Raw genomic sequence first — 56,083 nt, 5'->3', positions numbered from 1 at the left:
TGGTATCCCCTACCAGTTGCCGGGTGGTGGTGGGACCGTAGACCGGCACCATCAGATAGGCGCCATCCCCGATGTCGGCCTTGCCGAGCACGGTGTCCATCTCCAGCGTGTTGCGAGCCAGGCCCGCATGCTTGGCCACGTCGAACAGACCGAGCAGGCCCACAGTGGTGTTGAGGGTGAAGCGGCCCAGGTTGGTACCGGCCCCTTTCAGATCACCCACCAGCAGGTGGTTTACCATGCTGCTCGGCTCGTCGAAGTTGTCCACGAAATTCTCGATGCTGTCCCTCACTCCTTGCGGGACATAGCGGGCATAGCCGTGTACCACGGGGCGCGCTACATAGGGCTCCAGCACGTCATAGTTGACGGCCCACATGGCACGGTTGGGCCCCTGGAAGGGGTCGCGAGGATCGCTGGCCGTGCTGGATGCCCCGGGGCGGCTCGGGGTCTCGCCGAGATCCAGGCTCTCCGGGCCCGGCTTGGGAGGGCCGCCCGCACAGCCCGCGAGCAGCAATGCCACCGCCAATGCTCCTGAACGCAGATACATATGAAAGTCCTAAGATTTTTTTGGGTATTGATATGAATTATACAGGGGGCCCACCCCATGGGGTGGGCCAAAAGCGTATTAGAGGGCGTGATCGATGCGGATGTCAATCGGCGCTGTGGGGATGGTGCTGGTCGGCACGGTGACCGAAACCCCTTCAACGGCGCCTTCCTTGTTCATGACGTTGCCGCCCCGGGAGAGGCGCGCCTTGAACTGCAGCTCGGCATGGGCCGCCAGCTTGCTCCCCTCCATCATGGCATCCCCGTCCCCCAGGGAGAGGGTGAGCGGGAGATGCGGGCCTGCAATGCGCTTGACCGCGATGGGCATGGGCGGACCGTTGGGGATCACCGCAAAGACGAACAGATGGGCATCTTCCGGCATCTTGATGCCCGGCGCCAGGGTGATGTGTAGAGGGAACTCCCCCTCTTTCACCGCCAGCACCTCGGCTTGTGCCTGGCCTTCGGCAGACGGGGTAGTCACGGCGATGCCACGCTGGCCAAGCTGCTGCCTGGCGTACTCCATGGAGCGCTCCACCATGGTGTAGCGGGCCGAGCCCGGCTCCAGCAGCGGCAACATCCCCTGCCAGCGGTCGAGGGCGGTCTGGAAATCCTCTTTTTGCAGGGCCATGAAGGCGTGGACGGAGCGAGCCTCGATGTTGGCCGGGTCCTCGGCAATGACCGCCTGCAACAGCTGATCCGCACGGGCTTCCTCCCCCGTCATCATCAGGGCCTGGGCATAGGGCACCGCTACCATGGCCTTCTGGGGCGCGAGGGCGTAGGCACGCTCCAGCGCCTCGCGGGCCATCTCGGGATCATTGCCATCCAGGGTCAGGCGCCCCAGCAGCAGCCAGCCACGGTAGTCGTTCGGTTCTTCTTTCAGCCGGGTTCGCAGGGCCAGGGTGAAGTCCAGCAGATCCTGCTCGGTCACCCGGGCGTCGCGCTCCACCAGGATGCGGTTGCTGAGCTCCCCCAACCGGCTGCTGGCATCCTGCCAGCGGCTCACCTCCTGCCAGGCGCCGAGCTTGGCGTAGAGGCCGATGCTCACCACCGCCAGCACCAGCACACCGGGGATCCAGATCAGGCTCTTGCCGCCACGGGCGGTCTGCTCCACGTCGGGAATGTCGTCCAGGAGGCTGCGCTGCAGCTCCACCAGGGATTCCGGCTCCTCCGCCAGTATCCCCTGCTCCCGCTCCTCCCCTATCTCCAGCAGGCGCTGGCGATAGAGCTGCTTGTTGAGGGCCGAGCGACTGATGCTCTGCCTGCCCTCGCCACGCCAGAGCGGCACGATCAGCGCCAGGCTCGCCAGCACCAGCAGGGCCGCACCCAGTATCCAGAATGGGGTCATGGTTTCTCTTCCTCTTTGAGCAGGGCGGACAGCCTGGCCTGCTCTTCTGCACTCAGGGTGCCTTCAGGCTGTTGCAAGGGAGCAGGGGCATGGCGGCGGCTTCGCACCACCACGGTGACGACGCCAATCACGATGACCAGCAAGGGGCCAAGCCAGAGGATCAGGGTCGAGGCCATCAGGGGGGGATCATAGAGAATGAAGTTGCCGTAGCGGGCCACCATGTAGTCCACCACTTCCTGCTTCTCCTTGCCCTCGCGCACCATCTGGTAGGTCTTGTCCCGCAGATCCTTGGCAAGCCCGGCGTTGGAATCCGCGATGTCCTGGTTCTGGCACTTGGGGCAGCGCAGCTCCTTAGTCAACTCGCGAAAAGTCTGCTCCTGAGCGTCGCTCTCGAAGGTGTAGACATCGATGGCGGCGCGGGCCTGTCCGGCACAGACGAGACCGGCCAGCAGCAACAGGGATGCAATCAGTGTTTTCATCGGGGAAGCCTCACTTCATGGCATCGAAGATGGGTTTGAGGGTCGACGCCCAGACTTCCGGGTTGATGTCCCCCACGTGGCGATAGCGGATGATGCCCTGGCTGTCGATGAAGAAGGTCTCGGGCGCGCCATAGACACCGAGATCCAGCCCCAGCATGCCGTCCGGATCATAGAGGTTGACCTGGTAGGGATTGCCAAGCTCCGCCAGCCACTTGATGGCCTTGTCACGCTCGTCCTTGTAGTTCATGCCGACGATGTAGATCCCCTGCCCCGCCAGCTCCTTGAGGTAGGTATGTTCTCCGTAACAGGTCGGGCACCAGGTGGCCCAGACGTTGAGCAGCATGGGGCGCCCCTTGAGGATGCTCCTGTCGTGCTGCTTGCCCAGGTCATAGATGTCCTGCAGGGTGAACACGGGCACCTCCTTGTCCACCATCACGGATTCGAGCTTGGTGGGATCGGAGTAGAGCCCCTTGAACAGAAACACGGCCCCCATCAGGAAGATGATGAAGGGCAGCAGATAGAGCCAGGTCTTCTTGCTCATGCCTTGGCCTCCTCGTCACGACGTCCGAAGCGGTAGCGCTTGTCCAGCATGGCCAGCACGCCGCCGAGGGCCATGAAGACGCCGCCAAACCAGATCCAGCGCACGAAGGGCTTGTAGTAGATCCGTACCGCCCAGGCGCCGTTGTCGAGCTGCTCGCCGAGCGCCGCATAGAGATCCCGGGTAACCCCCGCATCGATGGCCGCCTCGGTCATCGGCATGCGGCTCACGGTGTACATCCGCTTCTCGGGTTTGAGCAGGGCAACCTGCTTGCCATCCCGGTGCACTTCCAGCACGCCCTTGAAACCGTCGTAGTTGGGGCCGTTCTTCTCCTTGATGCCGGTGAAGACGAACTCGTAATCGGCGAACTGGACGCGATCGCCGGCCTGCATCCGCAGGTCCTTCTCGATGCTGTAGTTCTGGGTGCAGGCGATGCCGATGATGCTGACCGCGAGCCCCACGTGCCCCAGGATCATGGCCCAGTGGCTGTTGCCAAGCTTGCGCACGCCGGTGGCAAAACCGTGTTTGTGGGTGGCCCGCGCCCAGGTCTCCTGCACACTGGTGACGATGATCCAGACGCCAAGCCCAATACCGAGCGCAGCCCAGGGTTTGAACGCCTCGGCAAAGAGTTTGGGCAACAGCAGAGCCGCGGCCAGGCTCAGCACCAGGGCGAGCATCACCTTGCCCTTGAGCTCACCGAGATCCTGGCGGCGCCAGCGGAACAGGGGGCCCACCCCCAGCAGCAGGGCGAAGGGGATGATGAGCCAGCTGTAGATGTGGTTGAAGAAGGGGGTGCCGATGGAGATGCTGCCAAGCCCCAGCTCCTTGTGCACCAGGGGCAACAGGGTGCCGAGCAGCACGGTGAGCAGGCCCGCCACCAGCAGGATGTTGTTGCCAAGGAGCAGGGTCTCCCGGCTCCACAGCTCATGCTTGCCGTGGCTCTTCACCTGGGAGCCCTTGAAGGCGAACAGCAATAGGGAGCTGCCTATCACCGCCAGCAGGAAGCCCAGGATGAACAGACCCCGAGTCGGGTCCGAGGCAAACGCATGGACCGACACCAGCACGCCGGAACGCACCAGGAAGGTGCCGAGCAGGCTCAGGGAGAAGGCCGAGAGCGCCAGCAGCACGGTCCAGGCCTTGAAGGTGGCGCGCTTCTCGCTCACCGCGAGGGAGTGGAGCAGGGCCGTGCCCGCCAGCCAGGGCATGAAGGAGGCGTTTTCCACCGGGTCCCAGAACCACCAGCCGCCCCAGCCGAGTTCGTAATAGGCCCACCAGGAACCGAGCACGATGCCCAGCGTCAGGAAGACCCAGGCCGCCATGGTCCAGGGACGGGACCAGCGCGCCCAGGTGGCGTCCAGACGCCCCGTCATCAGGGAGGCGATGGCGAAGGCGAAGGCCACCGAGAAGCCCACATACCCCATGTAGAGCATGGGGGGATGGAAGATGAGACCGGGGTCCTGCAGCAGCGGATTGAGATCCCGCCCGTCCACCGGGAAATACGGCAGGGTGCGGGTGAAAGGATCCGAGGTGAACAGCACAAAGGCGGTGAAGCCCACCGAGATAAGGCCGAGCACCCCGAGTACCCGCGCCACTGCATCGAGCGGCAGGCGGCGGCTGAAGAGGGCCACCGCCGCCGTCCAGCCTCCCAGGGTCAGCACCCAAAGCAGCAGCGAGCCTTCATGGGCTCCCCACACCGCCGAGATGCGGTATTGCAGGGGCAGCAGGCTGTTGGAGTTGGTGGCCACGTACTGCACGGTGAAGTCGTTGTCGATAAAGGCCCAGGTGAGGCAGAGAAACGACAGCAGCAGCAGCAGGAACTGGCTGTAGGCGAGCGGGCGGGCCGCCGACATCATGCCAAGACGACCGAGATGGGCCCCGATCAGCGGGTAACTGCCCAGCAGCAGGGCGGTGGCGAAGGCCAGGATCAGTGAGAACTGCCCTAATTCCGGGATCATTGACTATTCCCTCTCGATTGCACGGAGAAACCTGCCGATTTGGCGGCATAAAGAAGTGAATTCTTGGCACATACCGGCATCATTGCTTGGCTCCCTGCAACTGTGCCTCTGTGTATTCGGGCTTGAAGTGCATGCCGTTGGTGGCGTCGGCCACTTCCGGCGGCATGTAGTTCTCGTCGTGCTTGGCCAGCACCTCGAAGGCGGCGACCGTGGTGGCATCCTTGAGGGTGCCCTGAGCGACGATCCCCTGCCCCTCGCGGAACAGGTCCGGCAGAATGCCGTCAAACTCCACCGTCACCAGATGGCCGCCGTTGTCCACCAGCTTGAAGGCTACCTTGAGGCTCTGGGGATCCCGCACCACAGACCCCGGCACCACCAGGCCACCGATGCGCAGGCGCTGCCCCTCCTCGGGCCTGATCTTCTCCGGCCCCTTCCCTTCCACCAGCTCGCTCGGGGTGTAGAAGAGGTCGATGTTCTGACTCAGGGCATAGAGCACCAGGCCAGTCACGCTGGCAAGGCCCAGGCTGATGGCCAGGATGATGGTGAGGCGTTTCTTGCGGCGCGGGTTCATAGGGTATTCTCCATCTGCTGGGCTGCCTTGCGGCGTGCCTCCCGAGCCTGCTTGTTGCGCAGTTCGCCGAGCAGGCTGCGGGTCTTCAACCGGGTGGAAATGACGATGCCGACCAGGCAGAGCAGGGTCAGACCGAAGGAGAGCCAGACGTAGAAGGCGTAGCCCCCCATGGCCATGAAATCACTGAACGAGGCAAAGTGCATGCTTACTTCTCCTGCCTGGCGATGTCGGCAACCCAGGGGCGGTGCCACTCCCGCATCAGCAGCTCATTGCGAAAACGCATCAGGGTCAGTGCACCGAGAAACGCGGCGAACGCCAGGATCATGATGAGCAGCGGCCACAGCATCTCGGGGGAGATGGAGGGTTTGTCAAACTTGGTGATGGTGGCCCCCTGGTGCAGGGTGTTCCACCACTCCACCGAGTAGTGGATGATGGGCAGGTTGATCACCCCGACCAGCGCCAGGATGCCGGCGGCGCGGCCCGCCACCACCTTGTCGCTGAAGGCGTTGTAGAGGGCGATGACACCCAGATAGAGGAACAGCAGGATGAGCTCGGAGGTGAGCCGGGCATCCCACACCCACCAGGTGCCCCACATGGGTTTGCCCCAGGCGGCGCCGGTAAAGAGGGCAATGAAGGTGAAGACGGCCCCCACCGGGGCGATGGCCGCCACCGTCATGTCTGCCATGCGCAGTTGCCACACCAGGCCAATGAAGGCGGCCACCGCCATGGTGGAGTAGGCGCCCATGGAGAGGATGGCGGAGGGCACATGGATATAGATGATCCTGAAAGAGTCGCCCTGCTGGTAATCGGCGGGAGCGAAAGCCAGCCCCCAGACGGTGCCGATGATGAAGGCAAGCAGGCTTGTCACGGCAAACCAGGGCAGCAGGGTGCCGGCCAGCCCATAGGCGCGCTCGGGTTTGGCATAAGGGTGCAACCATTTCCACATAGCTCACGAAACCTTTCAGTTATTAATTTTTAAGTGGCGAGGGCTACCATACCCATGGGGGAAAAACATCATATCCCCCGAAAGCAATAAGCAGCCATCCCCTTGATCTATCTCAACTATCTCGCCCCTAACAAGGCTTCAAACGAAAATCTTTTCACCAAATCAATCAGTTGACACTCACCCGAAGCGCCGCCGAGATAGCCAGGGGCGTCAGGGTCAATGCCCCCACCAGCATGGCCCCCAGGATGGCGAGCTGACCGGCATAGGGCAGTCCCATGCTCGCCGCGTCGATGGCGGACGTGGCGAAGATAAGCACCGGAATATAGAGCGGCAGCAACAACAGGCTGAGCAGCACGCCCCCCTTGCGCAGCCCTGCGGTCAGCGCTACTCCGACCGCCCCGAGCAGGCTCAGCACCGGCGTACCGAGCGCCAGGGTGGCCACCACGGCCAGATAGGTCTTCAGCTCCAGGGAGAGCAGGATGGCGAGCAAGGGGGAGACCAGCAACAGCGGCAGACCGGTCAGCAACCAGTGAGCGATCACTTTGGCCAGGGCCAGCAACCCCAGGGGATGGGGCATCAGCATCATCTGCTCCAGGGCGCCGTCACTGAAGTCGTCACGAAACAGCCGCTCCAGGGAGAGCATGGCCGCCAGCAGGGCCGCCACCCAGATGATGCCGGGAGCGATGCGGGCCAGCAACTGGGGCTCGGGCCCGATCCCCAATGGAAACAGGGTGATGACGATGAGGAAGAACCAGAGCGGGTTGAAGATGTCGGCGCGCTGGCGCAGGGCCATCAGCAACTCGCGGTGAATAAGGTGTATGACGGCGCGCAGCATGGGCTACTCCTGCAACAGCGAGGTCAGGGAGAGGGTCTTGAGCCGTCCCTGCATCAGGGTCAGATCCTGGTGGGTCGTAAGGACCACCATGCCCCCCCTGTCCGCGTGGGCGAGGAACAACTGCTCCAGCACCCTGACCCCCTGCTTGTCGATGGCGGTGAAGGGCTCGTCCAGGATCCAGAGCGCCGGTCGCTCGCTCAGCCACAGCCTGGCCAGCGCCACCCGTCGCTGCTGCCCGGCGGAGAGCTGTCCCGCGGGATAGTCTTCGAAACCGGCGAGGCCGACCTGGGCCAGCACCCGCCAGAGATCCACGCCGTCCCCGGCAGGGCCATGAAGCTTCTGGTAGAAGGAGAGATTCTCAAGGGGGGTCAGGGTCGCCTTGACGCCGGGCTGATGGCCCAGGTAAAGCAGGCTGGCGTGGTATTCATCCCGGCAATGGCGGATATTCTCCCCATTCCAGCACACCTCGCCAGCAAAGGGCTGGGAGAGGCCGGTGAGCAGGCGCAACAGGCTGGTCTTGCCCACCCCGTTGGGACCCTCAATCTGCATCAAATCCCCGGCACGCACCGCGAAGGAGAGATGTTCAAACAGGGTGCGATCTTCACGCACGCAGCTCAGATTGTTCGCTTGAAGCAGCATGGGGATGTAATCGTTGAAAATGAGGCGGCCTGCATCTTAACACAGGATCCGGAGGCGTCTTTTCAAAGATGCCAATAATCAACAGGATTTGTGGGGAAGATCGCGCCCCCACCAAAGAGATTGATGCCAAAGGATTATCCACTGTCCCGGCATCGAGAAAGAGGTGGCCACGGGTCGAACAGAAAGCGGGGAGGCACCGGCCTCCCCGCGACACATCCGTCAGCTGCGTCCCTTTCGCAAGGAAATAAGCAGCTCCGCTTCCGCCTGGGGCAACTCGCACTCGCTCATCACCTCGTCCAGATCGGCACCAAGCTCCACCATCTTGGCGGCGCGGCTGTAGAGGCGGCGCTCCGGATCCTGCAACGTCAGCTCCTGCTGGCTGTCGTGGATCTTCTGCATGGCCCCTTCTGCGGCTTGCAGACGCTGACCCATACCGATGGCGCCCGTGTGCAACTCCATCATCTGCTTGCGCAGACTCTCGAGCTGCCCCTGCAGCGCTTCCACCCTGGCCTCGGACTCTCGCTGGCGACGACGGTGCCCCAGGATCCCGTAAAGGGCCAGCACCAGTGCGAGCAAGGACAACCCCAAGGCTGCAAATTCAATCATCAAACCATCACCTTACCGTCACAGGGAGGCGGACAGGTGCCATCGCCCCCGTCCGCACGTTCCCGTCCCTGTTACAGGGAACCAATGTCTTCCCACTCTTCGTCGGAGAGCAGCTTGTTGAGATCCACTAGGATCAGCAGTTGGCCGTCACGGTTGCTGACGCCCTGGATGAACTTGGCGCTCTCCTCGGTGCCCACCGCCGGGGCGGCATCGATCTCGGAGGAGCGCAGATAGACCACCTCGGCCACGCTGTCCACCATGATGCCGATCACCTGCTTCTCCGCCTCGATGATGACGATGCGGGAGTTCTCGCTCACGTCCCCGGCCGGCAGGCCGAAACGGGAGCGGGTATCGATGACGGTCACCACGTTGCCACGCAGGTTGATGATACCCAGCACGTAGTCAGGTGCACCCGGGACCGGAGCGATCTCGGTGTAGCGCAACACTTCCTGAACCTGCATCACGTTGATGCCATAGGTCTCATTTTCCAACTGGAAGGTCACCCACTGCAGCACTTCGTCTTCGGCCAGATTCTGTGCAATATTGCGCTTCTCTGTCATCTTCTTGATCCTTGTATGAACCCGTCAACGGGTAAAATTAGCAATAAAACCATGGCGATGCCGACGTTGTCAGCGGCCTTCGATGTTCACGCCCCGTCCTAGCAGCAGCAAGAGCTCCCTGACGTGCAGCAGGGCACACATCTTCTCCTTGACCATGCCGGCCAACCAGGGGCGCTTGCCCTCCTGATGGCGCCACTTCACCTGGTCCCGGTGCAGCAGTTCTGTGCCCTTCAACTGGTGACAGGCCAATCCCCAGGGTGATTCTCCCAGCATAATCAGATATTTGTAATCGTCCATCTCCAGATGCTGGCCCGGCATGACCCACTGGGCCGTGTCCACCACGTTCATCTTCTGCTCGCGGGAGGTCATGATCCCCTTGTACCAGCCCGGCTGGCCGAAGAGAGAGGTCACCTCCCCCAGTTGATGGATGCCCCCCAACTCGGTCAGAGGCACCGCAAACGTCACCCCGGCCACGTCGAAGAAGAGCGCCTGAAACTCGTTGCCGGTATCCAGGTTCTCCCAGGTCGACGGTGCGGGCGCCGCTTCGAGGGCGGGCGCGGGTTCCGCCACCGCGAGGGCGACGGGCTCGACCTCCTCCACCACGGCTTCCACCACCGGCTCTGCCAGGGCGACCAGAGGCTCACTGTCAACCACCTCCGCCTCGAGCTGGAATGGCTCGACATGCACCTCTTCGTGGCTCAGGGCATCCATCTCGAACTGGACCTGTCCCACCTGGGCAAGCAGCTCGCTCAGCTGGGCCAGTCGGGTATCGGCTTCAAGATAGGGGGTGGCAGCCACCTCCGGCACGGCGACGGTCTGACGTTGCAACGCAGGGGCCGGTGCTTCGTCTTCGGGATCTTCCCGCAGCAGGGCATCGTCCAGCAGCAGGGAGTGGAAATAGTCGTCCATGGCCCGAACCTGGGTGGTCTCTCTCACGGCATCACCTCCTGGGTCCGTTGACGCTCCAGCGCGTCGAGATGGTTGAGCAGGGTCTCATAGGCATAGGTGCCCCGGCTGCCCGGTGCATAGATGGAGGGAGGAATGTGCACCAGACTGGCATCCCTGAATTTGGTGTCGATGGGAATGACCGCATTCCACACCGCCTCCCCATACTGCTCCTTGATGGACTGCAATGTCATCAGGGAGGCGCGGGTACGCTTGTCAAACATGGTCGGAATGATGGTGTAGCGGAACTTCTCCCGCTTGGAGCGCTGCATGATCTCGAAGGTCTTCATCATCCGCTCCAGCCCCTTGAGGGCCAGGAATTCGGTCTGCACCGGCACCAGGATGCGATCGCAGGCCGCCAGCGCGTTCACCATCATGACCCCCAGCACCGGCGGGCAGTCGATGAGCACGTAGTCGAACTGATCCTGCACCCGCAGCAGGGCGCGCTTGAGCACCAGCCCCATCCCTTCCCTGTTGCCCATCACCCGATCCAGCGTGGCCAGGGTAATCGAGGCGGGCAGCAGGCTGATGTTCTCGAATCGGGTCTTGAGGGTCATCCGGTTGACCAGCTCTGCGCTGGGTTTGGCCGCCTGGAACAACTCGTACAGGGTGCCTTCCAGCCTGTCCGAGTCGAAATCGAGATAGGAGGTCAGGGAGGCGTGTGGGTCGGTGTCGATCAGCAGTACCCGCTGGCCACGCTGGGCCAGAATGCCCGCCAGGGAGACGACCGTGGTGGTTTTACCGACTCCACCTTTCTGATTGGCAACCGTCCAAACAATCACTGTATCAATCCTGCCTTGTTGTTATGCGTATGCCCCCACCGGGCAGCGCGATCACCCTGATCTTTTCACTGTCGACACTCTGCGGTGCGTCCTGCACCGGTGCCACCGTCAGCGGTTTGACGGGGGCTGGCGGCACCCAGGCGAACCTGGATATGGCGACCACCACCTTGCGATTCTGTAATCGTCCCTGCTCGGTGCCATTGTCGACGAAGGGGGAAAACTCTCCGTACGCCTCGTAGGCTAGCCGACCGGGAGCCACCCCCTTACCCACCAGGGCATTGAGCACTGCCTCGGCGCGGGCCGCTGACAATGTCCAGTTGGAGCGGAAAATTTCGTTGTTTATCGGTTGGTTATCCGTGTAGCCCCGCACCCTGACATAGTTATCGACCGGTTTGAGAATACCTGAAAGCGTATCGAGCACGGGTGCGGCATTGTTCCCCAGAAAAGCGCTGCCACTGTTGAACAGGAGACCTGAACTCAGCTCCACCGTCAGCCAGTTGTCATCCTGCGCAAGCTTCACCACCCCCGCATCGACCAGGGCGCCCATGGACTCCTGGATCTGCATGTCGATCTGCGCAAGAGCCGTGCCATCTTGCGAGACGGGCGTACCCGTGATGGGGGCCTGCGAAGGGGACGCAGAGGCCTGGCTCTCCAGCAGGCTGGGGGCGGCCGAGACCGGGTTGTCCAGCAAGGAATTGCCCCGCCCTTCCAGCAGGCCATCGCTGCGCGGCGCCTGGTTGAAGGCCTGGGTCATGCCCTCGATGACGGCGCGGTACTCCTCCTTGTTGACGATGGCAACGGAGTAGAGCACCACGAAAAGGGCGAAGATGAGCGTCATGTAATCGGCATAGGAGACCAGCCAACGATCGAGATGCTCTCGCCCTTGCAGGTGCAAACGATAGCGCTTGCGCATGGCTACTCCCCTTTCAGATAAGCCCGTAACCGCCTTTCAACCTGCGGGCCGTTCTCCCCGTGGGCGATGGCCAGAAGCCCCTCCAGGGTCATCTCCTGATAGAGGCCGTAATGGTAGTGGAAGGCGCGCAGCCGATTCGCAATCGGCAGATAGAGCAAGTTGGCAAAGCCCACCCCGTAGATGGTGGCGACGAAGGCCACGGCAATGCCCGCCCCCAGGGTGCCTGGCTCCTCCAGATGAAACATGGCCTGGATGAGGCCAATCACGGCCCCGATGATGCCGATGGTGGGGCTGTACCCCCCCATGGACTCGAACACCCTGGCCGAGTGCTCATTGCGCTCCTGCTCGATGTCGATATCCGCCTCCAGCAGGCTGCGGATATCCTCGATGGAGACGCCATCCACAATCATGGAAAGCCCCTGGCGGGTGAAGGGATCGGGCTCGGCCTCGGCCTGGTTTTCCAGCGCCAGCAAGCCTTGCTGGCGGGCGAACTGGGCCCACGCCTTCAGGCGCTCGGCCTGCTCCGCAAGATCCAGCTGCGGCGGAAACAGCATCCAGGTTGCCTGCCTCAGGGCACTGAGCAGGTACTTGCGGGGAGTCTGCAAGATCACCGCCCCCCAGGTTCCCCCGACGACGATGACAAAGGCCGGGCCATCCAGCAGGGTCAGCAGGCTCCCGCCATGCCACCACTGGGCGATGGCGACGGCCCCCAGCGCCAGCACCAGGCCGAGCATGCCCATGGTCAGCGACCCAACTCGACCAGAATGCGCTGGGCCACCCGATCCAGCGGCAGGGATTCGCTTGCTATGCCCGCCTTGGCAACGGCCTGGGGCATGCCATAGACCACGCAGGAGGCTTCATCCTGCGCCCAGATGGTCGCCCCCTGCTCCTTGAGCAGACGGGCACCGTCGCGGCCATCCGCGCCCATGCCGGTCAGGACGATGGCCAGCACCTTGTCGCCATAGGTCTTGGCGGCGGAGGCGAAGGTGATGTCCACGCAGGGTTTGTAGTTGACCTTGTCATTGCCATCGATGATGCGAAGACGGGCACCGGGTCCGCGCCCTTCCAGCAGCATCTGCTTGCCACCGGGGGCAAGATAGGCCTGACCCGGCTTGAGCACGTCGCCATCCTGCGCCTCCTTGACCCCTATCTGGCACAGCCCGTTGAGGCGGGCGGCAAAGGCAGCGGTGAAGGTGGCCGGCATGTGCTGGATCAGCAGAATGGGATGAGGGAAATCTCCCGGCAGCTTGGTCAGCACGTTCTGCAGTGCCACCGGCCCGCCGGTGGAGGTACCGATGGCAACCAGCTGGTAACTCTTGCCACTGCGCTTGAACGCGGCGGGAGCCGCCGCTGCCCGCACAGGCTCGGGCTGGCGTTCGGCCAAGGGGCGATTCAGGCCCCCCGTGACGGCGGGCCGGGCGGCAGGCTCGGGGGCACGGGGCCGGGTCGCCATCAGGAAGCGTTTGCGAGCGATCTCCTTGACCCGTTGCTGCAGCAGGTTGACGGCTTCGTCCTTGTCCCGGGCGATGTCTTCAAACTTCTTGGGCAGAAAATCGAGGGCGCCCGCATCCAGCGCATCCAGGGTTGCCTTGGCTCCCTCGTGGGTCAGGGAGGAGAACATCAGGATGGGGGTCGGACACTTGGCCATGATCTCGCGTACGGCGCTGATGCCGTCGAGTACCGGCATTTCAATGTCCATGGTAATGACGTCTGGCCGCAACTGCTGCGCCTTGTCTACCGCCTCCCGCCCGTTCTGGGCCGTGTCGATCACCGTCATCAGGGGATCCTGATTGATGATTTCGCTGACCCGACGGCGGAAGAAACTCGAATCGTCGACCACTAATACCTTGACTGCCATTGTTATTCTTTTAACTCCTTGAGCCTGGCGCTCAGTGGCGACGGGCATAGGCCTTGAGCAGGCTGGGCACATCCAGAATGAGGGCGATGCCGCCGTCGCTGGTAATGGTGGCGCCAGCCATGCCGGGGGTACCTTGCAGCAGGTTGTCCAGGGGCTTTATCACCACCTCTTCCTGACCGATGAGGTTGTCTACCACGAAGCCCACCTGCTGGGTGCCGATCTGGACGATGACCACGTGGCCCTGGTCCTGGCGGGCCGTCTTGCCGGCACCGCGTACCAGCCACTTGTGCAGGTAGAACAGCGGAATCGCCTTGTCACGGACGATGATGGTGAGCTGGCCATCCACCACGTTGGCCTTTTTCAGATCCAGGTGGAAAATCTCATTCACGCAACCGAGGGGCAGGGCGAAGGTCTGTTGACCCACCTCCACCATCAGGGTCGGCAGAATGGCCAGAGTCAGGGGAACCTTGATCTCGAGACGGGTGCCCTTGCCCCAGGTGGAATCGATGTGCACCGAGCCATTGAGGCTGACGATGCTGGTCTTCACTACGTCCATGCCCACTCCACGGCCGGAGATGTCGGAGATCTCCGACTTGGTGGAGAAGCCGGGGGCGAAGATCAGGTTGTAGGCATCGTTGTCGCTCATGCGCGCCGCGCTGTCAGCATCGAGCACGCCACGGCTGATGGCGATGGACTTGAGCTTCTCCGGGTCCATCCCTGCGCCGTCATCCTCGATGCAGAGCAGAATGTGGTCCCCTTGCTGGGAGGCGCTCAGGGTGATGGTGCCCTGACGGGGTTTGCCCGCCTTCTCGCGCACGTCCGGCATCTCGACGCCATGGTCGCAGGAGTTGCGCACCAGGTGAACCAGGGGGTCGGCCAGGGCCTCCACCAGGTTCTTGTCCAGATCCGTGTCCTCACCCACCATCACCAGCTCGATCTCCTTCTTGAGGGTACGAGCCAGGTCGCGCACCACACGCGGGAAGCGGCCGAATACTTTCTTGATAGGCTGCATGCGGGTCTTCATGACCGCGCCCTGCAGATCGGCGGTCACGACGTCGAGGTTCGCGACAGCCTTGGACATCTCTTCGTCATTGCTGGCGATGCCGAGGCTCACCAGGCGGTTTCTCACCAGCACCAGTTCGCCCACCATGTTCATGATGACGTCCAGGGTCTTGGTATCCACCCGCACCGTGGTATCGCTCTGTACCGCACTGCTCTCGGCGGGAGCGGCCTGCTTGGCAGGGGCGGCCTTGGCTGGCGCTGGGGGCTCTGCCGGCGCGGGTTTGGCGGCCACTGGCGCCTTGGGCGGCGTCACCGGGGCGGCGGGGGCAGCGGGTGCCGGGGCCTTGGGTTCGGGAGCGGGCGCAGGAGCAGGTGCCAGACTGTGCTGGGGCCCCTGCCCACGGCCGTGCAGTTCATCCAGCAGGCGCTCGAACTCATCGTCGTCGATGAGCTCGTCCACCTCTTTCTGGACCGACTGCAGGGGGGCCAGATCGGGGGCACCACCGTGCTGGCCCTGACCATGGAGCTGGTCGAGCAGGGCTTCGAATTCGTCGTCTGTGATGTCACCTGAACCGCTCAGCACGGGGGCGGCAGAGACCGTCGGCGCTTTACCGACACCGTGCAGCTCATCGAGCAGGCGTTCAAATTCGTCGGCGGAGATCTCGTCGATGGAGCCACCGCCATTGACGGCGACAGGCGCCACCTCGGCGATGACCTCGGGTTCTGGTGCGGGTTCCGGCTCAGGCTCCGGCTCTGGCTGGGCCGCCACGCTGGCGGTACGCAGCTGCTCCTGCCCTTCCGGCTTGCACAGCTCGTGCAGATCGTGCAGCAGATCGGGAGAGGCGGGGCTTATCTCTTCGCGGTTCTGGACCTGGGCAAACATGACGTTGATGGCATCCAGCGCCTGCAAGATGACATCCATCAGCTCGGCACTGAGGGTCCGCTTGCCGTTGCGCAGCATGTCGAACAGGTTCTCGGCACCGTGACAGACATCCACCAGTTCGGTGAGAGAGAGGAAACCCGCTCCCCCCTTGACGGTGTGGAAGCCGCGGAAGATGGCGTTCAACAGGTTCTTGTCATCGGGCCGCTTTTCCAAGTCGACCAGTTGTTCAGACAACTGTTCCAATATTTCTGATGCTTCGACCAAAAAGTCTTGCAGTATGTCTTCATCAACTTCGAAGGCCATGCGTCACTCCATTAGAATCCCAGGCTAGACAGCAGATCGTCCACATCATCTTGACCATTGACCACATCTGAGCGGGTCTGCGGGTTCATGATGGGCCCTTCCGCCTCGATGCCGCTCGCTGGCAGGCTACGTGCCGAATTGTCGCTAACGCCCTCACCGAACATGGTCAGCATCTCTATCAACTTCGTTTCAACTTCCTGCACCAGTTTGATCACCTTGCGGATCATCTGACCGGTCAGGTCCTGGAAATCCTGAGCCATCAGAATTTCCGTCAGCAGTTGTCGTAACTTATCGGCATCCGTCTCAGAAGCCTTAATAAAATCATTCAGTTGATGGCACAGCGCCTTGAATTGACCCAGCTCGAGATCCCGGCTCATCAGGGCATTCCAGTTGGGCATGACCAGCTGAATGTTGTCGTTGAGTCGATCGGCGATGGGAAGGCTTGCCTCGACCGCATCCATGGTGCGATTGGCCGCCTTGTCCGTCATGTCGATGACATAGCTCAGACGCTCCCGGGCATCCGGGATCTCATGGGTGGCCAGGTCGGGGATCCTGGGATCCAGGCGAAAATCCTGCAATGAGTTGTGCAATTGGCGGGTCAGCTGCCCCACCTTGTCAAACAGGGCCGCCGCGTTGGGGGCGCACACATCGGCGAGGATGGTATCGGCCTGTTCAAACTCTTCCCGCTCCAGGTGGGCAACCAGCATCCTTGCCTGGTCAAGCGAGATCATGGCACTCGTTTTGGCCTTCATCCCTGCCGCTCCTTAGCCGATACGTTCAAAGATTTTGTCGAGCTTCTCTTTGAGGGTGGCAGCGGTGAACGGCTTGACGATATAGCCATTGACCCCGGCCTGGGCGGCTTCGATGATCTGCTCGCGTTTGGCTTCGGCAGTCACCATCAGAACCGGCAGGTGCTTGAGCTTGTCGTCGAGGCGAATCGCCTTGAGCAGGTCGATGCCCTGCATGCCAGGCATGTTCCAGTCGGTGACCACGAACTGGAAGTCGCCATTTTTCAGCATCGGCAACGCCGTGTTGCCATCGTCTGCTTCATGGGTATTGTTGTATCCCAGGTCACGCAGCAAGTTCTTGATAATCCGGCGCATCGTTGAAAAGTCATCGACGATGAGGATTTTCATGTTCTTGTCCAAAGTTCCTCCTAAATAGCCGCCAAGACGGCTCACTTACATGATGCAGATCGCAGGTTTTATGGTGCGGATTATGCCTTAGAGTTGTGCTCCAGTGTAGCCAGTACAACCACTTATAAATTCCAATCTCGCAAACGGGCGCGCAGCCTGTGCATGGCCTGACTATGAATCTGGCTCACCCGAGACTCACTCACACTCAATACTTCACCGATCTCGCGCAGATTCAGCTCTTCATCGTAATAAAGGGAGAGCACCAGCGCCTCCCGCTCCGGCAGACGGGCGATGTGCTCCGCCAGGGCCCCCTGGAAGCGCTCGGCCGCCAGATCGTCGAATCCTCCCTGACCGTTGCCGTCATCGGGATGACCGATGACATCTTCACTGACGCCCAGATCCTCGATGCCGATGATCTTGCCGCAGGAGACATCCTGCAGCATGGCATGGTACTCCCCGAGGGACACCCCCATATTGGCGGCCACCTCGGTGTCTCTGGCATCCCGGCCATGGGCCTGCTCCACGTTCTCGATCGCTTCTGCGATGGCACGGCTGTTGCGGTGCACCGAGCGGGGCACCCAGTCTCCACGGCGGATCTCGTCGAGCATGGCACCACGGATGCGGATGCCGGCATAGGTTTCAAAGCTGGCGCCCTTGCTGCCGTCAAAGTTGCGGGAAGCTTCGAGCAGCCCAATCATACCTGCCTGGATCAGGTCATCCAGCAAGACACTGCTTGGCAGGCGAGCCAATAAATGCTGGGCAATCCGCTTGACCAGCGGAGCGTGTCGCTCAACCAGCACGTAGGAATCCTGATGACGCAAGTATGCTTGGGCTTTATTCACGGGAGTCTTCCTGTGTTATGACCGGCTTTTGCAACAAGTTTTCCAGGAAAAATTCGAGGTGGCCGCCCGGCTGATTCGGGATGGGCCAGCTCGCCGCCTTGTTCGCCAGGGCACGAAATGCCAGGGCAGCAGGGGATTTTGGAAACGCCTCAACTATCAGTTTCTGCTTGCGCACCGCGGCCCGCAGGTTGGTGTCGTAAGGCACGCAGGCCACCAGCTCCAGGGAGGTATCCAGGAAGCGGTCGGTGACCCGGGTCAGCTTGGCGAACAGCTCCTGCCCCTCGCGCAGGGAGCGGACCATGTTGGCCACCACCTTGAAGCGGAACACACCGTGATCCTTGGAGAGGATCTTGATGAGCGCGTAGGCATCCGTGATGGAGGTGGGTTCATCGCACACCACCACCATGATGTCCTGGGCGGCACGGGTGAAGCTCAGCACCATGTCGGAAATCCCCGCCGCCGTGTCCACCAGCAACACGTCCACCTGGGTCTTCATCTCGCTGAAGGCGCGGATGAGCTCGGCATGTTGTACCGGAGAGAGCTCCACCATGGACTGAGTGCCCGAGGTGGCTGGCACTATCATCATGCCGTAGGGCCCCTCGACGATGATGTCATCCAGGGTGCATTCCCCCGCCAGCACGTGGGAGAGGTTGCGATGCACCCTCAGCCCCAGCATGACGTCGACGTTGGCCAGGCCAAGGTCGGCGTCCAGCACCAACACCCGCTTGCCCTGGGCGGCCATGGCTCCCGCCACGTTCAGGGTCACGTTGGTCTTGCCGACGCCCCCCTTGCCTCCGGACACGGCGATCACTTTCACTCGATTGTTTTGACGCATTTTGCGCAGACCACTCGCCTGATCCATATACATGTTACTCATAAAACTCCGAATCTTCGGATTCGCCAAAACCCGATCCCCAGAAATAGGGATCTTCTGCTTCCCGTTCCAGCGACCCCATGGCGGCACCGACCAGCAGCGCCGCGTTGGCAACTTGAATATCTTCCGGCACCCGTTGCCCGTCGGTGATGTAACTGATGGGCAGGGCGTTTTGAATGCACACGTTGATCACTTCACCCAGATTCAGGCTCTCGTCGAGCTTGGTCAGAATGCAGCCGGAGAGCGGAATGCGCCGGAAGTGATCCACCGCCTCCTGCATCACACGTCGCTGGGAGGTGGCCGACATGACCAGATAACTGCGGATGCGCACCTTGGCATTCTTTACCAGGGTGTCGAGCTGTTCGGTCAGGCGGATATCCCGCTGACCCACCCCGGCGGTGTCGATGAGCACCAGCCGGCGATGGCGGAACTGATAGAGGGCACTGGCCAGCTCTTCGGCGTCCCGCACCTGCCGCACCGGGCAACCCATGATGCGACCATAGGTCTGCAGCTGTTCGTGGGCCCCGATCCGGTAGTTGTCCGTGGTAATGAGCGCCACCTGCTCGGCGCCATACTTCATGGCAAAGCGGGCCGCCAGCTTGGCGATGGTGGTGGTCTTGCCCACCCCGGTCGGTCCGAGCAGGGCCACCGCCCCTCCCTGACGCAGGATCTCGTCCTCGCTGATCTTGAGCTGGGCCGTCAGCACCTCGGCCAGCTGGGCCATGGCCTGATGGATCGGCATGTCTTCGGGGATGAGGCCCGCCAGCTGATCGGCAAAGGCGTCGTCGAACCCCATCTTCTTGAGTTCCTTGATGAGCAGGGCGCGCATGGGTTCGCGGCGCTCCACCTCCTGCCACATCAGGCCGGAGATCTGGTGCTCCAGCAGCTTGCGGATGCTGGCCATCTCCTTGCGCATCCCCTCCATCTCCTGATCCCGCTGGGCGGACTGGGTCTGGCGCGGGGCGGCGGCAGGACGGGCCTTGGGCTTGGCGGGCTCGGGAGCGGCGCCCCACTGGCCCTGTTCGGCCAGGGTTCTGGGAGCACTGGCCGCGCCCGCCAGTCCGGCGGACTGGGTGCCGGCAGCGCCATTGGCGGGCCAGGAGGCCGAAGCTGGCTGACCGTTACCTCCGTTGCCAGACCATGATCCCGGGGCGCCATTGCCACCCGCCGGGTTGGCCGGATTGAGCTTCTGCTGGCGTGCCAGCAGGGCCGCCAGGGTATCGGCGTAGTATTCGTTCTGTTCCTTGGGTGGCGCCGACCTCGTCATCTGCTTGCCCGCAGACGAGATATTGACGCTCTCTTCATTCAACTGACGGCGAACCGGCGCGTCTTTAGGCCCCGGTACCTGGGATTGATAATCGACGGCCGCGACTATCTCCACCCCACCGGTGACCTTTTTGTTGGACATGATGACGGCATCGGGTCCGAGAGTCTCCTTGACCTCGGCCAGCGCCGTGCGCATGTCTTTGGCAAAAAACCGCTTAATCTTCACCCGTCATCTCCGCTAACTAGCCCTGTCCCACCGCACTGACGATGCGGATCTGCTTGTCGTCAGGCACTTCCTGATAGGACAGCACGCGTAATCCAGGAATGGCATTCTTGACAAATTTCGCCAGGGTATTGCGCAATATCCCCGATGTCAGAAGCACGGCCGGCTGGCCTTCCAGTTCTTGTCGTTGAGTGGCTTCCACCAGGGAGCGTTGCATCCGCTCCGCCAGTCCCGGTTCGATACCGGCGCCATCTCCCCCACCTGCTTGCAGGGATTGATGCAATATACGTTCCAGTTCTGGTGACAAGGTGATCACCGGCAGCTCGGGTTCGGGGCCGGCAATCTCCTGCACAATCAATCTGCGCAGGGCGATCCGGCAGGCTGCGGTCAGCACTTCCGGGTCCGGGCTGCGGGGCGCATATTCCACGAGGGTCTGCAGGATAGTGCGCATATCGCGAATTGGCACGCCTTCATTGAGCAAATTCTGCAATACCTTCACCAGGTTGCCCATGCTGATCACCTCGGGAACCAGTCCTTCCACCAGCTTGCTCTGATGCTTCCCTATCATGTCGAGCAGTTGTTGCACCTCGTCATGACCCAGCAGCAGCGCCGCATGGTTGGAGAGGATCTGGCTCAGGTGGGTAGCCACCACGGTGGCCGCATCGACCACGGTATAGCCAAGGGTCTGGGCCTGGGAGACCTGCTCCTTGGCAACCCAGACCGCCTCCAGCCCGAACGCCGGGTCCTGGGTAGCGATACCGTGGATCTGGCCGAACACCTGCCCCGGGTTGATGGCCATCTCCTTGTCGTGATAGACGGTGGCTTCCCCCGTGCTCACGCCCATCAGGGTGATGCGGTACTGGTTGGGGGCAAGATCCAGGTTGTCGCGAATGTGGACGGCAGGCACCAGAAAGCCCAGCTCCTGGGAGAGCTTCTTGCGCACCCCCTTGATCCGGTTGAGCAGCTCGCCCCCCTGGTTCTTGTCCACCAGAGGTATCAGCTGATAACCCACCTCCAGGCCGATGATGTCCACCGGCATGACGTCGTCCCAGCTGAGATCCTTCTGCTCCACCGGGGCATCCCCCTGGGTCGGCATGAGTTCGCCGCTCGCCGCCTTCGCCTTGTTCTGCTTCTCGCGGCGCAGCAGCCACCAGGCGCCCGCCGCCGCCACCGCCCCCAGGCTCAGGAAAGCCAGGTGCGGCATGCCGGGTACGCTGCCCATCATCAGCAGGATGCCGGCGGAGATCACCAGCGCCTTGGGATTTTCGAACAGTTGGCCGAGTACCGCAGTCCCCATGTCCTGGTCGGTATTCTGACGGGTGACGATGATGGCCGCGGCAATGGAGAGCAGGAGCGAGGGGATCTGGGCGACCAGACCGTCACCGATGGCGAGCAGGGTATAGACCTGGGCCGCTTCGCCGAAGGTGAGCTGGTGCTGCATCATGCCGATGATGAAGCCGCCGATGATGTTGATGAAGAGGATCATGATGCCGGCGATGGCATCCCCCTTCACGAATTTGGAGGCACCGTCCATGGAGCCGTAGAAGTCCGCTTCCTGAGTCACGTCCTGACGGCGCTTCTTGGCCTCTTCCTGGTTGATGAGACCGGCGTTCAGGTCCGCATCGATGGCCATCTGCTTGCCGGGCATGGCGTCAAGGGTGAAGCGGGCGCTCACCTCGGAGATCCGGCCCGCCCCCTTGGTGACCACCACGAAGTTGATGATCACCAGGATCATGAAGACGATGATGCCCACGGCATAGTTGCCGCCGATCACCACGTTGCCGAACGCCTCGATCACATGGCCTGCCGCCGCGCTGCCGTTGTGGCCTTCCAGCAACACCACCCGGGTGGAGGCGACGTTGAGGGCGAGCCGCAGCAGGGTGGCGATCAGCAAGACGGTGGGAAAGGCGGCAAATTCCAGGGGGCGGCGGGTATAGACCGCTACCAGCAGCACCACGATGGAGAGGGCGATGTTGAAGGAGAAGAGGATATCCAGCATCAGGGGCGGAATGGGGAGTACCACCATCCCCAGAGAGGCCAATACCAGCAGCGGCGTCCCTACCCCTCTGCTGAGCAGCCACTTGTACTCTTTGAAACGGCCCAGTCCCGCTTTGAATCCCATCGTGCTTCTCAATGATAAACTGCCAATGACGGATTAAAGCAAATATCAAGCCAAGGATTCAATGCATTGATCTATATGGTTTTTATTTTAACGCTGTCAGAAGTCCGTCGTTGGCGTCACGGGGAATGGCGACAAGGGGAAGCGGCCTTCACCAAGCAGGCCAAAGGCCAGCCCAGGCCATGGGGTGAGGCGCCGCGCCTCGACAGGGAGATTGCGGCCTTGTTTGCGACACAAGGGAGAGATCGGATGGTAGGGCCATCCCACCGCTTTATTTGCGAAACGCGGGGGGCACAAGGGAGAGCACACGGGATCAGGCTGCCACCACTGCGTTATTTGCGAAACTCGGGTGGAATGGGCAGATCCTTGGCGATGGGGGTCGGGCGCCGGCCGCGGCCACGGCGGAACTTCTTGAGCTGATAGACATAGGCCAGGACCTGGGCGACGGCAGCGAAGAGCCCCTCCGGGATCTCCTGGCCAATCTCGGTGGCGTGGTAAAGGGCCCGGGTGAGCGGCGGGGAGGACATGACGGGGATGTCGTATTCGCGCCCGATCTCCCGGATCTTCATCGCCACCTCGTCGACCCCCTTGGCCAGTACCTTGGGCGCCGCCCCCGGCTTGCCCGCATCGTATTTGAGCGCCACCGAGTAGTGGGTCGGGTTGGTGATGATCACATCGGCCTTGGGGACATCCCCCATCATGCGGCGCATGGCCATCTGCATCTGCAACTGGCGTATCCGCCCCTTGACCTCGGGCTTGCCTTCGCTGTCCTTGAACTCGTCCTTGATCTCCTGCTTGGTCATCTTGAGCTGGCGATTGTGGTTCCAGCTCTGGAACGGCACGTCGATGGCGACAATGGGGATCAGGGCGCAGCAGAGGATGATCAGCATCCAGAGCAGCAGGTCCAGGGCATCGACGATGCCGCCGGGAAAGCCCTCGAGAGAGAGATTCAGCAGATGGTTGAACTGGCTCGACAGCATCCACCAGGCGAACAGACTGATAAACACCACTTTTGCGATGGATTTGACAAGTTCCACCAGGGATTGCACCCCGAACATCCTTTTGATGCCGCTCAGGGGGCTCAGCTTGCTCCACTTGGGCAGCATGGCCTCGGAGGAGAAGTTCATCCCGCCGAGCAGGGTGTTGCCGACGAAGGCAGCGATGATCACCAGCATGAACAGCAGCCCCAGCGGCTGGATAAGCTCCCCCAGCAGGGCGGGCACCATGGCCCCCATGGCATTGGGGTCGAACGCCTGATCCCGGTCCAGGGTAAAGCCCATGGTGAGCACCTTGATCATGGCCCCTGCCAGACTCTCCTTGATCATCAGGAGGCCGAACACGGTCGCCAGCAGGACGCTGGCGGTACCCAGCTCCTTGGAACGTGCAATCTGCCCTTTTTCCCGGGCTTGTTGCAGTCGTTTGCCCGTGGGTTGTTCTGTGCGTTCCTGATCGGTATCAGCCATGCTGACCTCCTGCCGGCATCAGCCGACTGGCGGCCCGCCAGAGTGGCGGCAAAAGGGCCGCAACCGGGAGGGCCTCAGTCATGCTGGCCCCCGAAGCACTGGACGTTGATGAGCTCGCAGCTGGTCTCCTGCACCCGCTCCCAGAGCGCGTCGAAGTGTCCCATGAAGCCACCGATGGTGAGCCAGAGGATGAAGAGCCCCGACATCATGCTGACCGCAAAGCCGATGCTGAAGATGTTGAGCTGGGGGGCCGCACGGGTCATCACCCCGAACGCGAAGTTGATCAGCAGCAGGGCGATGATGGCCGAGAGCGCCATCACCAGAGAAGCCTGATACATGACCCCGAGAAAGCTCACCAGGCTGCGGATGGCAGGCAGGGTGAGCCCGCTGTCAGATACCGGCAGGGTTTCGAAACTCAGCACCACCATGCGCAGCATCAGCAGGTGGCCGTCCACCGCGAGAAACACCAGGGTCGCCAGCATCAGGTAGAACTGGCCCACCACGGGAGCCGACTGGCCGTTCATGGGATCCACCAGGGTGGCAAAGCCAAGGCTGGTCTGCATGGCGATGACCTGACCCGCCATCACGAAGGTCTCCAGCAGGAACTGGGTCATGAGGCCGAGCGCGATGCCGATGAGCAGTTGCTGCCCCAGCACCAGGAAGCTGCCGAGGGAGAAGAGCTCGATCTTCGGCATGGGGGGCAGCAGGGGGGCGATGATGAGGGTGATCGCCAGCGCCAGGCCGATGCGGATATGGGCAGGGGCGAGCCGGCTGCCGAAGACCGCCATCACCATCAGGAGACTGCTCACCCGGGCCAGGGGCCAGAGGATGGAGGAGAGCCACTCCATGATGAGCGCCGTGGTGTAGGTCATGACAGCGGCACTCCCGGCAGGAACAGGCCAACGGGAGGACGCAGGCCCCGGTCTGCCAGAGCGAAAGGGTGGTCCTTGGCTGGCATCAGCCCACCACCTCGGGGATCTGGCTCACCATCAGCTGGAAGAAGTCCATCAGACTCTGCAATCCCCAGTGAGCCCCCGCCCCCAGGGCCAGCAGGGTGACCACCAGACGGGGCAGGAAGCTCAAGGTCTGTTCGTTGATGGAGGTGGCGGCCTGGAAGATGGCGACCACCAACCCCACCATCAGGCTCGGCAGGATCACGGCGCACACCATGATGGTCACCAGCCAAAGCGCCTCGCGAAAGACGTCGACGAAGGTTTCAGGACTCATTGCTCGCTCCTTGTGATGGGTTTGCAGGCCTCTTCGCTTCCTCCCCGAGTGAAGGGGAGAGCCGGGGGAGGGTCTGCCCTCCCCTAACCACCCGAGCCCAGCCCGAAGCTGGTGGCCAGGGAGCCCAGAATGAGGTTCCAGCCATCCACCATGACGAACAGCATCAGCTTGAACGGCAGGGAGACCAGCATGGGGGAGAGCATCATCATCCCCATGGCCATCAGGATACTGGCGACCACCAGATCGATGACCAGGAAGGGCAGAAACAGCATGAAGCCTATCTGGAAAGCGGTCTTGAGCTCGCTGGTGACGAAGGCCGGGATCAGCACCCGCAGCGGCACGTCAGCAGGCTCGGCCACCTGCACGTTCGCTATCTCCATGAAAGTATTGAGATCCTTGACCCGGGTCTGGGCCAGCATGAACTGGTGAATGGGCAGCTCCGCCTTCTCCAGGGCCTCCTTGGCCCCGATGGTCTCGGCCAGATAGGGCTGCAACGCCTCGTTGTTGATGCGATCCAGCACCGGCGACATGATGAAAAACGACATGAAGAGGGCGATGCCGATCAGCACCTGGTTGGAGGGGCTCTGCTGCAGACCGATGGCCTGGCGCAGGATGCCGAGCACCACGATGATCCGGGTGAAGGAGGTCATCATGATCACCATGGCCGGCAGGAAGGAGAGCGCGGTCATCAGCGCCAGCACCTGCAGGGTCAGGCTGTACTCCTGACTGCCATCCGCCATGGTCTTGACGGTGAGTGCAGACATGCCGTCCTGGGCCATCGCCAGGGGCGAGAGCACCAGGGAGAGCAGTGCCAGCCACCGGGTCCAGTTAACGTTTTTCATGCTTGCCCATCAGTTTGCCCAGTTGCTCGGAGAACGCCTGAGGCTGGCTCTCGTCCAGCGGCTCCTCCAGGCGATAGAGGAAGTTGACCTGCTGCGGCGTCACCCCGACCAGCAGCTGCTGGCCGCCCACCTTGACCACCATCAGCTTCTCCTTGTAGCCAAGGGGCAGGGTGGCGATGACCTTCATCTGGCCCCCTCCCATCACCTGGGAAAGCTTGCTCTTCTTGAGCAGGAAGCCCAGCACCAGAATGAGGCCGATCACCATCAGGCTGGAGAGCAGCCAGGAGGTGAGGCTGGGGGGATTGGCCCCTACCCCCGGGTTGGCCAAGGCAGGCAGGGAAAACAGCCACAACGGGAGCACACGGATCATTTGAGCTTCTTGATCCTTTCAATCTGGCTGATGACGTCGGTAAGGCGGATACCGAACTTGTCGTTCACCACCACCACCTCGCCGTGGGCGATCAGGGTGCCGTTGACCAGCACGTCCAGGGGCTCACCCGCCACCCGATCCAGCTCCACCACCGAGCCCTGGTTCAGTTGCAGCAGGTTGCGAATGCTGATCTGGCTGCGGCCCACTTCCATGGCGATGGTCACCGGGATGTCCAGAATGGTGTCCAGCTTGCGCCGCTCTTCGGCGCTGATGGGGGCTTCGTCCTTCAACTCCTCCAGGGGGGCAGGCTTGGCTTCGGCCGTGACCTGCTCCTCCAGTGCGGCCGCCCAGGCGTCAGCCATCAAATCCTGCTCGTCATCGGTTCCGCTCATCTTCAATTCCTCAGTGTTGCAACACCTCCCCGGGGGGAGGATCAATCAGGGTGTTTGTCAGAGATGCTTCGCTCGAGCTCTTCCAGCTCGGCTTCGCCATCAATGCGCACGCCCCCGCGAGTCACCAGATGCATCTCTGTCTTGACCCCGTCAGGGCGCTTGATTTTGTCGGTGATCTTGAGCGCCACGTTCTCCTTGGTGCGCCCCATCTTGGCGTGGAAGGTGGGCAAGTCCTCCACAAAGACCAGCAGGTTCTCCGGCATCTCCACCGGGATGATGTCCCCGGGTCTGAGCTCCATCAGCTCACGCAAGGAGAGCTCGGTCTCCAGCAGCTTGGCCTTGAGCTCCACCTTGACGTCCATGATCTCGTCGCGCAGGGCCTTGCTCCAGCGCACGTCGGTATCCCCCTTGTCGCTCTGCACCCCCGCATCCAGCAGTTCGCGGATGGGTTCCAGCATGGAGTAGGGCATGGCCACGTGGAAGTCGCCGCCACCGCCGTCCAGCTCGATGTGGAAGGAACTCACCACGATCACCTCGGTGGGGCTGACGATGTTCGCCATGGCCGGGTTCACTTCGGAGTCGAGGTATTCAAAGCCCACGTCCATCACCGGCGCCCAGGCGTCCTTGTAGTCCTCGAACACCAGCTTGAGCAGCATCTGGATGATGCGCCGCTCGGTGGGGGTGAATTCCCGCCCCTCGATCTTGGCGTGGTAGCGGCCATCACCGCCAAAGAAGTTCTCCACCAGGATGAAGACGAGCCGCGCCTCCATGGTGATGAGCGCCGTCCCCTTGAGGGGGCGGAAACGCACCATGTTCAGGCTGGTGGGCACGAACAGGGTGTGGACATATTCGCCGAACTTGAGCATCTGCACGCCGTTGATGGAGACCTCGGCGGTGCGCCGCATCATGTTGAACAGGCTGATGCGCATGTGGCGGGCAAACCGTTCGTTCACCAGCTCCAGGGTCGGCATGCGGCCGCGGACGATGCGGTCCTGGGAGGAGAAGTCGAACTGGGCGATACCGGGATCTCCGGCTGATCCCAGCTCCTCCTCCTCGACATCGTCGACGCCATGCAGCAGGGCATCAATCTCGTCCTGACTTAACAGATCGCTCACGCTTCACCTTTCATTGCATGACAAAGCCGGTAAACAGCACTTGTTCGATTACGGGAGAAGAGACCAGGTCGTTCAGCACCCGGCGGCACTCTTCCAGCGAATCCTGACGCAGCTTCTCCTTGCCCTCGAAGGTCATCAGCTGTTCGGCGGTCGCCGAGCTGAAGACCCGCAGCAAGGTGCCTTCGATCAGGGGAATGTTCTGTTTGGCCAGGGTTTCGTCGGCGGTGCCACGCACCATCAGCTGGATCTTGATCTGCACCAGCCGATCCCGCTGGCCTCCCGCCACGTTGAACACGAAGGGACGGGGCATGCCCACATAGAGCGAGGGCTGGGGCGTGTTCGCCTCCGGCTTGGCCTCGCTTTTTTCGGCGGCGGGCTCATCCCCACCGGCGAGCATGAACCAGGCGCCGGCGCCACCCCCACCAAGGAGCACGACGGCCAGGGCGACTATCATGATCAGCTTCTTTTTCTTGCCTGCCGCCGGATCCTTCAGCGTCAGTTCGTTATCGTCTGCCATCCCTTGTCCACCCTAGTCTCAAACTTGTTCGGTATCATAAACTTACTTAAGAATGCATCAAGCATAGAAATCGATTCCGGCATCGTTTGCCGATTCCACCAGCAGCGTGAGGTTGCGAGCGCTCCCCTCGGCCTCTCTGCCATCGCTGCCGCCACCATTTCCCCCCTGTCGCCCCTGGTCACCGAAACCGGACTGACCCTGGGAGGATGACTGCCCCTGCTGCTGGAAGGCTTGCTGCTGCGCCTGTTGCTGCACCACGGTCTGGCCGAGCTGGATCCCCTGCCCTGCCAGCATGTCGCGCAGGCGCGGCATGGCCTGCTCCAGCATCTCACGGGTCTGGCCATGCTGCACCACGAAGTGCACGCTGGCCTGGCTGGAGGCATCCATCTGGATTTGGATCTTCATCTTGCCAAGCCCCAGGGGGTCTAGCTGGATCTCCGCCTGTTGCAGCTTGTCCGCCAGCATCAGGTTCACCTTGTGGTGAAGCTGCTCGGGGGCCTCAGGGGTCGCCAGCTTGAGGTGGGGCAGGCTCTGAGGCTCTCGTCTGACGGTCGCCTCGGCCAGCGGTCGGTTCTCGCCGACCTGGCTCTGTGCCTGATGCAAAGGCTGGCTCCCCTCGGCGGGTTCACTGCCCTTGACCTCCATCCCCGACTGTTTTCCCAGCTCATCGAGCCGCGACTTGTCCACCGCGGGCTTCACCGACACGGCAGCGCCGGCGGCCACCACGGGGGCGCTCTCCATCTGGTCCAGGCCCGCCGAGAGGGCCGTCAGGGGGGCTTGTGCCCCCTGGGATTCATGACGAGCCAGGATCTGCGGCGCCGCCTGGACTGGGGCCGGGTCCTCCGTCGTCACGGGCTGGCTGCTCCCTGCATTCGCTACAGGCTCGGCCCCTGCACGGGCTCCCCGCCCGCTCGCGGCCTCGGCCTGTCTGGCCTCACCGGCGACAGGGGCCTCCTTCTCTGCCCCTGCCGCCGTCGCGGGCGGGGCGGACTCCGGTGCGGCCACAGGGGCCGGCCCCTGCGCCACCGTCCGGATCACGCCATCGCCATAGGCGCTGGCGGCACGGGAAGTGGTTGTCCCCTGTCCGGCCGACGCCAGGGGATCGGTCACCTGTGCCTCTTGCGATGAGTCAGCCCGGGTGACAGTGGGAGCCTGGGCGTTTTCTCCTGCCACTACTTTGGCGAGCAGGGCGGCACGCTCCTGACCCGAGAGAGGGGGCTCACCCCCCTTGGCATCCGGCTCCGCTCCCTGCCCTGCCATGGGCTGGCGGGTCGCTCCGCCCTGGTCAGCCACGGCAGTGTCATCGGCCAAGGGGGGCTCTTCGGCCCCCAGCGGCAGAGCCCCCTGACCGCTCGGCACGGCGCTGGCGCCTTGGGCCGCACCGGGGATGGCTTTCGTTTTGTTCCCTTCATGCTGACGCTCTGGCGCCATCTGCGGCAGAGAGGCGCTCCCCTCTGCCGCCTCCACGCCCTCTGCCATCCCCACGTCCTTCGCCATTCCCACCCCCTCTGCCATCCCAGGCGCAGCGGCGCTAGGCGGCAAGGGGTTGCCGTCCACAGGCGCCGCCGCCTCACCGGCCATGGCGGGCGATGTCGGGGGCACCACCAGGCTCACATCCTGGCGCAGGGAGGCTTGCAACTGTTGCAGGAAGTCGTCGGGAGGCAGCTCGCCCTCGTCGTCCGCCCCCTTCGAGGAAGACACGGACTCGGTGGCGGGCTCGTCAGACGCCAAAGATTTGGCAGCCGGGGCAAGCCCCTCCCGGGCGCCCTCGGCGGGGCCCTGGAGCGGTGGGTTGCCCTGACTGGCTGGCGCCTTGCCCATCAGCTGGGCCATGGCCATGGCTTGCGAGAAGGCGGCCTTGCCCTCGCCTGACGGCTGCACGCCCCCTTCGCCCCCAATGGTGGGAGCCAGCAGGGTGGCGCTGCCATCGGCAGAAGGCGCCTGGGGGAGAGTGCTAATCAAGGGGGTCTGTATCATGCTGGGATCCCTGACGACGATTCGGTGACGGCCGCACGTGCGGTCATGGCTTGGCCCATCGGCCTCGCATGACCGGAAGAAAGCAAATTACAGGCCAGATTGGTGATAACGACGCAGGATGGCGTAGTCATCCAGCATCTTCTGCTCCTGGCGCTGGGCCTTCTGGCGCACCTTGTCCGCCTTCTTCTCCAGCAGCAGCTCGACCGCCTTGCGCCGCTGCTGGGCTTCGAGCCACTGGGTGCGGCACTCGGCCAGCGCCTCGCGCACTTGCAACACCCCTTGGTACTGCTGGGTCGCCGCGTTTTCGAGCTTGTTGATGAAGGCGTGATACTGGCTGTTCTGCTGGGGGCTGATCCCCTGCAGACCGCGCTCCGTCCACTGCTGGTGGTAGATCTGGCGGTACTGGTTGAGGGCGTTTTGCTGATCCATGAACAGCTTGAGATCCTGCTGGGCCTTGGCCAGCGCCATGGCGGCCTGCTGTTCGGCCTCCTCCAGCCGACTCGCCAGCAACGTCAATCCTTTACTCATAAGGGCTCTCCACCGGTCAACGCATCAGGGGCATGGCCACCAGTTGCAGGGATTGCAGGCCTTCATCGTAGTGAATGACCTCGCGCATTTTCTGCTGCAAGAACTGATCCAGATAGGGTTTCTGGATGATGGCCCGGTCGATGCGCGGATCCGATCCCTGGCTGTAGGCGCCGATGGTGATGAGGTCCCGGTTCTGCTGGTAGAGGGAGTAGAACTGCTTGAAGGTGCGCGCCAGCTCCATGTGCTCCGGTGAGGTCACCATGGGCATGACCCGGCTGATGGATTTTTCGATGTCGATGGCCGGATAGTGGCCCGCATCCGCCAGCTCCCGCGCCAGCACGATGTGGCCATCGAGGATGGCCCGGGCCGCGTCGGCGATGGGATCCTGCAGATCGTCCCCCTCCGTCAGCACGGTGAAAAAGGCGGTGATGGAGCCCTGACCGTCGCTGCCGTTGCCGGCCCGCTCCACCAGCGCCGGCAATTTGGCAAACACCGAGGGGGGATAGCCCTTGGTGGCCGGCGGCTCCCCCACCGCCAGTGCAATTTCCCGCTGTGCCTGGGCGTAGCGGGTGAGGGAGTCCATCAGCAGCAGCACGTTGAGCCCCTGCTCGCGGAAATACTCGGCGATGGCGAGCGCCGTCTCGCACCCTTTGAGGCGCATCAGCGGCGAGGCATCGGCAGGGGCGGCCACCACCACGGCGCGCTCGCGCCCCTCGGCGCCGAGGATCTCCTCGATGAACTCCTTCACCTCCCGGCCCCGCTCGCCGATGAGGCCTACCACGACGACATCCGCCACCGAGCCCCGGGTCATCATGCCAAGCAGCACGGATTTGCCGACACCGGAGCCGGCGAACAGCCCCATTCGCTGACCCCGGCCCACGGTGAGCACGGCATTGATGGCCCGTACCCCCACGTCCATGGGTTGATGGATGGGGCGACGGGCTAGGGGATTGATGCGGTGCTGGGCGAACTGCACCGTCTGGGACGAGAGGATGGGGCCGAGCCCGTCCAGGGGCTGGCCGATGCCGTCGATGACCCGGCCAAGCAGACTCATGCCCACCGGGATGCCGTGATCTTCGGTGACGGGCACCACCCGGGCGCCGGGAATAACTCCCTTGAGCTGCTCGCTCGGCATCAAGAACAGGCGATCCCCGGCAAACCCCACCACCTCGGCCTCCAGGGCCCCATCCTGGGTATCGATGCGGCACAGGGAGCCGATGGCGGCGCGGCAGCCAATGGCTTCCAGGGTCAACCCCACCACCCGGGTGAGCTTGCCTGCCACCGGTGGTATGGGGGCCTGCTCGCGAACCCGGTAGCCTTTAAGCCGATCAAGAAGGGGTGCCGTCATGTCGCCTCCGACGATGAGTGCCTGATGATGCCGTCAGCAGGGCGCTGCACGACGGGTTCGAACCGGGCCATGGCTCAGCTCGCGTTGTCACGCAGGAAGTTGCGCAGCAGTTGATCGATGCGCCCGGAGAGGGTGAGATCGATGCTGGAAAGCTCGGTGGCCAGTTGCAGATCGCCGGGGGAGAAGGTGGGCTCGCTTTGCAGCCGCCAGTGGCGCCTGGCGCACTCCTCGGCGCCAAAGGCGGCCTCCACCCGGGTAACATCCTCCGGGTGCAGCATCAGGGTGACCCCCTGCTCGGCGGCAGGGAGCAGGGCCAACCCCTGCTTGAGGGCCTCCAGCAGCAGCGTGGGGGAAGTTTGCGCCTCATGGCGGATGAGGGCGCGGGCGAGCTGTTGCACCAGGGCGATGAGCTGCTGCTCCACCGCCTCGTCCATCTCGCCAAGGGGAGTGGCCAGGCGTGAGACCAGGGCTTGCCAGCGGGCTATCTCCAGCTCCACCTGCTCCCGTCCCATGGCGAGTCCCTCTTCCCTGCCCTGCTCCAGCCCGGCCTGGTGGCCCTGCTGCAAGCCTTCGAGCTTGCCCTCTTCCAGCCCCTTGGCAAAACCGGCCTCGCGCCCATCGCGCATCCCCTCTTCCCAGGCGGCCTGACGAATCGCCTCCACCTCTTCGGCGGTGATGCTGGGGGCGGGTTCTTCGGGTTGTTCTTCCGGCAGAGCCGCATCGGCCTGCTCCTGACGATACCAGTCAGGAGCCAGCCCCAGGGCATTGGTCTCGACCTCTGCTTCGGTCTCCATCTCTGGCCAGCCCCAGGTCTCAATCTGCGCCGTGTCGGACTCGGGCCTCAGATAGCCGCGCAGTTTGCTGTTCTTGTCATTCATGTGCCGAAGAGACTCCTATCGAGGGCCGGGTACAGGGGCCGACATCATCGCACATTCCATGGCCCATGGCTTAGAGGAACTCTTCGCCACCACCCGCCCCCAGCATGATCTCGCCCGCATCCGCCAGGCGGCGCGCGGTGGAGAGGATCTCCTTCTGGGCGGCTTCCACCTCGGAGACCCGGATCGGCCCCATGGCCTCGAGGTCGTCCGCCAGCATCTCGGCGGCCCGCTTGGACATGTTCTTGAATACTTTTTCCCGCATCTGGTCGTCCGACCCCTTGAGGGCCCGTTGCAGCAGATCCCCGGGCACTTCCCGCAGCAGGGTCTGGATGCCCCGATCGTCCACGTCGATGAGGTTTTCGAACACGAACATCAGATCCTGGATCTGCTGGCTCATCTCCTCGTCCGACTCGCGGATGGAGTCCATCAGCTGCCCTTCGATGTTGGTGTCCAGGTAGTTCATGATGTTGGCCGCCGCCTTCAGGCCGCCCATCTTGGCCGCCTGGGCACCGGCCGCACCGGCGAACTGTTTCTCCATGATGTCGTTGAGCTCCTGCAGCGCCGCCGGTTGCACCTCTTCGAGGTTGGCGATGCGCATCACCAGATCCAGGCGCACCTGCTCCGGGAACTGGCTCAGGATCTCGGCGGACTGCTCCGGCTCCAGATAGGAGAGGACGATGGTCTGGATCTGCGGGTGCTCGTTCTGGATGATGCTGGCCACCTGGCGGGCATCCATCCACTTGAGGGAGTCGAGGCCGCGGGCACCTGATCCCAGGATGATCTGATCCACCAGGTTGCTGGCCTTGTCCTCCCCGAGCGCCGCCACCAGGGCCTTGCGCACGAAGTCTTCACTGCCGATGCCGATGTTGGTGTACTTCTGGATGTCGTCGATAAATTGACGATGCACCGCCGCCACCCGATCGTGGCTGAAATCCGACATGGAGGCCATGGACATGCCGAGCCGCTGCACCTGCTTGGGCTCGAGGTGGCGGAAGATCTGGGCCGCATCCTCCTCGTTGAGGCTCAGCATCAGCACCGCCGCCATCTCCATGCCGCCCATCTGATCCAGGATCAAACGCTGGCTTTCGGTGATGTCGTTGCCGGTGACCTGGCTTTTATTCTCTTCAGGCATCTTTGGTTACCCATTCTTTGATGACCTGGGCGGCCAGGTCAGGTTCGTTCGCTACCAGGGCGCGCACGGCCTTGAGCAGATCCTCGTCACGGTGCAGGTCAGGCAGCTTGAGCTGACCATCCCGCAGACCGAATACCGGTTCGGCCTCGGCCTGGGCGGCCAGCAGGCTCAGTTCGTCGTCGCCACCCAGCACGGTGTGGTTGTCGAAGTCCAGCTCCCCTTCCGGCTTGGCGTCCGGGTAGAGCAGGCGCTTGAGCATGGGCCGCACCACGGTGACGATGAGCACTATGATGACCAGCACGGAGGCGGCGATGCGCACCGCGCGCCAGAACCAGGGCTGCTCGTAGAGGGGGATGTCGGCCACGGTCTCGAGTTCCGGGCGGTTGAACGGAATGGCGACCACCTCCAGGGTATCCCCCCGGGTCACGTCAAAGCCCAGACCGCCGCTCAGCAGACGGCGCAGGGTATCGAGTTCGGCCTGGCTGCGGGCTTCCCGGGTCACGGCACCGTCGGCGCCGGGGATGGCCTTGTAATCTACCGCCACCGACACCGTCATGCGGCGAATGCCGCCCTGCTGGCGCCGGATGTGGCTGACGGTGGTGTCCAGCTCGAAGTTGCGGGTCGCTTCCTTGCGGGAACGGCCGGAAGAGGCGGTTCCTTCCCCGCCGGCAGCCTGCTCGGGAATGTTGGACGCAGCGGGCGGCTGGTTGGAGAGGGCGCCGGGTACCCCGCCGTTGCTGCCGCTGGCGCTGTTCTCTTCCATGGTCATTTCGGAGCGCACCGCCGGCAGGTCCGGGTTGTAGGTCTTGCGGGTCTGCTCCTGCTGGGAGAAGTCGAGGGAGAGATCCACCTCTGCCGTATAGTTGTCGGCCCCCAGCACCGGGATCAGGATGGCGTCAATTTTTTGTTTGTATTCGAGCTCCTGCTTCTGCTGCATCGCAAACTCCTTGCGGGTCTGGGCAGAGAGGGGATCCTGGGAGCCGGAGTTGAGCAAGCGACCGTTCTGGTCGGTCACGGTGACGCGGGTCGGCTCCAGACCGTGAACGGCGGAGGCGACCATGTCGACGATGGAGTCCACCTCACCCTGGCCCAGGGCGTTGCCCTTGAGGCTCAGGACCACGGTGGCGCTGGGCTTGCGTTCGTTGCGGGCGAACACGTTGTCTTTCGGGATAGCCAGCAGCACCTGGGCCTTGGCGACGTTCTGGAACTGCTCGATGGCGCTCGCCAGCTGACGCTCGCGGCTCAGTTTCAGGCGCTCGCTCTCCATGCGCTGGCTGACGCCGAAGCTGGAGTCCTTGAGCAGGATGGCTTCGCCGTCGTTGCTGGCGTCGCTGTTGTTGGCCAGACCGGCGCGGGTCAGGCGCAACCGGATGTCCGCATAGTTTTCGGCACTGACCAGCACGCTCTTGCCATCCACCTGATAGGGGATCTTCTGCTGATCCAGGTAATCCAGGGTGGAGACCAGCTCCTGGGTGGTGAAGGTGCCGAGGGGACGCATCTCCGGCTCCTTGCCCCACAAGAGGATGAAGACAGCGATGGCCAGACAGATGGTCAGCCCCAGGATCAGGGTGATCTGGCGCAACACATCGGTGTTGGACAGGAAGCCCAGCGCCGAGCTCTTCTGCTCGTGCTCGTCGAGGGCGGCCGCCCCCTCGTTGTTGATCAGCAGATCGCCGTTTTGATCAGTTGCCACGGTTTATGTCCTTGTTGCTGACATCTTCATGATGCTCGGTCGCCATGGGCCCGAGTTACACCGGCATGTTCATGATGGTCTTGTAGGCATCGACCATCTTGTTGCGCACCTGCACCGTCGCCTCGAAGGCGATGGAGGATTTCTGGCCGGCGATCATCACCTGGGAGAGATCCACCGACTTGTCGCCGAGATCGAAGCGGGTACGCAGATCGTTGGCGGTGCCCTGCAACTCGTTGACGTTGTCCAGGGCCTGTTGCAGCATCTGGCCGAAATCCGAACTGACCGGACGACCGGGCTGGGTCAACGGCGTGGCACCGGCTTCCACCTTGAGGGCCTGCATCTCTTGCATCAGGCTGCTTGCGCTAATTTCCATCTTCCCTTCCCAGACAAATCATTGACACTGACTGGCTTGAAGCAATAAAGGTGCCAACCAGAGCGAGATCTCGAGATCAGGGATAAAAGAGGGGCGCGATCAGGCCGGCGGGCACCGGCCATCCGGGGATCAGGTTGCAGAGCCGGGGGGATCGCCCAGCAGCAGCCGCAGGTAACTCAGGTGCAGATCGTAGTGCTCGCCTGCAGGCAGCTTGGCCAGCACCTCGTCGCGCAGGTAGCGGGCCTTCTCCCCCGCCTGCTCGGGGGCCACCAGCCCCACGCTCACCAGCCTGGCGATGATGGCATGGGAAAGCGCCAGGCTGGCCTCGTCGGCCTCCCCCCAACCGAAGGATGCCCCCTGATCACTCTGTGTCAGGCAGGGCTCGAGCGGTGCTACCAGATCCTCCCAGACCCAGAACGCGGCCGGGATCCCCTCCTGCAGGCGCAGATAGATGCTCTGCTTGTCCCACTCCCGGCGGTGGGCAGCCATCCGCTCCTGTTCGGCCTCATGGGTCATCTTGCTCTCCTTGTCGCTGGACTCTGTACGGCGCCCATGAAAAAGAGGGCCCAAGGCCCTCTTTTTACTGCAAGTCCCGACAATTAAACAGAGTGCACCTCGATCTCCTCCAAGAAAAAACGAGTCAGATCGGCAGGGATCACTTGTTCAGGTCATCATCCAGCCAGTACTTGGAGCCCGAGATGTTGGCGTCAAGCAACAGCCCCTTCTCGCCAATCTGGTAGATGGCCATGCCCCCATTGTATTTGGCGGTGAGCTCGGCGCTCTCCTTGCCCGCCACGGCGCCCACCTCGGAGGTGGCTTCCCACCCCTTGCTGACGAAGGCATCGAACCTCGCCTTGTCTTCGAACAGGATCACCTGCTGGTAGAACTTGCCGCCGATCCCGGCCGCAAGACCGGCACCGAACATCTTCATGTAGGTGTGCTTGCCACTGGTGCGATTGACGGCCACCCCGGCCCCCTGATTGGTGTGGATCATCAGGGAGAACTTGCGCGAGTCGAACACCGCATAGCCATAAGCCTTGTCAAACAGCAACTTGGCCGAGGGCTGTTCGTTGAACAGCCGCACCAGGGCGGTATCGGCCATGGTATCGAGGGCGGTTCTCGCCTCCTCCGGGGTCTTGGGCTCGAGCATGGTGTCGAGCTTCTTGTCGGCGGCGGTCAGCCACTCCTTGCCGGTGGCCGCGCTCTCTGCCGTCCAGGCCCCCGCCTTGTTGTAGGCCTCGGCCCCCCAGCTGGACACCGACTCCCAGGTCTCCTTGGAAAAATCGGTGATCCCCTTCCACGCCTCCTTGCTGGTATCGCTCACCGCGGTACCGAGTTCGGAGGCGGCCTCCTTCAGCTTTGCCCAGTCGGCCAGACCGGGGGTTGAGGCCAGCGCCAGTGCCGTGGCTATCACCAGGAATCGAATCTTCATTGTTTCCACCCTCTGTGATGAGTCGAAGGTCACAGTAGCAGATCTGGCGCCTGCCCGTTAAGGGCATCCCCCCGGCGCGGGTCAGACGCTGACGCGCAGGGGCTCAACGAAGCCGTTTACCCTGGCCGTCCACCACCTGCTCGCCATCCTCCTTGGCAAAGGCCCCTTGCTGCGGGTCGGGCAGGATATCGAGCACCACCTCCGACGGGCGGCACAGCCGGGTGCCGAGGGGGGTGACCACGATGGGCCGGTTGATGAGGATGGGGTCGGCCAGCATGGCATCGATCAGTTCGTCATCGCTGAAGCGATCTTCTGCCAGCCCCAGCGCCTCGTAGGGGGGCACGTTCTTTCGCAGCAGATCGCGCACCGGCATGCCCATGGCGGCGATCAGGGCCACCAGCTCGTCGCGGGAGGGGGGCGTCTCCAGATAGTGAATGATGGTGGGCTCCACACCGCTGTTGCGAATCAGCGCGAGGGTGTTGCGGGAGGTGCCGCACTCTGGGTTGTGATAGATAGTGATTGCACTCATTTACCTGTCTCTCATGACTCAAGTGAATAGAAATGGGTTAGCGGCCATCCGTTAGCGGCTCAGCCCCGCCTCGTACCAGGGTTTGCTGGCGTTGACCACGCGCACCACCAGCAGCATGACCGGCACCTCGATGAGCACCCCGACCACGGTGGCGAGCGCGGCACCGGAGTGGAAGCCGAACAGGCTGATGGCGGCGGCCACCGCCAGCTCGAAGAAGTTGGAGGCCCCGATCAGGGCGGAAGGGCAGGCCACCGAGTGCTTCTCCCCCACCTTGCGGTTGAGCCAGTAGGCGAGCCCGGAGTTGAACAGCACCTGGATCAGGATGGGCACCGCCAGGAGAGCGATGACCAGCGGCTGCTCGATGATGGCGTTGCCCTGGAAGGCGAACAGCAGCACCAGGGTGAGCAGCAGGGCCGCCACCGACCAGGGCTGGATGCACGTCATGACGCCGTCAAAATGGGCCTGCCCCTTTCTCAGCAAGGCCTTGCGCAGCAGCTGGGCGAGGATGACGGGGATGACGATGTAGAGCACCACCGAGGTGAGCAGGGTATCCCAGGGCACGACTATGCTGGAGACCCCGAGCAGCAGCGCCACCAGCGGGGCAAAGGCAAACACCATGATGAGGTCGTTCACCGCCACCTGCGACAGGGTGAAGTAGGGATCGCCGTTGGTGAGGCGACTCCAGACAAACACCATGGCGGTGCAGGGGGCCGCCGCCAGCAGGATGAGGCCCGCCACGTAGCTGTCCAGCTGATCCGCCGGCAGCCAGTCGGCAAACAGCACCCGGATGAAGAGCCAGCCGAGGAAGGCCATGGAGAAGGGCTTGACCAGCCAGTTGATGAAGAGGGTGACCCCGATTCCCTTGAGGTGCCCCTTCACCTGGTGCAGGGCGCCAAAGTCGATCTTGAGCAGCATGGGGATGATCATCACCCAGATAAGCAGCCCCACCGGCAGGTTGACCCTGGCCACCTCCATGGCGCCGATGGCCTTGAAGAGACTCGGCAACCCCTGCCCGAGGCCAATGCCCACCAGGATGCAGAGGGCGACCCAGGCGGTCAGATAACGTTCAAAAAAGCCGATGGCAGGGGCTGCCTTGGCCTCACAGCTTGCAGACATGATGACTCCCGGTGCGATCCACGCTCGCACCCCAGGTTGAATAGATGAATGACACGGCACATGGGCATCGACAGCCCTGGCCCGTTACGACTCGCCGCAGCAGGGCGACGACCCCTCGACGCGGGAAGCGCTGCCGGGCCCGGCGGGCAGCAGGTCGCACGCCTCGGGATGACCAGCGCAACACTCCTCGGTGAGGTAGGCGATCACCCCCAGCATCAGGGGGATGTTGGCGCGGTAGCGCAGAAAGCGCCCCTCCTGCTCCACCGACAGCAACCCGGCGTTGAGCATCCCCTTGAGGTGAAACGAGAGGGTATTGGGAGCGATGTCGAGCTCGCCGGCCAGCTCCCCCGCGACCCGCCCCTCCAGCCCGGCCTTGACCAGCAGCCGCCACACCTCGAGCCGGATCCCGGAAGCCAGCGATTCAAAGACCTTGGTGGCCGTCTCTTTGTTCATGGGTCTCCCCCCTTGGATGCTTCATTTCAACTATACAAGAATTATTGAAATGATCAAAGTGTCACCACCGAGCCGACATCGCGACGGGACGGGCCGCCAGAGGCGCCGCCCCGGCCATGTCGTGCCCGCCAGCGGCCTCATGTCAGTCATACGGCTAATATCTGGCCTCTCTTTATAAGGCACTCTTATGACCTTACCCCGGATAATCCTCCCGTTGGCCGCCCCGCTCACCGCGGCGCCCTGCCCCGCCGCAAAGCCGCAATGCCGCAGAACAACCCCCGGCGCCGAATGCACCTAAAGGCGATGAAACGAGAGAGGGCCCCAGGGCCCCGCCATCAGATGACGGGGCCTGGGGAATCCGGGAGAAACCGGGGAGGAGAGAGGGGCGCAATCAGGTGATCACGGGATCCCGATATTGCCGATGGATGGCACAAAACGCCTCCCGGCTTTGCAGCGCCGCCGCGACGCAGACAGGGTCGAACTGGCTGCCTGCATGGGTCTTGAGGTATTCAAAGGCCGTTTCGAGGGGCCAGGCCTGCTTGTAGGGTCGCTCGCTGGTAAGGGCGTCAAACACATCCGCCACCGCGACGATGCGGGCCTCCAGGGGGATCGCCTCCCCCGCCAGTCCTTCCGGGTAACCCTGACCGTCGAAACGCTCGTGGTGGTAGGCGATGATGTTCTCCAGCATGTCGGTGTGATGGATGCCGTCCAGGCCGAACTCGCGGATCATCAGGGCGATCATCTCCCGCCCCTTGAAGGGGTGGGTCTTCATCACCCCGTACTCCTCGGCCGTGAGCTTGCCCGGCTTGAGCAGGATGGCGTCGGGCACCGCAATCTTGCCGATATCGTGCAGCTCGGAGAAGAGGTGAATGAACTCCACCTCCTCGTCACTCAAGGGGTAATGGGCCGCCACCTCCCGGGCGATGAGCCGCGAATAGGCCGACATCCGGTGCAGGTGATTGGCGGTCTCCTCGTCCCGGTAGCGGCTGAACTCCCGCACCGTGATCAGGGCACCGTTCAGGGTCTGGATGGAGAAGAACTCCACCGCGATGATGGCCGCCAGGATCTGGGCATAGGCCGCCAGCTCACCGCAAATGGCGCCATCGAAGTAACCGGGCTCTTTGGCATCGCAAAACAGAAAGCCGAACAAGCGACTGTTGAGCAGCAGCGGCTCGGTATAGCTCGACGCGTACCCGGCCGCCAGCACTTTGCGGCTGTGCTCGGAGGGGGAGCCCAGCAGGGAATCCAGGGTATCGAGCACCCTGGGCTGCTGGTGCTCGGCCAGGTAGCGCAGGGAAGGCACCTCGCTCAGCCTGACCTCGTACTGCAACAGCGGCGAGCCCCCGTCCGTGCTGTGGGCAAAGGTCTTGAGCTGGTCCGTCTGCGGGTCGTAGATGGCGATCGCCACCCGGCTCAACTTGTCAAAGCGCTGCCTGAGGGTGGCGTGCACGTTCTGCACTTTCTCACCAAATGAACTCTCCATCCCGTACATCCTTCTGATAGGCCTGTTGGGAGTATAGTGACACCCTTTTTGCCCCTCCTGCCAAATGGTGACGGCGCACAGGGATCGTGATCCCGCCCGCACCGGCGACGGCCCCCTCCCTGCCCGTGGTCATGTCACGCCCGCCCCACCCCGCGTCCCCGGACAAAGAGATTGTTCGCTTCCGACGTGTCGGCTGTATAGTTTTTGGTTAGCCATTCCGGTAAAATCCGCGCCCTTGAATAAGAGCCACCTAAGAGTGATTGAGCGATGTCCAACACAAAACAGGCCCCCAAAGTAGGATTCGTCTCCTTGGGTTGCCCCAAAAACCTGGTCGATTCCGAACGCATCCTGACCCAGCTGCGTACCGAAGGGTACGACGTGGTGCCCAGCTATGACGATGCGGAGCTGGTGGTGGTCAACACCTGCGGCTTCATCGACAGCGCGGTACAGGAGTCCCTGGAAGCCATCGGTGAAGCCCTGGCCGAGAACGGCAAGGTGATCGTCACCGGCTGCCTGGGTGCCAAAGAGAACCAGATCCGCGAGATCCACCCCAAGGTGCTCGAGATCACCGGTCCCCACGCCTATGAAGAGGTGCTGGGCCACGTCCACAAATACGTGGAAAAACCCACCCACAACCCCTTCACCAGCCTGGTGCCGGCCCACGGCGTCAAGCTGACCCCGCGCCACTACGCCTATCTCAAGATTTCCGAAGGCTGCAACCACCGCTGCACCTTCTGCATCATTCCCTCCATGCGCGGGGATCTGGTGAGCCGCCCCATCGGCGAGGTACTGGCCGAGGCCAAGCGCCTGAAAGAGGCTGGCGTGAAGGAGATCCTGGTGATCTCCCAGGACACCTCCGCCTACGGCGTGGACGTCAAGCACCGCACCGGTTTCTACGACGGCATGCCGGTCAAGACCAGCATGGTGGCCCTGTGCGAAGAGCTGGCCAAGCTCGGCATGTGGGTGCGCCTGCACTACGTCTACCCGTACCCGCACGTGGATGACGTCATCCCCCTGATGCGCGACGGCAAGATCCTCCCCTACCTCGACATCCCGCTGCAGCACGCCAGCCCGCGCATCCTCAAATTGATGAAGCGCCCCGGCTCCGTCGAGCGCACCCTGGAGCGCATCCAGAAGTGGCGCGAGATCTGCCCCGAGATCACCCTGCGCTCCACCTTCATCGTCGGCTTCCCCGGCGAGACCGAGGAAGAGTTCCAGATGCTGCTGGACTTCATCGACAAGGCGGAACTGGACAGGGTTGGCTGCTTCAAATACAGCCCGGTCGAGGGTGCCAAGGCCAACGAGCTGCCGGATCCGGTGCCGGCCGAGGTGCAGGAAGAACGCTTCCAGCGCTTCATGGAGCTGCAACAGCAGGTCTCCATCCGCAAGCTGGCCCGTAAAGTGGGCAAAGAGATGCTGGTGCTGATCGACGAGGTGGACGAAGAGGGCGCCACCGGCCGCTCCGCCGCCGATGCCCCCGAGATCGATGGCCTGGTCTACCTGAACGGTGAAACCGGCCTCAAGCCCGGCGACATGGTCAAGGTCCGCATCGACGAAGCGGACGAGTACGACCTCTGGGCCAGCCTGGTGGAATAATCACGCCACTCCCCCTCAAAGCCAGTCGGTCTCACCGACTGGCTTTTTTAATGTCCGCCGCCCGTCAGGCTCTTGCATGTCCCCATGTCATCCCCTGTCCCGCCCCTCATCACCGGTCTCCCTCCCCTCCCTCTTTTCGCACGCGCCCGTGAACCAGCGCACACTTCTCTCCTGCCACATGAGCCGCTTGTTTCCTGCGCAAAAATAAGCCGTGTCAACGGGGAAAAAACGAGCACGATCCAGCTCACATTATCGTTGTCACAGGGAGTGGCAAGGTGACTTTTTACTTTGTGAGAATTAATGCAACTGTATAATTTAAAAGGATTAAAAATACATTTTGACGATAATGACGTGCGCCGTGCAATTTTTACGATATCGACGAAATGAAGGGTTGTTGTTTTCCTGTTAATTCTGCTTTTCTAAGGGCGTTGGACGACACAACTACAAGGGTGCAAAACCTGACCAACAGCGAGGGCCGGTATCCAAGCATGCGATGTCGGTGCTCCATTCCAAAACCATGGAAGACCAATAAGAAAGGAAAAAATATGCTTGCCAAAGTATCCAAAATCGCAACCTCAGTCATGCTGGGAACTCTGCTTGCCGGTGCCACCGGCACAGCCATGGCCGCCGACAACAAGACGGTGCTGACCCTGGTTGCCCAGCAGGAAACCGCATGGGTCAAGAACTTCAACCCCTTCCTGCAAGCGGGTCTGCTCCACACCACCCGTCACTTCATCTATGAGCCGCTGGTGATCTTCAACGATATGCAGGGTGGCAAACCCGTCTATCGTCTGGCTACCCACTACGCCTTCAGCGATGATCTGAAATCCGTCACCTTCGACCTCCGCGAAGGGGTCAAGTGGTCCGATGGTGAAGCCTTCACCGCCGACGACATCCTCTTCTCCTTCAACCTGGTCAAGGCCAACAAGGCGCTGGACGAGCGCTCCATCTGGACCCAGATCAAGGGTGTCGAGAAGCTGGGTGACCACAAGGTCAAATTCGACCTGGCCGAGATCAACACCAACGTGGTGAACGACCTGGTGCTGGTGCCCATCGTGCCGGAGCACCAGTGGAAGTCGGTGAAAGACCCGGTGGCCTTCACCAACGACAAGCCGGTCGGGACCGGTCCCTTCACCGAAGTGGACAACTTCTCCGCCCAGCTCTACACCCAGTGCCGCAACCCGCACTACTGGGACAACGCCAGCCTCTCCATCGACTGCCTGCGCATGCCGCAGATGGCCACCAACGACCAGGTACTGGCCGCCGTGATGAAGGGTGACGTGGACTGGTTCGGCTCCTTCGTGCCGGACATCGAGCGCCTCTACGTCGGCAACGATCCCAAGAACAACAAGTACTGGTTCCCCGCCTCCGGCACAGTGGCGTTCAACGTCAACTTCCAGAGCAAGAACCCGGGCAACCACGAAGCCTTCAACGACATCAACTTCCGCCGCGCCTTCTCCATGGCCATGGACCGCCAGTCCATGGTGGACATCGCGGGCTACGGCTACCCCACCGTCAACGAGTACCCGTCAGGGCTTGGCAAGGCATTCGCTTCCTGGGACAACCCGGACGTCGAGAAGAAGTACGGCAAGTACAACAAGTTCGACCTGGAAGGGGCCAAGGCCCTGCTGAAACAGGCGGGCTACAAGGACTGTGACGGCGACAAGTTCCTCGACACCCCGAGCTGCAAGAAGATCGAGTTCAAGGTGCTGGTACCGAACGGCTGGACCGACTGGGTCAACACCGTCCAGATCGGGGTCGAAGGCCTGCAGGCCCTGGGCCTGAACGCCAAGACCGCCACTCCGGAAGCCACCGTCTGGACCGAGTCCCTGATCACCGGTGACTTCGACGTCGCCCTGCAGGGTTACTTTGCCGGTGCCAACCCGCACAAGTACTTCGAGACCGCCTTCCACTCCCGCAACATGGGTGAGCGCGGCAACCGCTTCGCGGCGCCCCGCTACAAGGATCCCGAGCTCGACAAGCTGATCGACGACTTCACCCAGACCGCCGATGCGGCCAAGCAGAAGGAGATCATGTTCGCCATCCAGGAGCGTGTCGGGGCCAACCAGACCATCATCCCGGTGTTCAACAACCCGACCTGGTACGAATACAGCACCAAGCGCTTCAATGGCTGGTTCAGTGCCGACAACCCGGTCGCCAAGCCGCAGGTTCACCCGGACACCCCGGAGCGTCTGCTGCACGTGCTGTCACTCAAGCCAAACAGCTAATCACCCCGGCCCCCTGCGGGGGGCCCTCTTCCCCGCCATGTCTTCCATCCCCCGCACCTGCCGGGGTTGGGGGAGCTTTGCCCGGCGCGGGGCAGGCTTGCAGTAAAAGGTATCACCATGGGATTTATACTTAGACGCTTCTCCTTCTATCTGGTCGCCTTCCTGGTGGCCGCCACCATCAATTTCCTGCTACCCAGAGCCATGCCGGGGGACCCCGTCTCCGTCATGTTTGCCCGGGCCGGCGCCATGATGGAACCCGCCGCGCTGGAAGCCCTCAAAGCCACCTTCGGTTTCGTGGACGGCCCCATCGGCACCCAGTTTCTCACCTATGTGAAGAGCGTCTTCACCTGGGATCTCGGCACCTCGGTGCGCTACTACCCCCAACCGGTTGCCGACGTCCTCGGCCGCGCCATCGGCTGGACCCTGTTCCTGGTGGGCACCTCCACCATTCTGAGCTTCTCCATCGGCTCCATCGTCGGCATCTTCGCCGCCTGGTACCGGGGCGGACGCATGGACAGCATCCTCTCCCCGCTCACCCTGGTGATGCAGGCCATCCCCCCCGTGGTGGTCTCTCTGCTCGCCCTCTTCCTGTTCGGCGTGAGCCTCGGCTGGCTGCCCATCGGCTACGCCTACAGCCCCGAGATCCCCGCCGATTTTGGCTGGGAACACATCAAGAGCATCCTGCTGCACGCCATCATGCCGGTGGGCACCCTGGCCGCGGTGCAGGTAGGGGGTTTTCTCATCACCATGCGCAACAACATGATCAACCTCCTGGGCGAGGACTACATCACCATGGCCAAGGCCAAGGGGCTCTCCAGCAACCGGGTGATCTTCAACTACGGCGCCCGCAACGCCGTGCTGCCCAGCGTCACCGCCCTCTCCATGGCGCTCGGTTTTGTCATCGGCGGATCCCTCATCACCGAGGTGATCTTCAACTACCCCGGTCTGGGACTGACCCTCTATCAGGGCATCCTGGCCCGTGACTACCCCCTTATCCAGGGGCAACTGCTCATCATGACCATCACCATGCTCAGCTTCAATTTCCTGGCGGACGTGCTCTACGTCTTCCTGGATCCCCGTCTGCGTACAGGAGGCAAATAAGATGCGTATGCCGACTATCTTGAAAATCCTGCTGGGCAACAAGAAGGCCGCCTTCGGCCTCGCCATCGTGGTCACCTTCGTGCTGATGGCCCTGTTCGCCCCGCTGCTCGCCAGCAACGAACCCACCAAGCGGGTCGCCCGCCCCCACCAGCCCCCCAGCGTGGAGCTGGTGATGGGATCGAACCGCATGGGCCACGATCTCTGGGCCCAGTTCACCAACGGCGCCCGCATCTCCCTGATGGTGGGCTTCGGGGCAGGCCTGCTGGTGTGCGCCCTGGCCATCACGGTGGGCATCACCGCCGGCTACTTCGGCGGCGTGGTGGACGAGTGCCTCACCTTCCTGATGAACGTGGTGCTGGTGATCCCGAACCTCCCCCTGTTGCTGGTGCTGGCGAGCTTCATCGGAGAGGCCTCCCCCATGGTGATCGCCCTCATCATAGGGTTGACCTCCTGGGCCTATGGTGCCCGGGTCATCCGCGCCCAGACCCTGGCCCTGCGGGAGAAGGAGTTCGTCATCGCCGCCGAGGTGCTGGGTGAACCGGCCTGGCGCATCATCCTGGTGGAGATACTGCCCAACCTCATCTCCATCATCGGGGTGAGCTTCATCGGGTCCATCATCTACGCCATCGTCACCGAGGCGACCCTGGAGTTCCTGGGGCTCGGCGACCCCACCGTCGTGAGCTGGGGCATCATGCTCTACAACGCCCAGACCTCAAGCGCCATCCTGGTGGGCGCCTGGTGGGAGATCCTGGCCCCCTGCTTCGCCATCGCCACCCTGGGGGCGGGCCTCGCCATGCTCAACTTCGCCATCGACGAAATCGCCAACCCGCAGCTTCGTTCCCACAAGGGCCTGCGTCGCTGGAAGCAGCTTGCCACTCCCATCACAGCTCAGGAGAAGACAGCATGAAGCCGCAACAACCCCTGCTGTCGGTGCGCCAGCTCTGCGTCGACTACATCACCGAGAGCGGAGACGTGCGCGCCGTCAATTCGGTCAGTTTTGACATCATGCCGGGTGAGGTGTTCGGCCTCGCCGGCGAGTCCGGCTGCGGCAAGTCCACGGTCGCCTTCTCGGTAGCCAGGCTGCACAAGCCGCCCGCCTACATCAGCGGCGGCGAGATCCTGTTCAAGGGAGAGAACATCCTCGGCTTCGATGACGAGCGGTTGCGCAGCTACCGCTGGCGCCAGGCGAGCGTGGTGTTCCAGTCCGCCATGAATGCGCTCAACCCCGTGCTGCGCATGGAGGAGCAGTTCTGCGACGTGCTCTTGGCCCACAACCCCGGCATGACCCGCTATGAGGCGATCAAGCGCGCCCAGGAGCTGCTGGAGATCGTCGACATCCACCCGAGCCGGCTCAAGGACTACCCGCACCAGTTCTCCGGCGGCATGCGCCAGCGGCTGGTGATCGCCATCGCCATGGCCCTCAACCCCGAGCTGCTCATCATGGACGAACCCACCACGGCGCTCGATGTGGTGGTGCAGCGGGAGATCCTGCAGAAGGTCTATGCCCTGAAAGAGAAGTTCAACTTCTCCATCCTCTTCATCACCCATGACCTCTCGCTCATGGTCGAGTTCTGCGATCGCATCGGCATCATGTACGCGGGAGAGCTGGTGGAGGTGGCGCCGGCCAAGGCGATCCTGACCGCGCCTCTGCACCCCTACACCCGGGGCCTTGGCAACTCCTTCCCGCCCCTGCACGGGCCCAAGACCGTGCTGGAGGGGATCCCTGGCAGCCCACTCAATCTGCTGGAGGTGCCGGTGGGCTGCCGCTTCCAGGCACGCTGCGCCAAGGTGCACGAGCGCTGCCGCCAGGAATACACCCGGCTGGCCGAGATCCGGCCCGGCCAACAGGCTGCCTGTCACCTTCATGAGGCAGCAGAGGAACAACCGGATCTTCCGATCCATCTGGACAAGGCCGCTGGCTGTTAAGGATGTCTGTCATGCAAATCGCCCAAACCGACGCGCCCATCATCGAGGTCCAGCACCTCTACAAGGACTTCGCCGTCAACTCCAACGCCATCAAGAGCGGCAAGATGCGGGCGCTGTCCGACATCACCTTCAACCTGCACCGGGGCCGCGCCCTGGCAGTGGTGGGGGAATCCGGCTCCGGCAAGAGCACCATCGCCAAGATCATCGCCAAGATGTACAAGCTCTCCAACGGCCGCATCCTCTACCGTGGCCGCGACCTGGAGGAGTTCAACAAGGGCACCGCCCTGCTGGACTATCGCCAGAGCGTGCAGATGGTGTGGCAGGATCCGTTCGGTTCACTGAATCCGACCCACACCATCTACCACCACATCGCCCGCCCCCTGCTGCTGCACAGCAAGGTGAGCGACAAGCGGGATCTGCCCGACATGGTCTATGGCCTCCTTGAAAAGGTGGGGCTGACCCCCGCCAAGGCGACCGCGGCCAAGTACCCGCACCAGCTCTCCGGCGGCCAGCGCCAGCGGGTCAACATCGCCCGCAACCTGGCGGTGGAGGCGGAAGTGGTGCTGGCGGACGAACCCACCTCCATGCTCGACGTCTCCATTCGCATCGGCATCCTCAACCTGATGGAGCAGATGAAGAACGAGCTCGGCGTCTCCATGCTCTACATCACCCACGACATCGCCACTGCCCGCTACGTGGCGGAAGATCTGGCGGTGATGTACGTGGGTCACATGGTGGAGTGGGGGGAGGTGGACGAGATCCTGCACCACCCCCAGCACCCCTACACCCAGTTGCTCATCTCGGCGGTGCCGGATCCCGAGAAGAGCATCCACGCCGAGCTGGAGGGAGGCCGCAAAGGGGAAATCCCGCTCTGGACCCCGGAATCCCGGGGCTGTCCCTTTGCCGGGCGCTGCCATCAGGCCATGCCCCGCTGCAAGGAGAGCCTGCCGCCGGTGACCCGGCTCGCCGACAACCACTTCGTGCGCTGCTACCTCCACGAGCAGGGGTAAGCAGGCCCGCGGCCGGGCGCCGTCGCCCGGCCATGCCTCGCGTCGGGGCCGCAAGGCCCCGCAATGAGCCTCGCCCGTCAGGGGCGAGCCTTCGGAGTAAGACCTTGATGGAACTTTTGATCAACCAGGTGGGTTACGAATGTGACGGGGAGAAGAGCGTCCTGCTGCAGTGCGGCGCCGACCTCGATATCCGCGGCCACGTCAGGTTGCTGCGCCAGGAGGACGACCACCTTTTGCTGGAGGCGCCTCTGGTGGCAGCGGGATGCGTCCCCGGCTGGCAGGGGCGCCACTACTGGCGGGCCGATTTCTCCGCCTTCACCGAGCCCGGCCACTACCGGCTGGAGGCCGTCGTGACCACGGAAGCGCAGGAGCATCTGGTGCGCTCCCCCCCCTTTGCCATCGACCGGGGGCTGCTGGCGCGCCGCTGCCTCTCCGATGTTATCCACTACTTCAAGGGACAACGCGCCAGCGGCACCTTCGACCGGGCGGACCGCAGGGCACGCCTCTTTGGCACCGATCAGCGCCGGGACGTACATGGCGGCTGGTTCGACGCCAGCGGCGACATGAGCAAGTACCTGAGTCACCTCTCCTACGCCAACTACCTCAATCCCCAGCAGACCCCCATGGTGGTCTGGTCCCTGCTCAAGTGCCGGGAACTCCTGGCGACACGTCGTGATATCGACGGGGTGAACCTGTGCAAACGGCTCAATGACGAGGGGTTGCACGGGGCGGATTTTCTCTGCCGGATGCAGGACGAGCGCGGCTTTTTCTACATGACCCTGTTCGACAAGTGGAGCAAGGATCCCGAGCAGCGGGAACTGTGCGCCTATTCGACCCAGCAGGGGATCAAGTCCGCCCACTGGCAGGCGGGCTTTCGCCAGGGGGGTGGCATGGCCATCGCCGCCCTGGCCCGCGCCGCCCGGGAACAGAGCGGCGGCGACCTTGACACAAGCCAGTACGCCGACGCGGCCAGCCGCGGCTACCTGCACCTGCGCGAGCACAACCTCGCCTACCTGGATGACGGGGTCGAGAACATCATCGACGACTACTGCGCCCTGCTGGCGGCGGTCGAGCTCACCAGAACGCTGGGCGCCGAGTGGCTCGCCGAGGCGCGGGATCGGGCCGGCCGGCTGTGCGCCCGCCAGCGTGCCCACCCCGATCTCGGCCACCATTGGGCCGCCAACGACGATGGCTCTCGCCCCTACTACCACGCCGCCGAGGCGGGCCTGCCGGTACTGGCGCTGCTGGAGTATCTCGCCATCGAGCCGGATCCGGCGCGCCAGTGGGCGGCCAGGACCGTCGCCGAGCAGGCCCTGGCCGCCGAGCTGGCTCTCGCGGCCCGGGCAGGCAATCCCTTCGCCCTCGCCCGCCAGTATGTGAAAGGTGTCGGCGAAGAAGCGCGCATCAGCTTCTTTATGCCCCACCACAACGAATCCGGTTACTGGTGGCAGGGGGAGAACGCCCGGCTGGCATCGCTCGCCGCCATGGCATTTGCTGCCGCACAGCACCTGCCCGGGCAGAGCGCACTGCTGCGCACCTTCGGCCAGCAGCAGCTCGACTGGATCCTGGGGAGAAACCCCTTCAACGCCTGCATGCTGGCGGGTCAGGGCATCAACAACCCGGAATACACCGCCGGCTACCCCAATGCGCAGGGGGGGATCTGCAACGGCATCACCGCCGGCTTCGATGACGAAAATGACGTGGCCTTTATTCCAGAGGCGTACAAGGATCGGCTGGATCAGAACTGGCGCTGGGGGGAGCAATGGATCCCGCACGCCGCCTGGTTCGCCCTGGCCATCACCTGGCAGAGCGCACAAGGAGGCCACCATGATTGAGAGCGGTTCACACATCACTGGCACCGGGGAGAGCCCTGGATCCTCCATACCGCCAGCCAGGTTTACCCTGGCCGTCACCTGGCAAAGCGCGCAGGGAGGCCCCCATGATTGAGTTCTGGGTCGGGGTGGACGGCGGCGGCACCCACACCCGGGCCCGCATTCGCAACAACGCAGGCAAGCTGCTCGGCGAGGGGCGCGCCGCCGGCTCCAATCTGGAGCTGGGCATCGCCCTCGCCCACGGCCATGTGCTGGCTGCCATCGATCAGGCCCGCATCGACGCGGGTCTGCCCAGGGAGAGCGAACAGCGGATGGGAGTCGGGCTCGCACTCGCCTCCGCCGAGCTCGCCGACTGCTACCACGCCATGCTGACCATGCCCTTCCCGTTTGCGCGGGTGAAGCTCACCTCCGATGCCTTTGGTGCCTGCCTCGGCGCCTTCGACGGCCAGGAGGGGGCCATCCTGATCGCGGGCACCGGCTCGGCGGGGCTCATCTACCGGGAGGGACGCCTTCGCACCTGCTCGGGTCGCGGCTTCCCCGTCTCGGATCTCGGCAGCGGCGCCTGGCTGGGGCTGCGCGCCATCCAGCAGTCCCTGCTCTGCCACGACGGCATCCTGCCCCCCAGCACCCTGGCGGTGCGCCTGATGGATCACTTCAAGCGGGATCAGGCCGAGGTGGTGCGCTGGGCCGCCCGCGCCATCCCGGCCGACTATGGCCGCTTCGCCCCCTGGGTCTTCGATGCCGCGAGCGACGGGGACGAGCTCGCCACCGCCCTGCTGGATGAGACCTGTGCCCAGCTCGGAATGCTGCTGGAGGGCATGACCCAGCTCGGGGCAGACCGGATCGCCCTGCTGGGTGGCATCGGCACGCGCCTCGCCCCCCGTCTGGGCCACTTCCATCTGGTCGCCCCCAAGCGCGACGCGCTGGAGGGGGCCATCCTGTTTGCCAGGACGGAGGCGCTGCCATGTCTGCATCCCTGAGCCTGGTCGGGCCGACAACACCTGCGGGACAGGTTCCCGTTTCCTTCACCCCATCAGAGGAATTCCCATGTCCGCACCCCTGATCCACACCCGGGTCGATCACCGTGACGGTGACGATGTCTGGTTTCGCTTCACCCTGAGCCAACTCCCGGCAGCCCCCTGGAAACTCCACTTCTGCCTCGCCCGCCAGATCGATCCCCACTCGATCGAAGGGGGCGCCCTGGAGCGCCAGAGCGGCAGTTACAAGGTCATGGTGCACCACGAGGGGGTGAGCGAGCTGCGCTTCTGCTGTCGCAACACCCCGCTCAAGCATGACTCCGATATGCCCAAGGGTTTCTTCCTGAGCCTGGAGAGCAAGGGACAGCTGCAACCCCTGGTGCTGGAGGGGGAAGACCTTGGCCTGACCAACCCGCCCTCCCCGGGCCCCGACCTGCCACAGGTGGAGGCCGTCAACGGCCTCGTGCCCCAGCCCGCCCACCTGATTTATACAGAAGGCAACTTCCGGCTGGCAGAGCGGGCCCACGTCGACGGCCCCGTTCCCCTCGCCTCCCTGCTAGCCCATTTCAACGAGCTGACAGGCCTGGCCCTGACCCAGGATCACGATGCGGAGATCCACCTCGTCGAGGCGACACTTCCCCCCGAGGGGTATGAGCTCACCATCACGCCGGAGGAGATCGTCATCCGGGCCGCCGGCGAGGCGGGCTGGCGACACGGACTGGTGAGCCTGGCCCAGTGGGCGCTGCAACACGGAGAGAGCCTGCCCTGCCTGACGGTGCGGGATGCACCGCGCTTCGGTTTTCGCGGCATCTTCCTCGACTGTGCCCGCCACTTCCACTCCCTCGCCACCCTCAAGCGCCTGCTCAAGCAGATGAGCCTCTACAAGTTCAACCGCTTCCACTGGCACCTGACCGATGACGAGGGGTGGCGCCTGGAGATCAAGGCCTTCCCCCAGCTGACCGCCGTGGGTGCCTGGCGCGGCCATGGCCTGGCGGTGGGGCCTCAGCTGAGCGGCGGCCCCGACCCTTATGGCGGTTACTACACCCAGAGCGAGGTGCGCGAGCTGGTCGCCTACGCCGCCGGGCTTGGCATCACCATCATTCCGGAAATAGACATCCCGGGGCACTGTCACGCCGCCATCAAGGCGCTGCCCGAGCTGCTGGTGGAAGAGGCAGACCGCTCCCGCTACCTCTCGGTGCAATATTTCGACGACAACGTGCTGAACCCGGCCCTGCCCGGCACCTACCGGTTCCTGGACGCAGTGATGGACGAGGTGTGCGATCTCTTCCCAGGGAGTCAGGTTCACATGGGGGGGGACGAAGTGCCCACCGGCGTCTGGACCGACAGTCCCGCCTGCCAGCAGCTGATGGCCGAGCAAGGGTATCAGGATTGCCGCGAGCTGCAGGGCCACCTGCTGCGCCACTGCCAGCAGTACCTGGCTGGCAAGGGCAAGCAGATGCTGGGGTGGGAAGAGATACTGCACGGTGACAAGGTGAGCCGGGAGGCCACCGTCTTCGCCTGGACCAGCTTCCAGGCCGGCCTGGATGCCGCCGCATCCGGTTACCCCGTGGTGATGGCGCCTGCCCAGCACCTCTATCTGGATCTCGCCTGGAGTCAGGACATCCACGAGCCGGGACTCTACTGGGCGGGTACCCTCAACCTGGCGCAGGTGCATGCATGCGATCCTGCCCCGGCCGATTTCCATGCCAACGATAACATCCTGGGGGTGCTGAGCCCCTTGTGGTCGGAACTGATCACCTCTCGCGATCGTCTCGACTACATGTTGTTCCCGCGCATGCTGGCCACGGCAGAGGTGGCCTGGAGCACTCCCGCCCGCAAGGTGTGGGAGCACTTCGTCGCCCGTCTGCCCGGCCAGCTGCACATCCTCGACCAGTTGCAAGTGCGTTACCGGGTGCCACAGAGGTAGTGTTATCTTTTTCTTTTCGGCGACCTTTTGGTCGCCGTTTTTTTACCCATCAACAACAAAAACCCAACCTAGCCCCTACTTTTCATCTGCCTTTGTTGGCAAAATAAGGCCCCCGATGAAACCAGACAGGGGATGCATCTCCCTGCGGTTCCGCCACAATAACAATCAGCAAACAGATCGGAGCTTACCCTTATGGCCCGCAAACACGCCCAGGTCGTGGACAGTGAAGTGGAATTTCCCGCCGACGTGCAACTCGTCTCCACCACGGATCTGCGCGGCGTCATTACCTACGCCAACCCCGCCTTCTGCCGCATCGCCGGTTATCAGGTCGATGAACTGGTCGGCCACAACCACAACCTGGTTCGCCACCCCGACATGCCCAAGGCCGCCTTCGCCGACCTCTGGGATCGCCTCAAGGAGGGCAACCCCTGGCGGGGGGTGGTGAAAAACCGCTGCAAGGATGGCCGCTATTACTGGGTCGACGCCTACGTCACCCCCATCTACGAGCACGGCAAGATAAGCGGCTACCAGTCGGTGCGCTGCAAGCCCGACCCCCAGCTCAAGCAGGCTGCCGCCCAGGCCTATCGGGCCCTGCTTTCGGCCGAGCAACGGGGCACCCCGGCCCGCCCCTCGCTGCGCCGTTTCAGGCCGCTGATGCTCGGCCTGCCGCTGCTGGCGCTGCTGGTCTGGGCCGCCCTCACCCAGGGCCCCCTCACCGCGCTGCTGATGCTGCTCCCCCCCCTCGCCATCGCGGGCGCCTACTGGCGCGAGCTCATCGCCCTGCCCCGCTATCTCAGGCAGCTCGGTCAGCAATATGACAGCCTGACCCGGCTGGTCTATTCGGGGGATGCCCCGGGTGCCATCGCCGATTTTCACCTGAAGATGCTGCAGGCCCGGATCCGCACCGTGCTGGGGCGGGTCGACGATGCCACTCATCCGCTTCAGGCCCTGGCAACCGATCTGCAGGACTCCTCACACCGCGCCTTCCTCGACATCAACGAGCAGGATGCCCAGACCCAGCAGATGGCGGCCGCCATGACCCAGATGGCCAGCACCGCACACGAGATTGCCCGCAATATCCAGGACACCAACGGCCAGGTGACCGAGGCGCGCAGCAGTTGCCAGAGCACGGTGGAACAGCTGGACCAGACCCAGCAGCAGATGACCAGGCTGGCCAGCCAGGCGGAGCAGGCCTTCCACTCCGCGGTGGAGCTCGCCAGCGAGTCGGAGCGCATTGGCAGCGTGATGGGTGAAATCCAGGGCATCGCCGAGCAGACCAACCTGCTGGCCCTCAACGCCGCCATCGAGGCCGCCCGTGCCGGCGAGCAGGGGCGCGGCTTTGCGGTGGTGGCGGACGAGGTGCGCACCCTGTCGACCCGTACCCACAAGGCGACCGAGCAGATCCAGGGCAGCATCAGCCAGATCCAGCACACCCTGGAGCGCTGGCAGGGCATGATGCAGGACAACCTGGCCCAGACCCGGGAATGCGTCGAGATGACCCGCCAGGGATCAGGCAACCTGCACCTGGTGCTGGGTGAAATCGATCAGGTGACCGAATTCTCCACCCAGATCGCCGCCGCCGCGGAGCAGCAGCAGGTGGTGGTGGAGGAGATCAGCCGCAACATCCACCAGATCTCCGAATACTCCCGCGCCAACAGCCAGAAGATCCAGGCGGTGGACGACTCCAGCCAGGAGCTGCTCAGGCGGGCCCGCGAGCTCAGGGGACTGAGCCAGACCTTCGGCTGACAGATTGCCAGCCCCATGACAGAAGCGCCACAATGGCGCTTCTGCTGTTTTTGACGAGCCATCATCATGAGAACGAACGCGCCCCCCCTGGACAAGACGGCCCGCATCGAGGCGATCCTCGCCCTGATCCCCCCCGGCCGCGTGGTGAGCTACGGCCAGGTGGCGGATCTCGCGGGCCTGCCCGGACGGGCACGACTGGTGGGAAAAGTCTTGCGGGAGACCGACAAGGTGCTGCCCTGGCACCGGGTGCTGGGGGCGGCAGGCACCATTTCGCTGCCAAAAGGATCCGCAGGCTTTGACAAGCAAGCGGGGCTGCTGCAGGAGGAGGGGGTGCCCGTGATTGGCGGGCGGGTCAGGATGCGGGAGTGGCAGTGGCAGCCCGACCTGGCCGAGCTGCTCTTTCTGGTTCCCTTCTGACGAGGCTGGCACGTCCCGAAGGGATGGGCGTTCTTGCAACAAAGGGAGGGCCTCTGTGGTCGCCCTCCGTCACGTTCCTTCCCTAGTCGCCGGCAATGGGCCCCAGAATGTCATCGCTGCGCACCTGTACCGGGATGGTCTCATCCTCCCGTTGCAAGAGCACCAGCAGACTCTGTCTGTCCACCTCCAGCACATAGGCTGTCCCTTCACGGGTCAGGCAGGTCATGCCCGGCCGTATTTCATGTATCTCCATGACAAATCCCTGTCTTGCGCTGCCATCCATACAGCCATTCCA

57 protein-coding genes (1 of these 57 only partly in view) are annotated in these 56,083 nt (G+C 63.3%); 11 read left to right on the top strand and 46 right to left on the bottom strand.

The genetic code is table 11. From position 1 onward, the window contains the following. From ACVDHI_RS08515 to ACVDHI_RS08295, 45 genes are all read right to left on the bottom strand, one after another. Positions 1–544, bottom strand: the 5' portion of a protein-coding gene (locus ACVDHI_RS08515; protein WP_029314176.1) for an MlaA family lipoprotein. Its footprint begins 269 nt before the window's first position; the window shows 544 of its 813 coding nt (coding positions 1–544); its start codon is at positions 542–544; its stop codon lies off the left edge, out of view. Positions 545–622: 78 nt separating this feature from the next. Further along, entirely contained in the window at positions 623–1,885 is a 1,263-nt protein-coding gene (gene ccmI / locus ACVDHI_RS08510; protein WP_319892534.1) for a c-type cytochrome biogenesis protein CcmI, read from the bottom strand. Then, positions 1,882–2,364, bottom strand: coding sequence for a cytochrome c-type biogenesis protein (locus ACVDHI_RS08505; protein WP_039039897.1), 483 nt, complete (start codon positions 2,362–2,364; stop codon positions 1,882–1,884). Before ACVDHI_RS08505 ends, ccmI begins: the two co-directional genes overlap by 4 nt. A 10-nt stretch (positions 2,365–2,374) precedes the next feature. After that, on the bottom strand, positions 2,375–2,905 hold the full coding sequence (locus ACVDHI_RS08500) for a DsbE family thiol:disulfide interchange protein (RefSeq protein WP_223955635.1): 531 nt from the start codon (positions 2,903–2,905) through the stop codon (positions 2,375–2,377). After that, positions 2,902–4,857 carry a heme lyase CcmF/NrfE family subunit gene (locus ACVDHI_RS08495; RefSeq protein WP_041212639.1) on the bottom strand — a complete coding sequence of 652 codons (1,956 nt, stop codon included), beginning with the start codon at positions 4,855–4,857 and terminating at the stop codon, positions 2,902–2,904. The genes ACVDHI_RS08500 and ACVDHI_RS08495 overlap by 4 nt, the downstream gene beginning before the upstream one ends. A 79-nt stretch (positions 4,858–4,936) precedes the next feature. After that, complete coding sequence (ccmE, locus tag ACVDHI_RS08490; RefSeq protein WP_039039900.1) at positions 4,937–5,428, bottom strand: cytochrome c maturation protein CcmE; 492 nt, start codon at positions 5,426–5,428, stop codon at positions 4,937–4,939. After that, positions 5,425–5,631 carry a heme exporter protein CcmD gene (gene ccmD / locus ACVDHI_RS08485; protein ID WP_039039901.1) on the bottom strand — a complete coding sequence of 69 codons (207 nt, stop codon included), beginning with the start codon at positions 5,629–5,631 and terminating at the stop codon, positions 5,425–5,427. Before ccmD ends, ccmE begins: the two co-directional genes overlap by 4 nt. A 2-nt stretch (positions 5,632–5,633) precedes the next feature. Continuing rightward, on the bottom strand, positions 5,634–6,374 hold the full coding sequence (locus ACVDHI_RS08480) for a heme ABC transporter permease (protein ID WP_010673946.1): 741 nt from the start codon (positions 6,372–6,374) through the stop codon (positions 5,634–5,636). A gap of 166 nt (positions 6,375–6,540) precedes the next feature. Next, positions 6,541–7,209 (bottom strand): heme exporter protein CcmB, encoded by a 669-nt coding sequence (gene ccmB / locus ACVDHI_RS08475; RefSeq protein WP_010673945.1) that lies wholly within the window; start codon positions 7,207–7,209, stop codon positions 6,541–6,543. A 3-nt stretch (positions 7,210–7,212) separates the two neighbouring features. After that, the gene (gene ccmA, locus ACVDHI_RS08470) at positions 7,213–7,848 is read right to left on the bottom strand and encodes a cytochrome c biogenesis heme-transporting ATPase CcmA (RefSeq protein ID WP_039039903.1); all 636 of its coding nucleotides are present in this window, start codon (positions 7,846–7,848) and stop codon (positions 7,213–7,215) included. A gap of 219 nt (positions 7,849–8,067) precedes the next feature. Continuing rightward, positions 8,068–8,454: a DUF2802 domain-containing protein gene (locus ACVDHI_RS08465; RefSeq protein ID WP_010673943.1), complete on the bottom strand. Its 387-nt coding sequence runs from the start codon at positions 8,452–8,454 to the stop codon at positions 8,068–8,070. Between the two features lie 71 nt (positions 8,455–8,525). Then, the gene (locus tag ACVDHI_RS08460) at positions 8,526–9,014 is read right to left on the bottom strand and encodes a chemotaxis protein CheW (protein ID WP_010673942.1); all 489 of its coding nucleotides are present in this window, start codon (positions 9,012–9,014) and stop codon (positions 8,526–8,528) included. Positions 9,015–9,083: 69 nt separating this feature from the next. Next, on the bottom strand, positions 9,084–9,950 hold the full coding sequence (locus ACVDHI_RS08455; protein ID WP_010673941.1) for a chemotaxis protein CheW: 867 nt from the start codon (positions 9,948–9,950) through the stop codon (positions 9,084–9,086). Then, positions 9,947–10,741: a ParA family protein gene (locus tag ACVDHI_RS08450; RefSeq protein ID WP_010673940.1), complete on the bottom strand. Its 795-nt coding sequence runs from the start codon at positions 10,739–10,741 to the stop codon at positions 9,947–9,949. The genes ACVDHI_RS08455 and ACVDHI_RS08450 overlap by 4 nt, the downstream gene beginning before the upstream one ends. A 4-nt stretch (positions 10,742–10,745) precedes the next feature. Further along, on the bottom strand, positions 10,746–11,654 hold the full coding sequence (locus tag ACVDHI_RS08445) for an OmpA family protein (protein WP_447211959.1): 909 nt from the start codon (positions 11,652–11,654) through the stop codon (positions 10,746–10,748). 2 nt (positions 11,655–11,656) lie between these two features. After that, a complete protein-coding gene (locus ACVDHI_RS08440) occupies positions 11,657–12,394 on the bottom strand; it encodes a flagellar motor protein (protein ID WP_041212636.1) in 738 nt (245 codons plus the stop codon). A 2-nt stretch (positions 12,395–12,396) separates the two neighbouring features. Next, positions 12,397–13,512: a protein-glutamate methylesterase/protein-glutamine glutaminase gene (locus ACVDHI_RS08435; RefSeq protein ID WP_239053144.1), complete on the bottom strand. Its 1,116-nt coding sequence runs from the start codon at positions 13,510–13,512 to the stop codon at positions 12,397–12,399. Positions 13,513–13,543: 31 nt separating this feature from the next. Continuing rightward, positions 13,544–15,700, bottom strand: a complete 2,157-nt coding sequence (locus ACVDHI_RS08430; protein WP_277856731.1) for a chemotaxis protein CheA — start codon at positions 15,698–15,700, stop codon at positions 13,544–13,546. Positions 15,701–15,711: 11 nt separating this feature from the next. Continuing rightward, positions 15,712–16,452: a protein phosphatase CheZ gene (locus ACVDHI_RS08425; protein WP_010673935.1), complete on the bottom strand. Its 741-nt coding sequence runs from the start codon at positions 16,450–16,452 to the stop codon at positions 15,712–15,714. 12 nt (positions 16,453–16,464) lie between these two features. Continuing rightward, positions 16,465–16,836: a chemotaxis response regulator CheY gene (gene cheY, locus ACVDHI_RS08420; protein WP_425278782.1), complete on the bottom strand. Its 372-nt coding sequence runs from the start codon at positions 16,834–16,836 to the stop codon at positions 16,465–16,467. A 122-nt stretch (positions 16,837–16,958) separates the two neighbouring features. Next, on the bottom strand, positions 16,959–17,678 hold the full coding sequence (locus tag ACVDHI_RS08415) for an RNA polymerase sigma factor FliA (RefSeq protein ID WP_041212632.1): 720 nt from the start codon (positions 17,676–17,678) through the stop codon (positions 16,959–16,961). Then, positions 17,671–18,546 (bottom strand): MinD/ParA family protein, encoded by an 876-nt coding sequence (locus ACVDHI_RS08410; RefSeq protein WP_010673932.1) that lies wholly within the window; start codon positions 18,544–18,546, stop codon positions 17,671–17,673. Before ACVDHI_RS08410 ends, ACVDHI_RS08415 begins: the two co-directional genes overlap by 8 nt. Position 18,547: 1 nt before the next feature. Further along, the gene (gene flhF, locus ACVDHI_RS08405; protein ID WP_010673931.1) at positions 18,548–20,044 is read right to left on the bottom strand and encodes a flagellar biosynthesis protein FlhF; all 1,497 of its coding nucleotides are present in this window, start codon (positions 20,042–20,044) and stop codon (positions 18,548–18,550) included. Between the two features lie 16 nt (positions 20,045–20,060). After that, a complete protein-coding gene (gene flhA, locus ACVDHI_RS08400) occupies positions 20,061–22,163 on the bottom strand; it encodes a flagellar biosynthesis protein FlhA (RefSeq protein WP_048207234.1) in 2,103 nt (700 codons plus the stop codon). A 329-nt stretch (positions 22,164–22,492) separates the two neighbouring features. After that, the gene (gene flhB, locus ACVDHI_RS08395) at positions 22,493–23,623 is read right to left on the bottom strand and encodes a flagellar biosynthesis protein FlhB (RefSeq protein ID WP_041212629.1); all 1,131 of its coding nucleotides are present in this window, start codon (positions 23,621–23,623) and stop codon (positions 22,493–22,495) included. Between the two features lie 74 nt (positions 23,624–23,697). Beyond that, the gene (gene fliR, locus ACVDHI_RS08390) at positions 23,698–24,495 is read right to left on the bottom strand and encodes a flagellar biosynthetic protein FliR (RefSeq protein ID WP_010673928.1); all 798 of its coding nucleotides are present in this window, start codon (positions 24,493–24,495) and stop codon (positions 23,698–23,700) included. An 85-nt stretch (positions 24,496–24,580) separates the two neighbouring features. After that, entirely contained in the window at positions 24,581–24,850 is a 270-nt protein-coding gene (gene fliQ, locus ACVDHI_RS08385) for a flagellar biosynthesis protein FliQ (protein ID WP_010673927.1), read from the bottom strand. Between the two features lie 83 nt (positions 24,851–24,933). Continuing rightward, positions 24,934–25,692: a flagellar type III secretion system pore protein FliP gene (gene fliP, locus ACVDHI_RS08380; protein WP_010673926.1), complete on the bottom strand. Its 759-nt coding sequence runs from the start codon at positions 25,690–25,692 to the stop codon at positions 24,934–24,936. After that, the gene (gene fliO, locus ACVDHI_RS08375) at positions 25,679–26,062 is read right to left on the bottom strand and encodes a flagellar biosynthetic protein FliO (RefSeq protein ID WP_010673925.1); all 384 of its coding nucleotides are present in this window, start codon (positions 26,060–26,062) and stop codon (positions 25,679–25,681) included. The genes fliP and fliO overlap by 14 nt, the downstream gene beginning before the upstream one ends. Further along, positions 26,059–26,454 carry a flagellar motor switch protein FliN gene (gene fliN / locus ACVDHI_RS08370; RefSeq protein WP_010673924.1) on the bottom strand — a complete coding sequence of 132 codons (396 nt, stop codon included), beginning with the start codon at positions 26,452–26,454 and terminating at the stop codon, positions 26,059–26,061. Before fliN ends, fliO begins: the two co-directional genes overlap by 4 nt. A gap of 41 nt (positions 26,455–26,495) precedes the next feature. Next, a complete protein-coding gene (gene fliM, locus ACVDHI_RS08365; RefSeq protein ID WP_041212627.1) occupies positions 26,496–27,569 on the bottom strand; it encodes a flagellar motor switch protein FliM in 1,074 nt (357 codons plus the stop codon). 10 nt (positions 27,570–27,579) lie between these two features. Continuing rightward, entirely contained in the window at positions 27,580–28,086 is a 507-nt protein-coding gene (gene fliL, locus ACVDHI_RS08360) for a flagellar basal body-associated protein FliL (protein ID WP_010673922.1), read from the bottom strand. 57 nt (positions 28,087–28,143) lie between these two features. After that, the gene (locus ACVDHI_RS08355) at positions 28,144–30,063 is read right to left on the bottom strand and encodes a flagellar hook-length control protein FliK (RefSeq protein ID WP_447211958.1); all 1,920 of its coding nucleotides are present in this window, start codon (positions 30,061–30,063) and stop codon (positions 28,144–28,146) included. Positions 30,064–30,150: 87 nt separating this feature from the next. Further along, entirely contained in the window at positions 30,151–30,591 is a 441-nt protein-coding gene (gene fliJ / locus ACVDHI_RS08350; protein ID WP_039039911.1) for a flagellar export protein FliJ, read from the bottom strand. A gap of 16 nt (positions 30,592–30,607) precedes the next feature. Further along, on the bottom strand, positions 30,608–31,939 hold the full coding sequence (gene fliI / locus ACVDHI_RS08345) for a flagellar protein export ATPase FliI (RefSeq protein ID WP_029314163.1): 1,332 nt from the start codon (positions 31,937–31,939) through the stop codon (positions 30,608–30,610). A gap of 74 nt (positions 31,940–32,013) precedes the next feature. Then, positions 32,014–32,817: a flagellar assembly protein FliH gene (gene fliH, locus ACVDHI_RS08340; protein WP_042878970.1), complete on the bottom strand. Its 804-nt coding sequence runs from the start codon at positions 32,815–32,817 to the stop codon at positions 32,014–32,016. Between the two features lie 70 nt (positions 32,818–32,887). Beyond that, the gene (gene fliG / locus ACVDHI_RS08335; protein WP_010673917.1) at positions 32,888–33,949 is read right to left on the bottom strand and encodes a flagellar motor switch protein FliG; all 1,062 of its coding nucleotides are present in this window, start codon (positions 33,947–33,949) and stop codon (positions 32,888–32,890) included. Continuing rightward, the gene (gene fliF / locus ACVDHI_RS08330) at positions 33,942–35,642 is read right to left on the bottom strand and encodes a flagellar basal-body MS-ring/collar protein FliF (protein ID WP_041212623.1); all 1,701 of its coding nucleotides are present in this window, start codon (positions 35,640–35,642) and stop codon (positions 33,942–33,944) included. The genes fliG and fliF overlap by 8 nt, the downstream gene beginning before the upstream one ends. Before the next feature lie 55 nt (positions 35,643–35,697). Beyond that, a complete protein-coding gene (gene fliE / locus ACVDHI_RS08325; RefSeq protein WP_029314161.1) occupies positions 35,698–36,015 on the bottom strand; it encodes a flagellar hook-basal body complex protein FliE in 318 nt (105 codons plus the stop codon). Positions 36,016–36,144: 129 nt separating this feature from the next. Then, the gene (locus ACVDHI_RS08320) at positions 36,145–36,531 is read right to left on the bottom strand and encodes a hypothetical protein (protein WP_447211957.1); all 387 of its coding nucleotides are present in this window, start codon (positions 36,529–36,531) and stop codon (positions 36,145–36,147) included. Between the two features lie 139 nt (positions 36,532–36,670). Continuing rightward, positions 36,671–37,447: a beta cell expansion factor BefA gene (gene befA / locus ACVDHI_RS08315; protein ID WP_041212621.1), complete on the bottom strand. Its 777-nt coding sequence runs from the start codon at positions 37,445–37,447 to the stop codon at positions 36,671–36,673. A gap of 103 nt (positions 37,448–37,550) precedes the next feature. Next, positions 37,551–37,976: a glutaredoxin-dependent arsenate reductase gene (gene arsC, locus ACVDHI_RS08310; RefSeq protein ID WP_104455529.1), complete on the bottom strand. Its 426-nt coding sequence runs from the start codon at positions 37,974–37,976 to the stop codon at positions 37,551–37,553. Positions 37,977–38,027: 51 nt separating this feature from the next. Next, positions 38,028–39,092, bottom strand: coding sequence for an ACR3 family arsenite efflux transporter (arsB, locus tag ACVDHI_RS08305; RefSeq protein WP_447211956.1), 1,065 nt, complete (start codon positions 39,090–39,092; stop codon positions 38,028–38,030). Positions 39,093–39,176: 84 nt separating this feature from the next. Further along, on the bottom strand, positions 39,177–39,545 hold the full coding sequence (locus ACVDHI_RS08300) for an ArsR/SmtB family transcription factor (RefSeq protein WP_301479597.1): 369 nt from the start codon (positions 39,543–39,545) through the stop codon (positions 39,177–39,179). A 391-nt stretch (positions 39,546–39,936) separates the two neighbouring features. Then, complete coding sequence (locus ACVDHI_RS08295) at positions 39,937–41,028, bottom strand: HD-GYP domain-containing protein (protein WP_447211955.1); 1,092 nt, start codon at positions 41,026–41,028, stop codon at positions 39,937–39,939. A gap of 267 nt (positions 41,029–41,295) precedes the next feature. On the opposite strand from ACVDHI_RS08295, the gene rimO reads away from it, so the two are divergent. The 11 genes from rimO to ACVDHI_RS08240 all read left to right on the top strand — a co-directional run bounded on the left by rimO (position 41,296) and on the right by ACVDHI_RS08240 (position 55,788). Beyond that, on the top strand, positions 41,296–42,624 hold the full coding sequence (gene rimO / locus ACVDHI_RS08290; RefSeq protein ID WP_041215595.1) for a 30S ribosomal protein S12 methylthiotransferase RimO: 1,329 nt from the start codon (positions 41,296–41,298) through the stop codon (positions 42,622–42,624). Between the two features lie 545 nt (positions 42,625–43,169). Beyond that, positions 43,170–44,852 (top strand): ABC transporter substrate-binding protein, encoded by a 1,683-nt coding sequence (locus ACVDHI_RS08285; protein ID WP_010673906.1) that lies wholly within the window; start codon positions 43,170–43,172, stop codon positions 44,850–44,852. Positions 44,853–44,969: 117 nt separating this feature from the next. Then, on the top strand, positions 44,970–45,953 hold the full coding sequence (locus ACVDHI_RS08280) for an ABC transporter permease (protein WP_010673905.1): 984 nt from the start codon (positions 44,970–44,972) through the stop codon (positions 45,951–45,953). A 1-nt stretch (position 45,954) separates the two neighbouring features. After that, positions 45,955–46,860, top strand: a complete 906-nt coding sequence (locus tag ACVDHI_RS08275) for an ABC transporter permease (RefSeq protein WP_010673904.1) — start codon at positions 45,955–45,957, stop codon at positions 46,858–46,860. Next, complete coding sequence (locus ACVDHI_RS08270; protein ID WP_042015838.1) at positions 46,857–47,879, top strand: ABC transporter ATP-binding protein; 1,023 nt, start codon at positions 46,857–46,859, stop codon at positions 47,877–47,879. Before ACVDHI_RS08275 ends, ACVDHI_RS08270 begins: the two co-directional genes overlap by 4 nt. Positions 47,880–47,890: 11 nt before the next feature. Further along, positions 47,891–48,889, top strand: coding sequence for an ABC transporter ATP-binding protein (locus ACVDHI_RS08265; RefSeq protein ID WP_039040529.1), 999 nt, complete (start codon positions 47,891–47,893; stop codon positions 48,887–48,889). Positions 48,890–48,996: 107 nt separating this feature from the next. Further along, positions 48,997–50,724 carry a glycoside hydrolase family 9 protein gene (locus ACVDHI_RS08260; protein ID WP_447212015.1) on the top strand — a complete coding sequence of 576 codons (1,728 nt, stop codon included), beginning with the start codon at positions 48,997–48,999 and terminating at the stop codon, positions 50,722–50,724. 104 nt (positions 50,725–50,828) lie between these two features. Beyond that, positions 50,829–51,701, top strand: coding sequence for a BadF/BadG/BcrA/BcrD ATPase family protein (locus ACVDHI_RS08255; RefSeq protein ID WP_039040527.1), 873 nt, complete (start codon positions 50,829–50,831; stop codon positions 51,699–51,701). A 67-nt stretch (positions 51,702–51,768) separates the two neighbouring features. After that, the gene (locus ACVDHI_RS08250; protein ID WP_447211954.1) at positions 51,769–53,625 is read left to right on the top strand and encodes a beta-N-acetylhexosaminidase; all 1,857 of its coding nucleotides are present in this window, start codon (positions 51,769–51,771) and stop codon (positions 53,623–53,625) included. 192 nt (positions 53,626–53,817) lie between these two features. Then, a complete protein-coding gene (locus ACVDHI_RS08245) occupies positions 53,818–55,371 on the top strand; it encodes a methyl-accepting chemotaxis protein (protein ID WP_041212609.1) in 1,554 nt (517 codons plus the stop codon). Positions 55,372–55,437: 66 nt separating this feature from the next. Further along, positions 55,438–55,788 carry an MGMT family protein gene (locus ACVDHI_RS08240; RefSeq protein WP_039040524.1) on the top strand — a complete coding sequence of 117 codons (351 nt, stop codon included), beginning with the start codon at positions 55,438–55,440 and terminating at the stop codon, positions 55,786–55,788. An 82-nt stretch (positions 55,789–55,870) separates the two neighbouring features. On the opposite strand, the gene ACVDHI_RS08235 is transcribed toward ACVDHI_RS08240, so the two are convergent. Then, positions 55,871–56,041, bottom strand: coding sequence for a hypothetical protein (locus ACVDHI_RS08235; RefSeq protein WP_164882955.1), 171 nt, complete (start codon positions 56,039–56,041; stop codon positions 55,871–55,873). Between the last annotated feature and the right edge of the window lie 42 nt (positions 56,042–56,083).

It is taken from the genome of Aeromonas sp. 25-248 (assembly GCF_053005425.1).
The sequence above is the reverse complement of the archived record's forward strand: the minus strand, read 5'-3'. Positions and strand labels throughout refer to the sequence as shown.

Excerpts from the sequence above, each read along its gene's own strand:
- ccmI (WP_319892534.1), bottom strand. The coding sequence starts at position 1,885 with ATGACCCCATTCTGGATACTGGGTGCGGCCCTGCTGGTGCTGGCGAGC.
- ACVDHI_RS08505 (WP_039039897.1), bottom strand. The coding sequence starts at position 2,364 with ATGAAAACACTGATTGCATCCCTGTTGCTGCTGGCCGGTCTCGTCTGT.
- ACVDHI_RS08500 (WP_223955635.1), bottom strand. The coding sequence starts at position 2,905 with ATGAGCAAGAAGACCTGGCTCTATCTGCTGCCCTTCATCATCTTCCTG.
- ACVDHI_RS08495 (WP_041212639.1), bottom strand. The coding sequence starts at position 4,857 with ATGATCCCGGAATTAGGGCAGTTCTCACTGATCCTGGCCTTCGCCACC.
- ccmE (WP_039039900.1), bottom strand. The coding sequence starts at position 5,428 with ATGAACCCGCGCCGCAAGAAACGCCTCACCATCATCCTGGCCATCAGC.
- ccmD (WP_039039901.1), bottom strand. The coding sequence starts at position 5,631 with ATGCACTTTGCCTCGTTCAGTGATTTCATGGCCATGGGGGGCTACGCC.
- ACVDHI_RS08480 (WP_010673946.1), bottom strand. The coding sequence starts at position 6,374 with ATGTGGAAATGGTTGCACCCTTATGCCAAACCCGAGCGCGCCTATGGG.
- ccmB (WP_010673945.1), bottom strand. The coding sequence starts at position 7,209 with ATGCTGCGCGCCGTCATACACCTTATTCACCGCGAGTTGCTGATGGCC.
- ccmA (WP_039039903.1), bottom strand. The coding sequence starts at position 7,848 with ATGCTGCTTCAAGCGAACAATCTGAGCTGCGTGCGTGAAGATCGCACC.
- ACVDHI_RS08465 (WP_010673943.1), bottom strand. The coding sequence starts at position 8,454 with ATGATTGAATTTGCAGCCTTGGGGTTGTCCTTGCTCGCACTGGTGCTG.
- ACVDHI_RS08460 (WP_010673942.1), bottom strand. The coding sequence starts at position 9,014 with ATGACAGAGAAGCGCAATATTGCACAGAATCTGGCCGAAGACGAAGTG.
- ACVDHI_RS08445 (WP_447211959.1), bottom strand. The coding sequence starts at position 11,654 with ATGCGCAAGCGCTATCGTTTGCACCTGCAAGGGCGAGAGCATCTCGAT.
- ACVDHI_RS08440 (WP_041212636.1), bottom strand. The coding sequence starts at position 12,394 with ATGGGCATGCTCGGCCTGGTGCTGGCGCTGGGGGCCGTCGCCATCGCC.
- ACVDHI_RS08435 (WP_239053144.1), bottom strand. The coding sequence starts at position 13,512 with ATGGCAGTCAAGGTATTAGTGGTCGACGATTCGAGTTTCTTCCGCCGT.
- ACVDHI_RS08430 (WP_277856731.1), bottom strand. The coding sequence starts at position 15,700 with ATGGCCTTCGAAGTTGATGAAGACATACTGCAAGACTTTTTGGTCGAA.
- ACVDHI_RS08425 (WP_010673935.1), bottom strand. The coding sequence starts at position 16,452 with ATGAAGGCCAAAACGAGTGCCATGATCTCGCTTGACCAGGCAAGGATG.
- cheY (WP_425278782.1), bottom strand. The coding sequence starts at position 16,836 with ATGAAAATCCTCATCGTCGATGACTTTTCAACGATGCGCCGGATTATC.
- ACVDHI_RS08410 (WP_010673932.1), bottom strand. The coding sequence starts at position 18,546 with ATGTATATGGATCAGGCGAGTGGTCTGCGCAAAATGCGTCAAAACAAT.
- flhA (WP_048207234.1), bottom strand. The coding sequence starts at position 22,163 with ATGGGATTCAAAGCGGGACTGGGCCGTTTCAAAGAGTACAAGTGGCTG.
- flhB (WP_041212629.1), bottom strand. The coding sequence starts at position 23,623 with ATGGCTGATACCGATCAGGAACGCACAGAACAACCCACGGGCAAACGA.
- fliR (WP_010673928.1), bottom strand. The coding sequence starts at position 24,495 with ATGACCTACACCACGGCGCTCATCATGGAGTGGCTCTCCTCCATCCTC.
- fliQ (WP_010673927.1), bottom strand. The coding sequence starts at position 24,850 with ATGAGTCCTGAAACCTTCGTCGACGTCTTTCGCGAGGCGCTTTGGCTG.
- fliP (WP_010673926.1), bottom strand. The coding sequence starts at position 25,692 with ATGAAAAACGTTAACTGGACCCGGTGGCTGGCACTGCTCTCCCTGGTG.
- fliO (WP_010673925.1), bottom strand. The coding sequence starts at position 26,062 with ATGATCCGTGTGCTCCCGTTGTGGCTGTTTTCCCTGCCTGCCTTGGCC.
- fliN (WP_010673924.1), bottom strand. The coding sequence starts at position 26,454 with ATGAGCGGAACCGATGACGAGCAGGATTTGATGGCTGACGCCTGGGCG.
- fliL (WP_010673922.1), bottom strand. The coding sequence starts at position 28,086 with ATGGCAGACGATAACGAACTGACGCTGAAGGATCCGGCGGCAGGCAAG.
- ACVDHI_RS08355 (WP_447211958.1), bottom strand. The coding sequence starts at position 30,063 with ATGATACAGACCCCCTTGATTAGCACTCTCCCCCAGGCGCCTTCTGCC.
- fliJ (WP_039039911.1), bottom strand. The coding sequence starts at position 30,591 with ATGAGTAAAGGATTGACGTTGCTGGCGAGTCGGCTGGAGGAGGCCGAA.
- fliI (WP_029314163.1), bottom strand. The coding sequence starts at position 31,939 with ATGACGGCACCCCTTCTTGATCGGCTTAAAGGCTACCGGGTTCGCGAG.
- fliH (WP_042878970.1), bottom strand. The coding sequence starts at position 32,817 with ATGAATGACAAGAACAGCAAACTGCGCGGCTATCTGAGGCCCGAGTCC.
- fliG (WP_010673917.1), bottom strand. The coding sequence starts at position 33,949 with ATGCCTGAAGAGAATAAAAGCCAGGTCACCGGCAACGACATCACCGAA.
- fliE (WP_029314161.1), bottom strand. The coding sequence starts at position 36,015 with ATGGAAATTAGCGCAAGCAGCCTGATGCAAGAGATGCAGGCCCTCAAG.
- ACVDHI_RS08320 (WP_447211957.1), bottom strand. The coding sequence starts at position 36,531 with ATGACCCATGAGGCCGAACAGGAGCGGATGGCTGCCCACCGCCGGGAG.
- befA (WP_041212621.1), bottom strand. The coding sequence starts at position 37,447 with ATGAAGATTCGATTCCTGGTGATAGCCACGGCACTGGCGCTGGCCTCA.
- arsC (WP_104455529.1), bottom strand. The coding sequence starts at position 37,976 with ATGAGTGCAATCACTATCTATCACAACCCAGAGTGCGGCACCTCCCGC.
- arsB (WP_447211956.1), bottom strand. The coding sequence starts at position 39,092 with ATGTCTGCAAGCTGTGAGGCCAAGGCAGCCCCTGCCATCGGCTTTTTT.
- ACVDHI_RS08300 (WP_301479597.1), bottom strand. The coding sequence starts at position 39,545 with ATGAACAAAGAGACGGCCACCAAGGTCTTTGAATCGCTGGCTTCCGGG.
- ACVDHI_RS08295 (WP_447211955.1), bottom strand. The coding sequence starts at position 41,028 with ATGGAGAGTTCATTTGGTGAGAAAGTGCAGAACGTGCACGCCACCCTC.
- rimO (WP_041215595.1), top strand. The coding sequence starts at position 41,296 with ATGTCCAACACAAAACAGGCCCCCAAAGTAGGATTCGTCTCCTTGGGT.
- ACVDHI_RS08285 (WP_010673906.1), top strand. The coding sequence starts at position 43,170 with ATGCTTGCCAAAGTATCCAAAATCGCAACCTCAGTCATGCTGGGAACT.
- ACVDHI_RS08280 (WP_010673905.1), top strand. The coding sequence starts at position 44,970 with ATGGGATTTATACTTAGACGCTTCTCCTTCTATCTGGTCGCCTTCCTG.
- ACVDHI_RS08275 (WP_010673904.1), top strand. The coding sequence starts at position 45,955 with ATGCGTATGCCGACTATCTTGAAAATCCTGCTGGGCAACAAGAAGGCC.
- ACVDHI_RS08270 (WP_042015838.1), top strand. The coding sequence starts at position 46,857 with ATGAAGCCGCAACAACCCCTGCTGTCGGTGCGCCAGCTCTGCGTCGAC.
- ACVDHI_RS08265 (WP_039040529.1), top strand. The coding sequence starts at position 47,891 with ATGCAAATCGCCCAAACCGACGCGCCCATCATCGAGGTCCAGCACCTC.
- ACVDHI_RS08260 (WP_447212015.1), top strand. The coding sequence starts at position 48,997 with ATGGAACTTTTGATCAACCAGGTGGGTTACGAATGTGACGGGGAGAAG.
- ACVDHI_RS08255 (WP_039040527.1), top strand. The coding sequence starts at position 50,829 with ATGATTGAGTTCTGGGTCGGGGTGGACGGCGGCGGCACCCACACCCGG.
- ACVDHI_RS08250 (WP_447211954.1), top strand. The coding sequence starts at position 51,769 with ATGTCCGCACCCCTGATCCACACCCGGGTCGATCACCGTGACGGTGAC.
- ACVDHI_RS08245 (WP_041212609.1), top strand. The coding sequence starts at position 53,818 with ATGGCCCGCAAACACGCCCAGGTCGTGGACAGTGAAGTGGAATTTCCC.
- ACVDHI_RS08240 (WP_039040524.1), top strand. The coding sequence starts at position 55,438 with ATGAGAACGAACGCGCCCCCCCTGGACAAGACGGCCCGCATCGAGGCG.
- ACVDHI_RS08235 (WP_164882955.1), bottom strand. The coding sequence starts at position 56,041 with ATGGAGATACATGAAATACGGCCGGGCATGACCTGCCTGACCCGTGAA.